Source organism: Legionella sp. PC1000, from assembly GCF_014109805.1.
GTDB lineage: Bacteria > Pseudomonadota > Gammaproteobacteria > Legionellales > Legionellaceae > Legionella > Legionella resiliens.
The window spans coordinates 4014045-4071715 of sequence record NZ_CP059400.1; the positions used below are offsets into that span (position 1 = coordinate 4014045).

Genomic DNA, 57671 nt, shown 5'->3' on the forward strand with positions numbered 1-57671 from the left:
CAAAACTCTTGGGGCATGGCGTTGTGCTACCTCACTGGCTATATAAACTTGATGTTTGAGATGACTGGTTCGTGAACCCAATAATCCCCTGACTCCAGATTGCTGTAATCTGCTGGCATGATGCAAAGTATCTATTCGCAATTTAAACGTATTTAGCTTATCAAGCAAACCACTAAAAAGTCTCTGTTCCGGAGTATTTAACTTGATACAGCAATCCAGGGAAAGTTCGCTAATCTGAAACTCATTGCCTGCTTCATCTGCTCCTGTATAAAAAAACAACCCTTGACGCTCTTCAACATGGGTGACACACATTTTTTGTTGGTTCGATGTCGTTATTTCTTCACCTTCTTTATAAACGATGCGGCTCAGCGGAGCACTGTCTATAGAGTAAATGCGTTCCTCGTCGGCAGCAGGGAAACTCACGCTCACCTGCCTACCATTCAAATCAATAATAATCCCTAAACCAAGGTGTGTTTCTGTGTTACTTATCCAGCGTTGGCCAATACTAAAAGTCATAAAAGAATCATCTTATCGTGTTAAGTGCCACTAAAATAATCAAAAAATTAAATAAACACAACTTGACTTGTATCCTTTTTTTAAATAGCATGGCTCGAATTTAAACAACCCTAGGGGTGTCACTATGGAATCAAAATACAATAAAGAGCAATATAGAAGAAGGGATGAAGAGAAATATAACAGTGAGTATGAATATGACGAGCCAACACGACATCAAACACGTAAACAAGAAGAAGTACCTGTAGACCTTTGGGATTTATTTTTGGGAACTCCAAAGCAAAAAGAAGTAATGTGGAAGGTAACCAAAGAAGAAATCGTAAGTAGTTTTGAATCCGCAAAAGGTTTTGTACCTGGCTTCTTCGCTCCCTTTACAAGTAAAAAAGAATTTGGCGTTGTCGCTACAACTCCAGTAACCCTGCCTTTAGCTGCTGGTCTTGTTACGTGTGTTGCAGCAGTGGTTGCTGCTGGAGCTGCATTGACTGCTCTTGGAAGTTTAGTGTTTGCCGCGGGGTATGGTTTAGATGGTTTACGCAAGGGCCATGAAGAGTCAAAAGAAAAATCACATGCTGCACTCATATTTGCTGCAAAAGCAGGTATTATTGCTGCTGTGTGCGCTGTAGTTACCGTTGCTGCGGCCCTATTAACCCTTATAACAGGTCCAATAGCTTTGGCTTATTTGACGTCTCGTTCGATCGCTACTGGTTTTGCTAAAGCGAGCGAACTCATCTCTTCGTGTAGTTCTACAGACGATCATGAATCTACTCATTCCTCGTATAACCCTAGCTCCATGTAACTAGGTAGATTTAGTTGGGCTAAAAGGCCCAACTAAATGATACAACTAATTTTTTCGCACTCGCCAAATAATTTTTTTGCTGGGTCAAGGTTGTCATTTACCCAAAAAGATAAATTTTGCTTGTTTTTTCCCCTTGTTCTGGTTAAAAATAGTAGGCACAGGAAGATTATTCAACAGAAAGGAATTCATATGGCTACCAATGAAGAAGAGCTTCAGCAGCTTATCGCGATTGACACCCCCAAGGAAACAGAACTCGAAGAATTGCAAAAAGCACCGGTAGAAGAAATACAAACCAAGTTACAACTCATTAATACCGATACAGAAAGCGACAAGCTCCAAAAAATTACCATAACCAAAGAAATATTCGAGCAAATCAGAAAAAGCCTGCAAGATACGGTTAAAAGTATGGAAAAAAATCCAAGTATTTTCTCACGTGCAGCAGAATACTGGGGTGAATTACCGCTTTGGCAGAAAATTATTGGGGGTGTCGCTTTAACGGTTCCTACGTTAATCATAGGGATTGTGGCACACATTGGTTTTCTTTTGGCCATTTGTGGTGTTACTGCCGTTACTTATACAGCCGGAGGACTCATTCTTGATGATCATCATAAATGCAGTACCAGTGCTGTCGAAAGCTTGCAAAAAGGTATTTTAGGTTTGGCTGATCTTCTTGAATTAACCATTAATGCCCTGGATATTATTCGCCAACAATTAGCAGCAGAAATTCAAAAATTTGCCAAAGAAAATGCACAACTTGAAGAACATATTGAGCAGATAAGCAAGCAAATTGATGCGATAGACAGAGAGGTTATGGCTACATCCAAAGTAAATGCGGCGTTAGGTGAAACCAAAGACGGATTAGAAGCCGTCTCTGGTTTACTCAAAGAAGAAGTGACCCAACAAGTTGATTTTTTAAAGCAAAACCAAGAGAAATTAGATCGTATTACTGAAGCATACAACAGTAGCCAAAAAGAATTATCAGATAGAGTTTTTGAGGTCCAAAAGGTGCGCACAGAGCTTGGGGAAGATCTTAATCGAGCTAAAGCGATGATCGATACGCTACACCTCGCCATATCCCAATTATCAACTTCTGCCATTGGCAATGAAGAACAGCGCAGAGCGTTTCAAGAAAAACTGGATGTCTTCATAAAGAATAAAGAATCGAGTTTCCTTTTAATCGCCGATCGTATTTGTGATGCGGAACGAAAGCTTGCACTGGTGCAAAAAGAATTAGAAAATTCGAATGTACGCTATCACGAACTCCTTAAAATACAGGAACGACACATAGACAAGCTGCAAACGTTGAGCACACCACCCGATCAGGCACCCCAGGTGACCCCAGTTGGTGAGCTATTAAATAAGAATGGGTTCTACGCAGTAAAACAAGAAATGCCGCTTTCTGGGACTGAAATTAGAACATCACTCGAAGCGACCATGTAAATATGACTCCTATCTCCTGCCCCCGCCTCCATATGTTTGCTTAACCTGGAGAGGGGGATTTCTTAAGATGCTCCATAAACCACAGCATATTTTAAAAAACATGCTTTATTTCTTTTCACCTTCTAAAGTCAAATTATATGCCTCCAAAGCGGCTTTGACTGCGGCACGTTCGCTGATTCGTTGATACCATTCCAGTAAATGAGCAAACCGCTGCGCATCAATAGTCTGCTGGTAAAAAATTTGAAAACAGTAAATCCAAGGCCAAATAGCCATATCCGCAATGGTATACTCCACACCACCTATATACGGGCATTGTGTCAATTGTTTTTCCATAACACCAAGCAAACGATCACTTTCATCTGCATAACGTTTCAGTGCATAGGGAATTTTTTCCGGTGCCCGGTGAAAATGGCCTAGTTGGCCAAACATAGGTCCTATATGTGCCGCTTGAAAAAAACACCATTGCAAAATCGTATATTTCTCTGCCAATGATTCAGGTAAAAATTTACCGTGCTTTTCTGCAAGATATTCCAATATGGCAACACTTTCAAACAAGTAAAAATCTTTTTGCGAATCATATAAAACCGGGATTTTATTATTCGGTGAAATTTTTAAAAATTCCGGATTAAACTGTTCCCCTTTAGAAATATCAATTAATTTAATCGTGTAAGATTGAGACAACTCTTGAAGCATAATTGTCGGTTTAATACCATTAGGCGTGCCCAATGAGTATAAGGTATACATAAGAACCTCCTTGTTTTTTATTCTCGACTTGAAAGCACCGAGTTGATTTTCTTCGGCTAAACCCTGCCTGATTAAGGACAAGATAGACTATAATTCTAAAGAAACCCAGTTATTCTTTGGCTAATCTTAGAAATCATATGCAAAAAAGGACTTTAACATGAGCTTCAAAGACAAAGTGGCTATTCTTGGCAGTTCCCGTACTCCTTTTGTCAAATCACAAACTTACTATTTAGGAAAGTCCAACCAGGATTTGCTCGGTGCGGCCTTAGCTGATCTCATCAATAAAAACACGATCCAAGGCGAGTTATTAGGTGATTTTATTGCAGGAGCAATAATGAATCATCCTTTTGATTGGAATTTGGCTCGTGAAACTGTTTTAGGAAGCTCCCTTTCTCCTGAAACGCCCGGATTAACCATACAACGTGCCTGTGGTACTGGTTTAGAAGCAGTTAACCTTATCGCCCTAAAAATTGCTAGCGGACAGATCGCAGCAGGCATCGGTGGAGGAACAGATACGAATTCAGATATTCCATTAATTGGCCAAAGAAGATTGACCCATTTTTTAATCAAATTTCAAAATGCTAAAGGAGTTATGGAAAAACTGAAGGTACTCAAGGAATTCCGGTTAGGTATGTTAAAGCCCGAAGTCCCAGAAGTACGTGAGCCTCGAACAGGCTTATCCATGGGTGAACATTGTGAATTAATGGTTAAAGAATGGCAAATTTCCCGTAAGGATCAAGATGAATTGGCACTTCGCTCACATCAAAATGCCGTACAAGCCTATGACGAAGGATTTTATGAGGATTTGATTGCACCTCTTGATTCCTTAAAACGAGATACAATCACCCGCAAAGATACCTCTTTAGAAAAATTATCTGCCTTAAAACCCTCATTTGATAAATCAGATAAAGGCAGTTTGACCGCAGGAAACTCCACCCCCCTCACTGATGGCGCTTCCGTTGTTTTATTAAGCACTCCTGAATGGGCAAAAAAACATCACCTGGAACCCCTCGCTTATTTTGCGGACTGCGAAGTGGCTGCGGTAGATTTCGTGCATGGCGCAGGCCTATTAATGGCACCAACCATTGCGGTTTCGCGTTTGTTGGCACGGAATCGACTCAAATTGCACGATTTTGATTATTATGAAATTCATGAAGCTTTTGCCGGACAGGTGCTCTGCACTTTAAAAGCCTGGGAATCTGCTGAATACTGCCAAAAAGTTTTGAACCTCAATAAACCTTTAGGGAGTATTGATCCGCAAAAAATGAACATTAAAGGAGGTAGTCTTGCCCTTGGCCATCCCTTTGCAGCTACAGGCGGACGATTAGTTGGTGCCGCAGCAAAAATACTTGCCAATAAAGGTCATGGACGCATTCTTCTAAGTGTCTGCACTGCAGGAGGGATGGGTGTTGCGGCGATTATTGAACGTTAGCCCGCTTCTCGGGTAATACGATTTTGTTTCTACGCCGCTAATTTATCACGAGTTAATTAAGATGTACGTATTGGCTTCTGCCTCGTGTATTCTTTCAGAGTGCAGTTGCCTCGATTTAGCAGCAAAAAAATTACTTGCCAGATAAGCACTTGCCCCCACTGTTGAAGAAACCGCCTCCGTCACAGCTAAAGGAGGATTTTGCGTGGCGCCACTCGGCTTAAAGAAAAAACCACCGCCATAAGTAGCATGTAGCGCGGCATCAACTGATTTTTTGAGTAAAACGTTCAAATTTTCAAAATATAGAGGTACAGTAAAGTTACTCTCGCCCAAATCGATTGTTACATTAAAAGGCTGGGTTATCACTGCCCCATTATAATGCTCTCCAAATACTTTTTCTTTTCCGCTAGGAGGGTAAGTAAAATCAGGAAAAACCTTGCCTGAAAAATAAAGAACCGCTGCGGCAACTGCATTACTGAGCATGGCTGTGGATATTGAGCTGCTAAAGGCTTCAGCACTCACATAAAGATATTCTTTTAACTGAGGACTGGTAATTTGAATTCTTTTACTGTGCGCATAAAAACGTCGTTCTTCCCTGTTTTCTTGCCAATGATTAATATTGGCACCTAAAGTTTTTAAGACAATACCTGAACCAATACACATGGCGCTGATTGAGCTAACCATGCCTGAACTCACATACTCAGTCAGATTATAAGCAGGAGTGTCATTATTTACCTGGTTACTGTAAGACACAGGGAGCCATTCATGGACATAATAATTCAAATTGGTAACATTGATCCCTAGAGAAAAATTACCGACAGCATGCACCCCCCCGTAGTATGCTGCATTGACTTCCTGTAAAGGAAGCACATTAGATAGCGCATAGGCAGCTCCGCCAAGGGTACATGCCAGTGTACCGCACGTGTTCATGGTATCTGCTACTACATGTACGGTTGTATCTAAAACCCAATTGGTTGCCGTCCAAAATTTATCCGCCCATCCCATAGCTACATCCTTTTTAACAAAATTAGCTTCGACATTACTTATATTTTTTAATTTCGCATGTATCTACTTGTATTTCTGGGGGTAAGCTTCCAAAGAAGCCTAATGAAAATGAATAATCCCAAATCAAAATATCAACACAATATTTGATTGCTATCAGAACATATCTAGTGCAGCCGGTCAATTGGTTGCAAGCTGAACTTAAGATGACGTTTAAAAAAACAAAAGGATATGGACTTTGTTACTTGCTAAAAATGACGCAAATAATAATTCAATTCATCTGCACGGTTGGTAAAAAGCCAGTTTACTCCTCGATTTAATTCTCTGTATAAGCTGTATTTAGAATCTATCATACCCACACCGACAATTTTTTCGGCTGCTTTGAATCGGTTAACTATTTTGTTGTTGATCAAAAAATAATGGCCAAGTACGCCACCATAATCCTCATTTAAGCTGGTTTTACAAAATTGATGCACATTACAATGCGATGCAACCAGCAAAAGAGCATCCTTGGGGAATTGTGACAATGAATAAAAAATTGCAGAATCCAGAGTTAACAAATGATAATTTTCACCCGCAGATAACCCATTTAAAGCTTCTACTAAAAGATCCTCATCCTGAAAAGGTGCTTTTAATTCAATCAGCAAATGCATACTCTCCCCGTAGGCAGCAACCACCTCATTAAGCGTGGGCACATCGGGAACCAGAGCCCGCAGTTCATTAAAGCTCAGGTCAGTAATTGCGCGATCCTGTTTCCAGAGGCGCTTTAAAGTAGCATCATGATTTACCACCAGGACTTTATCTGCTGTTGTGCGCACGTCAAATTCAATTCCCCAGCATTTCAATTCTTTCGCCGAATTAAATGCAGCAAGTGTATTTTCAATAATCCCCTCTGCATGATTATGGGCACCTCTATGTGCAATCAAACGAGCGGACTTAACGGTTTCCATCGGGGGTTTATCCCTGGGAATGACGGCAAAATAACCATCCACTGTTTTTTCTAATAAATTAAGTAACACGACACAATTCCTGATATCTCTATATATGTATAGTCATTCTATGTTGGTAAAATTGAAAACGCAAAAATACTGATTTCTCTTGCAATTTGTGTAAAAATAAGGGGTTTTTAAATCTATGATTGGGATATGCCTTTAATTACCACCAATATTAATCGGGTTATCAACGACTTACGTGAAGGGAAACCTGTAGCCATACCTACAGAAACTGTCTATGGTTTAGCCGCGCCTATTAATAATGAAAAGGCCATTAGAACAGTTTTTGTGATGAAAGATAGACCATTAAATCATCCCTTAATTGTTCATGTCCCACAAAACTGGGATATCAATACCTTGGTTGAAGACATTCCTGTTTATGCGCAACAACTCATGAAAAATTTTTGGCCTGGTCCTTTAACTCTGGTCTTGCATGGCAAGCGCAATCAAATCGATCCGTTAATTACAGGTGGCCAGACTACTGTCGCCATCAGATGTCCGGCCCACCCCATAGCCCAGGAATTATTGACACAATTAGGTATCCCACTGGTTGCGCCTTCAGCCAACCCCTTTGGAAAAGTCAGCCCTACTACCGCGCAACACGTTAGCGAATCATTTCCTAACCTAGAGTTAACCATATTAGATGGGGGCCGTTGTAGCGTAGGCATTGAATCGACCATCATTGATGCGACGCATGCAGAAAACTATCAAATTTTACGTCATGGTCTTATTGATGAAAAAACTATAGCTAAAGTAATTGGGCCCCCCTCCTTTCACCTTGAGAGTACCCTACGTGTTCCCGGGAAACTGGAAAGCCATTACCAACCCCAAAAAATCTTATATTATTTTGCCAGTTACGAAGCTCTTGCCGATTTTTGCCAAAAAAATCCAGCAGAAGTGTATGTTATTGCAAGCAAACGGCCAATGAACATCCGTGAAGAGCATTTCCATCTTTTGGCAGATCATCCCGAAAAAGTGGCCTTTGACTTGTATTATCAGTTAAGGAGAGCGGACGCAGCCGATGTTCAAATCATTACAATCGAACTTCCCCCTGAAACAGGAAATTGGCAAGGAGTGAGAGAACGCATTTTAAAAGCAGGGACTCCTTATTCCAGCTAGCCTGGAAGTGAAAAGGGTCTATTTACAATTCGCTCTCTTGAGCCAAAATGCTGCGATTTTAGAGCACCGAAATGGAGCATACACGCAGTATGTGAGTATCGGAGGTCATAAAATCGCAATATTTTACCCAGGAAAGTAGGATTGAAATCTGAAAAAGCCATTGACAGTTCAGCAAAATATGAGTAACTTAGCGCCCAATGCCGAGGTGGTGGAATTGGTAGACACGCTAGCTTCAGGTGCTAGTGGGGGCAACTCCGTGGAGGTTCGAGTCCTCTTCTCGGTACCATTGATAGGTTTTTAAACTTTAAACTACTCTATTTTACCTCACCTGGTTTCGTTGTTGGCGAAGTGGTGTCCGGTGTAGTTGTTGGTGCAGATGTTGATTGAGGAGTAACTGCTAGGTTATTCGAAAAAAAATCAATACCAATGCACTTTCCTAGGTTGTTCCCCCATGTTGATATGTTTTTATCATCTATGTTTGCGGGTAATTCTGAATAAAATTTTGTTTTACATTTATCAAAACTTACCGAAATTAATGCCACACATTTATCATAGCTTATATTAGCGTTTGCAAGCAGTTTATTCGTCTTCGCATCATCTACTAATTGCCGGCACATTTTCGCTGGGGCTTGCTCTTTAAAAGAGGCTAACCATTCATCTTTAGTCAGGCTCTTGCTAGAGTCAGCCAAAACTATTGTGGAAAACAATATACTGCTCATCCCGATTATCCCAGTTAAACTTTTATTGGACATGATGGTTATTTCCTTAAAGGTATTAATAATAAGGATAGACATAAATGTTATATTTTTCTAAAACAAATCGCACATCTCATTTTTGTGTAAAATGAATTCGCTTAAGGTATTATTAGACCCATTCTATAGGGAGGTTCTCATGAAAATCATTATCAGTGGTGGAACAGGATTAGTTGGTCAAATATTGGTGCCTGAGTTACTTCATTCTGGACACGAAATTTATGTCATAGGACGAGATGAGGAAAAAATTAACCGTACATTTTCAAGTTCAGTTCATGGAACCACTTGGGCTAAACTTAATACATTAAACCCCAACGAATTTGATGTGATTATTAATTTGGCGGGTGAAAATATTGCCGACCATAGATGGAGCGCTAAAACAAAAGAGACGTTACTTTCAAGTCGAATTGAAACAACTAATCAATTAGTTCTTTGGGGTATAAAGGCCGACACTAAAAAACCTCACTTATATAATGCAAGTGCTGTTGGCATTTATGGTTTGCAGAAGATACTGGCACAAGACCATATTACATTTACCGAAACTACTCCCCCCATTGACTCTCCTGAAACCAGTTTTGCAAACCGCCTGGTTACTCAGTGGGAAGAGGCTGCAAAAAAAGGGTTTGATGGAGGCATGCCTGTTACTCTAATGCGTTTTGGCGTCATTCTAAAACGGGGTAAGGGAATGTTAAAAAAACTGGAGTTGCCTGCTCGATATGGAATGGGGGCTGTAGTTGGTTCTGGAGAACAACCTCTGGCATGGATTGATAGCACCGACCTCGTTGAAGCCATCTTGTATTTAATAGCACACCCAGAGATTACAGGCCCAGTGAATCTAGTAGCACCTGAGAGTGTATCGCAAAAAACATTTACCAAAACATTCGCCCGGGTACTGAAAAAACCGGCTTTCTTATGGATGCCGGCATGGATTACACGACTTTTATTTGGTCAAATGGGTGAGGAGTTATTATTGTCAGGACAAACCGTTGCACCTCAGCGGTTGTCAGAATATCAATTTAACTTCAAATACCCCACTTTATTATCTGCTTTAACTAAAGAATTTGGAGGTTAAATTATTATGAGTCTTCGCTTATTGTCCTTAGATGAAGTCAAACAAAGCATCACCATGAGTCAAGCAATTAAGGCAATGGAACATGCATTTATTCAATTAGCAAAACAACAAGTTAAATTACCTTTAAGAACAGGTATTATTATTGATGAAGAAGATGCGCTTACTTTAACCATGCCAGCATATCTGGCTCAAGACAAGGCTTTAGGCTTGAAGGTAGCCTCTATTTTTCCTAAAAATAGTGCACTTAACAAGCCCTCTATCACTGGTTTTATCATGTTACTTGATGCCAGTACTGGCGAACCCAAGGCACTCATGGACGCAGGTTATTTGACCGCTCTAAGAACCGGGGCAGTTTCCGGATTGGCAACTCAATATTTTGCAGTAGATAACGCAACCCATGTTGCAATCATTGGCTCAGGGGTACAGGCAGAAACACAACTTCAAGCTGTTGCAACGGTGCGTGATATAAAGCAGGTATCGGTATGGTCAAGAAACATACAGAAGGCAGAGCAATTTGCAACAAAGTTCGCCAGCCAATATGCTATCAATGTATATGACCATATTCCTGACGCAATCAAGAATGCAGATATAATCTGCACTGCGACGGGCAGTACTGAACCATTAATTCATTTGCAAGACCTACAGCCTCATGTTCATATTAATGCCATAGGTTCACACACCCCCAATATGAAAGAAATAAGCAGTGATGTACTTAGACATGCTGTAGTGATTGTTGATCAATGGAGTGCTGTTATGGCTGAAGCAGGCGAAATTATCAGTGCGGTCCAGAAAAAGCAGTTAAAGCAAGAGGATGTCATTGAGATAGGCGATTGGCTAATACACAAAAATACAGACTTCAAAAACCAAATTACCGCATTCAAATCTGTAGGGCTTTCAATACAGGATGTAAGTGTCGCTTCGGTTGTTTATCAGAATGCCATGAATAACAAATTGGGAACCCTATTTGCATTAACATAAGTTTGAGATAAGCGTGTAGCCTGGGTTCCGCTGCGCTGCACCCAGGCTACATTTCTTAATCGTGAATAGGTACAATTATTTAATTTCACCGAGTGCCTCACCTAAACGGATTGCACTTCCTGCTCTTAACGCTTCATTCCAATGTACTTGCATATCGTTTGCAAACAGCAAGACAACGGTTGATCCCAATTTAAAATAGCCCATTTCATCGCCTTGGGCCATTACCCTTTGTTCTTTATCCTGATTGTATTCAAAATCAACACGAGTCTTACTCCGCTTGATATCCCCATGCCAACTGGTTCCTATCGCGCCAACTATAGTTGCTCCAACCATCACCATAACCATAGGACCTGTTTCGGTGGAAAAAAAGATAATCAGTCGCTCATTGCGCGCAAACAGTCTGGGTACAATGCGAACCGTTGAAGGTTGAACTGAAAATAAAGCTCCTGGAATATAGGTCATCGAGGTAATTTTAGCATCCATAGGCATATGCACACGATGGTAATCTTTAGGTGACAAATACAAAGTAACAAAATGTCCGTTAATAAATTGAGAAGCCACATTGTTATTACATGCTAAAAGATCCGCCACGGAATAATAACGACCTTTTGCTTGAATTAATTGACCCTGCTCTATAGATCCTATTTCACTCACACAACCATCTACAGGTGAAATAATATCCGCATCCGCCAAGGGCCTACATCCTGGTTTTAGCTGACGAATAAAAAAATCATTAAAACAGGAATATGCAGTATGATCTTCGATCAAAGCCTCACTCATATTCACCTGATATTTACTTATAAATCGTTGAATGATGTAATTTTTTACTTTGGTATTTTTTACTTCAGCCAAACAACCAGCAAGGCTAGTAAGCCCATGTTGAGGAATCAGGTATTGGGGCAATGTTTTTATTAAATCAAAAGACATGTGAAGCTCACAGCATTCTAAAAAAAAGGAATCATAACCTATACTTCCAGCGGTCACAAACATGGTCGTGATCACTTGAAGTATAGCGGTACATTTAACGTGCTTTTTAATAAGAATATTCTGAGGTAATTTGTAATTGTCGATGCGACGCAGAAATTGTTTCGTGATGATACCTCAGATTATTGAGATAATGTGTTTTATGTTCTTCCAAATTAAATAGAGAAATTAATTGATATTTCGGCTCGTCCAACATCCCTGGATACTTACTGATTTCTCTTTTAATTGCTTCTATTATTTTGACAAACAGACACTCATTCAAGGTGGAGGACTCACCTCCATTCATAAAGATCATAGCCAGTACTTTCGCATTACAATTTCCCTTTAAATAACCCTCTACTTCTGCTCTCCTTGAGGCTCCCAAAAGACTTCCCCATGTCTTCGATTCATATTTTGATAATGATGAAGAGATTAAGCTTTTAAATGATTTATCGGTAAGGGTATCTACCCAATCATAAATCGTCTTATACAGCACCGCGATGCCCCCATCACTATAAGGATGGGTAAAGCGTTTGTCCTTTTTAGCAAAAAACACCACATCTCGGGTAAAATCATTGATGCCTTTTTCAAAACTTTTATCTCTGATCGCAAGATCAATACTTGGTATAGGATGCTTTTGCAACATCAGAGGAGTAAGACCCTGCACAAGCAAAGTATTCAATGCCCCATCTTGCTGGGTTCCTGAGCTTAAAATATAAGCCAAACGATTATCACCACGTTCCTTTGAGCTCGATTTTAAATAGTTCTTCACCGGTTCAGCCCTTTGGCGGAATGAAAGTGAGGTGACTACTGGCGCATATTTTTTATCTATAATTTCATTGATATAATGTTCCAATTCTTCAGGTTTGAGACTTTTTGCCCAAACAAACAATGAATCATGGTATTGTTTTTTCACGTCTTCATGTGTAAAAGGCAGCACTTCTCGTTTCACGGCAAGTAATGCTTCTTCCATCAGTTCGTCTGTAGTGGTCAAATGCAATTGGAAATTGACCTGTTCTGCAATGAGCTTAAGGCTGGATGCAATACTATTAAATTCAGCAGCATAAGTTGTTGTATTCGCCAAGGCCTGGCGAATTTTTAGGTTATATGTTTGATGGAGTAAACTCAGTTTATTGGAAAACTCAAGATTGTCTTCTTCGGTAAGATCCTTACGTTTTTTTTCATAATAAGTCTTTGTTACTTCACGAAATTCGTTAACAAAGGCAACTAAAGATAATAATGCGCCACGCAAATTACTGTCTTTATCAACACTAATCTTTGCTTCAATTATTTCAGCAGAAAGCACAGGGAGGTTTCCAAATAACTCCCATGCACTGGTTAAAGTGTCATCAGTTGCTTTTTTGCTTAGTAGTTCGGAAATTTGCACGTAGGGAGGATTAGTGGCTTCTTTAAGTAATGAGTTCGTTAGTCTGTACGAACTGTGAATCAACTCTTTCATTATTGGTGCAAATGCATCACGCCAGACCTGGTGATATCGTTTTTGTAATTCATCAGAATTGTACTTTAGATCTTCTTCTTTAGCATAGGTTGTTTCATTTTCCTTTTTGGCCCATTCCTGTATGGTGCGATAAAAAGAAGGCTTTTTGTAAAGATCTAGATAAGTAGGTGACAACGGTAACCCATAGCCGTTATCAGTACATCCCATGTAAAAGACCACTACTCGATATAAGTTATCATAGTGTTCTTGATATAAATCCATCATAAAATCAACAAATGATTTTGAGTTCGTCGTTTCATTGCAAAAGCGAGGATACAGCTCTTCATATTTAGCCCGTAAGCTGGGATCTGTCTCCTCTAAAGAGGTGTAATTTAAAGGCATATCACCAAAGAGCTCTGTTAAGCGTTTACGTTGTAACTCCGGTTGATATGTTAATAGGGCCTTTAAAGCGGCGGCCAGTTTCTGTTCCTGGGCAAGAGAGTTCTGTGCCAGACGCGCGAACTCGACTGGGTCTGCATAAGCTTTAGGTAATAGCTTGCGGGCTACATTAGGTACAATAGCCGGAATGGTAACTTGTCCTGGATTTTCGTAAGAAGGCCAATGATAAGGCATGGATTCCTGAACGTTGGGAAAAGCTTCATAATCACGAACGGTGAGCGTTACATGTTCCTTAGGTACTCCGATTACTGATCTTGGTACTTTCATATGGATGGTGAACCAATAGAAGAACATATCAAAATCAATATCCGCAGTCAGCTCCTCAGCTATACCGAGGTTATGAGGATGCGAATCATCATCATCCAGGAACCATCGGCCGAGCAAAGTTTCCATGACATCTTTTTCGACCAGGGTTTTCACACTGGGAGCAACTTGCTCCTTTAAAGTACTGTTAACAGGAATACCCTGACTCGCATAATGGAGCGGTTTAAAACCCTCAATACCAATAGATAGTGTACCAATTAACTTATCTTGAGTGTGGCCTCTTTTTGAGGTGATTTCCAAGATATTACTTTTTATAGTATTCAGCTGTTCCATTAAGGGCAGTTCAGGATTAAAGTTTGGTATATCCTTTACTGCAATAGTATCCTTCTTTAGTAAGCCATCAGGAGTTTTAACAGTGTATTCGAGGAGGTCTTTTTGCTCTAATTTAATATAAAGTGTGTTATCTTTTATAGTTTTGTTACTATCTGGCATTAATTCGAGATCATACTCCTCGAATACTAAACGCTCTTCGGCCGATCTTTTTCCTTGGAATAACCTTTTGAATGATGAGGTAGCTACACTGATTTTGGCTAATAATTCAGGATAGTGATTTTTAGGCTCTAATTTTTTAAAAAAAGCCTTCTTGACAACACCATCTTCTTCAAAGGAAACCTTCCATGTTTCATGAGAGCTATCCGAAATTTTTTCTACATAAGTGAGTTTATTATTTCTGAGTGCTTTTTTTGGAATTCCCATATTTTAATCCATTAAATCCCAGTCGTCCTTTTAGAATAGTTCATATTAGGCAGAAATATTCAATAAGTTCAAGAATAATTTTCAAACAGATAACAAGGAAACTAAACAGTTAAGATTCAAATACTTAATGGATTACTCAAACTCATGACACACTGTTTTTGAATGAATCATCATGCAAATTACATGCCTGATCAGTAAGAATGCCCCGCCCGGAGGGAGATTGGTTCCGGGCTAAGGGCGGTAACCTTCTTCGGTTACGTTTGACTAACTCATTTGACACCAGGATAGGGGAAAACACACTCCATTTTCATCCGAGTTTTCTAGATCGATAAGCTTAAGCACTTCCTTATCCAGTTCGCGTATTTCCTCTCCTGAGCGAGTCTGGTTAAAAAACCAGAAATTGCCAGTCTTGTAGTATTTATATGCGTTAGCCCCTCCAAGGGAAAGGGTGCAGCTAACTATATTAGCAATAACAATTAAGGCATTGTATAAAAATCTATATAAATCAGACTCAATTTCAGGATCGACAATTTTAAGTACTTCATTTTCAGCGTTCTTTAATGTAGTCCGCACATCATCGGCATGAGGATTCATGAGCGCATCATAAGAAATATTGTATAATTTTTTCCTATAAGCTTCTTCTGCATCCTTCCATTTTTTATGCATTTCACTGGATGATTTAGACCCAGCTAAACGCTCATGAATTATTTTGCATTGAGCCTCAACCCGCAAAATAATGTGCCGAAACCGTTTAGCTTCTTCCCTCTCTTCTTGTGCTGCCAATTCGATCAGATCTTTTCCGATCTTTAAGTCTTGCATTTGCCTGACACAAATAAAACGCTCGCGCAGGCTGTCAGCCAAAGCCAATTGTACTGGATCTTTTATGGCAAGGACCTTATTGCCTTGAGTTTGTATCCCATGCACTACCCCGCTATAAAGAACTTCCATCAATAACGTTCGCGTTTTATCCTCCATATTCGCTAATTGTGGTAAAAGCAGGCGTAAGGCTTGTCCTTTATTATCCTTCTCTAATACTAAATGATAGGCTTGAAGAGGGGCAGTAATACCTGATTTTTTTAATAGAAGTAACGCGGTGCTTGCTGCTTTTAACTCGTCAAGAGTTAGTTTGCGTAATCTTGATGTTACATCATGAAGCTCTTGAAATTCTTTAGCGAAATGGTGAGCAATTGATTTTTGTAAATGTTGGTGTGGATTTAGCGCAAGCTTTTCTAGATCTTCAATAGTAATGGTTTTGGTTTGGTCTAAAGCCACCAGGCTTGAAGCCAATAAGGGATATTTCTTTGTTGCAGCAACGATTTGTTGATAACCATCTTCAGATAAAGATCCTTTGACCCAAAATATCAAACAAAGTCGTCTGCAGTCTTCATCCGGTATAGAAAAAATAAGTTTTAATTCGTCACGTTTCGATTTAGATTCTTTAAAAAATTTAGGGACATCTTCTGTGAGTGCCGGCTCCAACTCAACTAAACTGGCTATAGCTTGGTAGTAAGCTTTTTCAGATAAAATATCTCGAATTAATTCCTCCGGATAGGATTGTTGAATTAAAAATGGAAGTAGCTTAATTTGGGTCTCATCCCTCATGTAGCCACTAAACTTTCTAATCAATTCAAGATTGGTCAGTAGCTTCCGGTTTTGCTCAAGAATTCCCTTTTCGTAAAATACGATGATGCTTTTTAATAAACTTTTATTAATGCGTTCATCATCAGTGAATGTTAATTGAATTCTTTGAATTTCTTTACGTAATGGACTGGATTCAGATAAAAGCTCCTTGAGCAGAGAAACGGACAACGGAAGCTCATCCAGTATTTTGTATTGAAAAAGCAAATCCAGGGCTGGATTCTCTGCAAATAACGCGGATAAATTAAGTTCAGCAAAAGGAAGCGGTTCGTGGAGGGTTGCCGTTTCTTGCGCTACTTGGATTTTTCGCATCAATAGGGCAATACGATGAAATCGTAAGTTAATCTCGTTATTCCCTTGGACTGCATTGTGTAATAAAAAACCGGGAATAGCAGAACCAATCTGCTTTAATAAGGGTTCTATAGATGACACGGGAGAAACGTTCACCCCAGCAGCAGGCGATTTAATATACGGGGTTAAATTAAAGCTTGCTACACAGACAATTTCTCTGGTTTGTGGACTTGCATGACCCTTTTTTATTAAACCGATTACCCACTGTTTCGGGTCATCCTTTCGATACATCACCATAACGCCGCAGTCCTCTCCTGCGTCATTAATATAGGCAAAATCATGGCAACCTAAATTCGCCTTGTAAGCCTCTGAGTCTTCCTTTTCTCTTTTGAGCGGCTCGGGTCCAAATAAATAGGACAGATTTCCTGCAGTCATATTACCATGCAGATAATATTTCCCTAGAGCCTGTTTGCGCCAGATATTAAAATGTCTTATTGCTTGCTGTATCGTACCCAGGAAATTCACAGATGGGAGATCCGCAATTATTTTTGTGTCATCTTTTTGTTCTGCAATGGCCCAGCCCTGTCCAAAAGCATGAAAAATTTGTTCTGCGTTTCCCTTCAGCAAATAAGGCATAATTCATTCTCAATATGACAAATTGAGAGTATTATAACCAGGAATTCATCGAGATGGTGATGGTTTTTTGCTAAAATTGCATTTTTAATACCTTATAATACGTTATAATGACTCATTAAGCCCGAATAAAAGAGATCAGGACGTAGGACCCAGTCCTATTGAGAAGCCCCTTAATTATGCGGATGACGTACTGACGATCCATCAAGACAAAGAAAATAAATATGAAATGCAATATCATAGGCGCAGGCCGATTAGGTAAAAATATCGCACTGGCCTTATCTAAAGCTCATCTCATCTCGTCCTTTTCCATTTGTAATCGCAGTTTGGAAAGTGCACAAAGGGCGAGGCAGGAGATTGGTTCCGGCCAGGTAGTTGACAAAATTGCGCACTTACCTGCAGCTGAAGTAATCTGGATATGCTGTAATGATGATGCCATTCACAATGCCGTAGAAATCCTCACTCATACTGATGTCTTAAAGCCGGGTAATTTTGTTATTCACTGCAGTGGGGTTTTGAGTTCAGCTGTATTGGCTCCTTTAAGAAAACAAGGCTGCTTAGTCGCGAGTTTTCATCCTTTAAAAGCATTTAAAGCAAATTATCTGGAGCCCACAGCATTTTATCAAGTTGATTGTGTTTTGGAGGGTGACTCTGAAGTATGCGAGTGGCTAAAAAGCGCGTTCAAGCAGTTAGGTTCTCATCTCATTACCCTTAAACCGGAGGCAAAAACAGCATATCATGCTGCGGCATGTATGGCTTCAAATTACTTAATTACCTTGGCATCCTGCAGTGAAGAATTGTTTCTTAAAGCAGGTATCGATGCACAACAAAGTCGACGGATGATAGTCAATTTAATGCAAGGTAATTTAAATAACTTAGAACAAACCGAACGTATTGCAGAGTCACTCACAGGACCATTAGCAAGAGGGGATGTGCAAACCATTGCGTTGCATTTAGATTCGATAGAAAATCCAGAGATCAAGCGTTTATACCAAAGTGCAGCATTGAGTACCTTGCCGCTAACACAATTATCTGAAGAAATAAAAGAAAAAATTACAGGTCTTTGTAGTTGAGTTTCTCACTTAAAAGAATGAGTTATCCAATATCCTGGGTTACAGCCTTCAACCAGGGCTGTATCTCACCCTGGAACAATAGGCTGCCAAAAAGTCAAAGTTCTTAGACATTCGTAGGAGTACTACTATATTGCTCTCCCTTTCCTAGACCCGATTCGTCAGAAAGGTCAACACCAATACCCTCTTTAGGATCAACTAAGTCAATTTGTGATCGCGGTGATACCACTGGTTGCTTTGGAATCTCTTTAACCCCCAAACGATCTACCAGTGTTTTTGGACCATCATTAAATTGAGGCTCAACAACTTTGACTTTGGCCTCTTCTTTCTCAACTTGAAACTCATAGCCTTCATGAGAGCCCCCCTTGGCTTTCTTAAGTCCGTCCTTTTCCGTACTCGTTAATTCTGTTCCACCTTTCTTCTTATTAAATAATTCATCTTCCTTTAACACCTCTAAAATTACCTCACGAGTACGTTTATCCTGGCCTTTATGTGCCTGGGTTTTACTTGCGCCGGTAGCATCAAGATTCATTTCTCTATCTGCCGCATTATTAGTATCAATTAATTGGGCGATATAGAACTTTCTAACTGAAGGAATCAGTAATAAGGGTGCTGTTGCTAAAGCAAACAGTCCAAGCCCAATTCGCGCAGTCCAACGCAAGAAAGGATTTTTTATATTCTGCACAAATGAAAAACTGCTTACTTTCGCAGCACCGCCTTGGTCTTCGCGTGAAATTGCTGCCGCACCCCCGTGCAAGTTACTTTTGCTTACCGATACAGCAATCGCAGCACGTAATTCATCGGGATCCGCTGTTTCTCCTTTTGCATATGCTTTCATTTGAGCATAAATTGCTTTTTCATGCTTTTGCAGCTTATCCAGCTTTCCATCGTTATGTTCTACACGCTCATGAATACTTTTCAATAAGGCAAAGCGCAACATGACATCCTGATTACGCTCATTACCACTTTTACAGCCCCCAGTTGATGCCCATTCGATATACATACTAAGCGCTTGGCTCAGTTGACCGTAGCGTACATCCCAATGCTGGTTAGTAGCAATCATTCTTGCAAGTGCATTGGACGCTAATGAAGGTAAATCGTCATCATCCTCTTGTTGCGATAACCCACTTTCTAATTCTTTTTTAAATGCTCTGATCTCTTTAATTAAAGTATCACCCGCTATTGACTGAGCGAAATATGTTGGTCTCTGTTTATCATCTAAAAAAGTATCATAATGCTCACGTACTCTAGCATTGATAGCAGTGATTTTTTCCTTTACTTCTTCACTTAAATAAGCACTATTTTCTTGAAACGTGTGCAGCATGGCCATTTCGGCACTTAAGGTAATGTCATCCAGTTCCACAGAACCGGTAACGAAACTTCTATCATCTCGATAACCTAAATCTCGAGTATGCCGGTTTGTACCGATATTTTGTACGTATAAGAAATTATTTTTGCCTGGTTCTAACTCTTTCTGTCCTGCATTAAACTCATGCATGGCCTGGATCATATAGAGGGCACTGGCTCTTTGTCGGTTATTATTATCTCCTATAGTTTCAAATGCTTCTGAATGAAACGAAGTAAATAAGTTTTCTACGGCAGGACCTTCTTTGCCACCACGCATATTACGCATTTGCGCATGAAGAAAACCAAATTTATTTACTAGATCTCTTCTAATGTCGTCTTCGCTCATCGTGGGATGAAAAACCAGTGCTGGTGAGGGGATACGCGCACTCACAGCGGGAGTTGGATGCAATACACCCGTTTCATCTTGATAAGTATAAGTAACTCGCCTAAAAGCCGCTTGATCTTCTGTTTGTAACCCTGGAATAAACGAAGGTTTGTCATGTGCTGTCTGTTTAGTTCCGCTTATTAACATCCCTTGTTGTAAGTAATTGGACGTGTAAAAATAGTCATATCCTGTAGCCGTCTCCGCAGTAAAGACATGTTTATTCAACTCGCCGCTTAGTTTTTGCATGTATCCTAAAACAGTTTCTCTAGTACGCTTCTTAATTAGAGCCTCTTGCTCTTCTTTCGTAAGGCTTCCAGAAGTTAACTTCCCTTCTTCATCAAATTTTAAATTCTGATGCTTCTTAAGTAGTTCCTTTTGTTCTGCTTCCGTTAATTTTCCTGAAGTTAACTTTCCTTCTTCATCAAATTCTAAAGATAACGCTACGCGTTCTTTTAAATGCGCAACGACTCCTTCTATAAGTGCTTTTTTTGCAGATTCAGCTAATTTAACTCTTTCTTTAGCCAAATTTTGATTAAGTTTATTTACATCAACCTTACCATTTGAATCACTGGATTTTTTAACGGCTTCCTTATAAGCCTTGGCCACTTCATCCTGAATCTTCAGCGCGGCATTATGGCGAATATTTTGCCACGCATCATGACTAATTGTTTCCTTATCTTCACCATAGGTTATGGAACGCCGCTCAAATGTTCTCGCCATTAAATTCATATGCGCATAAGTTTCTTCAAAAGAGGCAACCATGCTTGCTCTTTGATGAGAAAGAAGCGGCTGTCCACCATATTTTTTTACAAACTTATCCCTTAGCTTCCTATGCACATCGGTGCCTTCACCATTTACTTGACCACTTAAATCAATAGAACATAAAGTAGTGTCAGTAGGTGTACGACCACCAAGGACCTTTTTAAGCCCCCCTTTAATCTCTATACCTTGTCTATCGTCAACATTCGGCATGTTTAGAGCAGCTTCTATCTTCTTAAGTACCTTTTCTTGTTCTTTTTCAGATAGTGTTAACTCGTAAATTAAACGAGCTTGGGGATCAAACAATAAATCGTCACGCTTCTTAAGTATCTCGCTTTGTTCCTTTTCAGATAAAACCCCTGAGGTTAACCGTCCGTGTTCATCAAACAAAAAATCCTCATGGTTCTTCTTCACTTCTTCTTGTTCTTGTGCTGTTAGAACTAAATGTCCCTCCTTATCAAGCAAGGTGACCTTACTTCTTACACGCTCCAGGGTTATTTCACGCAGGTAATCTTGATAGATGGCATTGGCTTTGGCGGTAGCATATCGTTGCTGTTCGATTTTTATTCCATCGCGTACTTCTTGAGATAGACTATTCTGGAAATCAAGATCATTTAAACTCGCTAAGGCTTTTCGTTCATCACTTCCTTCAGCTGTTTCGCCTGCTTTAAAAAGTAATTTCTGATATATTGCAATTTTGACATCATCTCTTAAATTTCTAAAATTTTCTTGATAATGCCCCTCACCTGCTGCGATAAGATCTTTAAATGTTTTTAAAAGTGCCATGCAACGGCCCCTACTTAGGCTTATGATTATATTTTAGCACGCAAATATTACATTAACCTTACGTGATATAAATTCAAAAAAGCTACTGCATCAAGTAGTTCTGTAGTTAACTGGAATAGTAAAATCCCGGGTTCCGCTGCGCTGCACCGAGGCTACTGTTTTATTTTGGATGGTTAAAGTTCAACTTCTTTTCCCAAATTTTGCTGTTTGGCTTGTTTTTTTGCCTTTCTTTTCTCTTTCCAAGTTTGCAACATCACAAAAAATGCAGGGACAAATACCACGGCAAGACACGTTGAGGCCAGCATTCCACTGCATACGGCAATCCCAATCGAGCGTCGCGCATTGGCACCCGCACCCGTGGCGAATACTAAGGGCATAACGCCAAGAATAAAAGCGAACGAGGTCATTAAAATAGGACGAAAACGTGTTTTAGCACCAATTACCGCAGCCTCCATGATGGATTTGTTATGCAGTTCGTGTTGTTCTCGTGCCACTTCGACAATCAAAATAGCATTCTTGGCTGCCAAAGCAATAAGCAGCAAAATCCCGATTTGGGTATACATATTATTGGAAAGACCTAAAACCGATAACACCAATACGGTCCCAATTAAGGCCAAGGGTACGCTTAATAGAATCGATGCAGGGGCGATCCAGTTTTCATATTGACCTGCTAAAATCAGATATACCAAAATGAGTGACAGGATAAAAATATAATAACTCATGTTTCCCGCAATTTTTTCCTGATAGGCGGTACTGGTCCACTCATAAGAGATACCGGCAGGCAAAACTTCCTTTGCAAGCCGCTCCATAACTGCCATGGCCTGGCCGGAGCTATAACCTGGTGCGGCCGAACCATAGATATTGCTTGAGGGGTATAAATTGTAAAGAGAAATAATGGAAGGCCCTACTGTAGGCGACATATCCGTAAGTGTCCCCAATGGTACCATTTCCCCTGATTTATTTCTTACATAATAATTACGTACATCGCCAACCGTCATGCGTGACGCGGCATCGGCTTGAACATAAACCTGAAACACCTGGCCGAATTTTGAAAAAAGATTCACATAGGATGAACCGAGATAGGTTTGTAACGTATTGGAGGCATCGCCGACAGAAACACCTAAGGCCTCTGCTTTGACTCGATTAATTGGGGCAGAAAGCTGTGGTACTGAAGCACGAAACGAAGTCATCAGACGTTGCAATTCGGGCTGCTGGCTTGCATAACGAATTAACTGATCGGTAGCAGTTTGCAATTTTTGATAATCAAATGATCCATCTTGCAATTCAAGTTGCATTTGAAAACCGCCAGACATACCCAAGCCTTGAATTGGCGGGGGGATCATAACCAATATTTTAGCGCCTAAAGTTTTTTCTGCGACCGCATTAAGCTGTTTATACATCGCGAGCAAATCCTCTTTTTTCCCTCGCACGCTCCAATCTTTAAATACCACGTAAAGAACACCGCCATTGGCAAGGCTCGCATTACTATCCAAAAGAGAGATCCCTGCGATACTGATCACATTCTCTACGCCACCAACTTTAGATACTTGCGCGCTCAAATCGTGTAAAACCGCTTCTGTGCGCCCTAAACTGGAACCATCGGGCAATTGCACGTTCATCATCGCATATCCCTGATCTTCAAGTGGGATAAATCCCGTAGGGATACGGGTTAAGCCTAAAATCGCCAACAGGACCAGGGCGATACCAATGAAGCAAACTGTTTTATTATTATGAACAAGTCTATCGATGAATCGGAGATAGAAATTTTCTATAGGATAGTAATACTTATCAAATAAACGAAAAACGAAATTTTTCTTTTTTTGCGGATCAACCGGCCTGAGCCATAAAGCACATTGAGTAGGCTTCAAAGTCATCGCATTAATGGCACTAATAAATGCAGTTGCCGCAATAACTAATGCAAACTGTGCATACATAGCACCGGTTAAACCTGGCATAAAACCGGCAGGAACGAATACCGCCATTAACACAAGGGTAATACCAATAATGGGCCCCATTAATTCTGCCATCGCATTAATTGCCGATTGTTTGGGCGGGGTACCCTGTTCTATATGCTGGGTTACGCCTTCAACGATTACAATCGCGTCATCAACCACGATACCAATTGCTAAAACAAGTGCAAATAAAGTTAACAAGTTAATAGAGTAACCTAATACGAGCATGGCAAAGAATGCACCAATGATAGTCACAGGGACTGTGGTAGTAGGCACCAGGGTGGCGCGATAGTTTTGTAGAAAAAGGAGAATAACAATTAAAACCAGAATACCCGCTTCAAACAAAGTCTCATATACCTCATTTACCGAGGCTTTTACGAAAATGGTGGTGTCAAAAGGAATCGAATATTCCATGCCAGGAGGAAATTTTTTTGCCATTTTCTCAACTGCTTTACGTACCTCGGCTGCAACTTGCAACGCATTGGCATTGGGAAGTTGGTAAATACCAATAGCAGCTGCCTGTTTATTATTCAGTCTCGCGAGCTGGTTGTAACTGCTAGAGCCTAACTCCACACGCCCTACATCACGAATACGAACAATTTGCGCACTTTGTGTGGTACTGGTTTCTTTAGCGCTTTGATTGGGGTTTTGCGCTATTGTTTTCACTATGATGTTTTCAAATTGATCTACATCAGCAAGTTGCCCCGGAACATTTACTGTAAATTGATACGCTTCTTTCCCTGCGGTTGGGGGTGCACCAATTTGCCCGGAAGAAACCTCTTGGTTTTGATTGCTAATGGCCTGAAGAACATCACTTGGATTAAGGGAATAAGCCAACATTTTTTTAGGATCCAGCCAAACACGCATCGCATAAGTACCGGTTCCAAAAATAAGCACATTACCTACGCCAGGTAAACGGGATAATTCGTCTTGCATGTTAATTGCCGCATAATTATCCAGAAACAGACCATCGAATTCCTTATTTTTGGACGTTAGCGTAATAAACTGGAGTATTGCCGTAGATTTTTGCTGTACCACCACCCCTTGCTTTTGCACTGAATCGGGCAACTGCGCCATAGCAGACTGTACCCTATTTTGCACCAGTACCTGGGCAAAATTAAGATCCGTTCCAATAGCAAAAGTAACAATCAGAGTGTAGGTGCCATTATTCGTACTGGTGGATTGCATATACAGCATGTTTTCCACCCCATTCACTTGCTGCTCAATCGGTAAAGCTACGGTTTTGATGAGTGTTTTCGCGTCGGCCCCAGGATATGAAGTGGTCACCTGAATGGTTGGTGGAACAATAGCAGGATATTGCGAAACGGGTAGTACAAATATAGCTACCAACCCCAGCAACACGATGAGGAGCGCAATAACATTTGCCAATATAGGCCGCTCAATAAAAAATTTAGAAATCATTCTGCTGTCTTCTCACATTGTATAACGATCACCAAAACAACACCCCTGACGCATCTAAAATTAATCTTTGGCTGCCCCATTATCTTTTGGTTTGCTTTTGCCATTATCTTTTGTTTGCGTTACCCGTTCATGCGGTTCAACCTTATTTCCAGGAGTCGCGTATTGCAGGCCATCAATGATTACTTTGTCTTGAGCATCAAGCCCCGTAACCACCGCACGCATCCCATTCTCTGCACCGCCCAATTTTACCCGTTTCGTCACGACCACATTGTCATTATCTACGGTCAATACATAGGGGCCGATTTGATCATAAAGGATCGCTGTATCAGGCACTGTTAATTGCTTTTTAGGTTTGGAGATAGCGACGCGTACTTGCACAAAGAGGCCTGGTACAAAAATGTACCCCTTGTTGGGTAATACGGCACGAAGCTCCATAGTACCCGTAGATGCATTAAGACCTGTATTAACAAAATCAAGCGTGGCTTTGTACTTAACTGTAGGATCGTTTTGCAGGCTCACTTCAATAGGAACTTTCTTTATATCTTGGGGTTTGAATCCTTGCGCCCGCGCTGCCGCCCGTAATTTGAGTAAATCAAGTTCATTTAGATTAAAGTAAACATAGATGGGATCGATCTGTTCTATGGTAGCCAAATTTGTGGCTTCACCATGCCCCACAAGGTTTCCAACGTCAACTAAATGCCGACCGATTCGGCCGTCAAATGGAGCTGAAATGTGGGTGTAACTGTAGTTAATTGCTGCATTGACTTCTTCTGCTTCGGCTTTATCAACTCCTGCGGCAACCTCCAGTGTTTTGGCATACCATTTTTCAACTTCGTTTAATGAGGTGGCATGCTGTTTATACATTTTCTGTTGTCGTGCATATTCGGACTTATTATAGATAAGCGCAGCCTTTTCTGCGGTTACGGTCGCTTTGGCTGCTCTTAATTTTTCAAAATACGGCTCTGGTTGAATTACAAAGAGCTCTTTTCCTTTTTTAACGAAAGTTCCATCTACAAACTCTATTGAATCCAGAAAGCCCTCAACACGTGCAACCAGGTTCACCGAATTATAAGCGACTGTATTACCTGTTTGTGTCACATATTCAGCCATTTCTTTGAGTTTTGGCTTTTGCACAACGACCTTGGGTGCCGGGATGGCGGGTACGCTACTTTTGCCAAAAATATGTGAAATCAGATAAATAAGAAGTAAAATAGCAATCGCTATCCCTGCAATTTTGACTGATTTTGAATCTCTATTAAAGTTCATGCCCAATACCATTTTATTTAATTTTCCAAAATTTCCTTTCTCTGCTTAGGGTCATTACCATCAAGTTAAGTCTGGGCATAAACTCCCATCCCTATGTAAAATTGTCATCCACGCCAGGCGGAGATCCAATTCGAATCAAAAGCCAACACAGGGATAGATTCCCGCTACGCGGGAAATGACCAAGCTCTTTAACTTAATGTATCCCTAACCCTAACACAGGAGAGGGGTTTTTCCTTTCTTCTACCACTTTGGTAAATACAGTTGCTTAAATCGTTCTTTCCTAGTTCGCGGTGGCTCATGATTTTGCTGTTTGAGCAAAGTCCCCCAGTTTGTACGTGCTGCCATTTCCGCTTTGATTAGGGGCGGCACAACATCATTAGTACCCCGTATTTCCCAGCCCCCGCCTAGTGCTCGATAAAGAGAGACTAATGCGAGTGGAATATTGGCTTGTGCGTTAACCAATGCAGTTTGAACGCTCAATTGTTGCTGCTCGGCATTCAGCACAGGAGTAAAATCAACTTCTCCATTAATATAACGCACGATTGCCAATTTTAGTGTTTTGATGGCCGCGTTATTTGCTTTGGTTAATGCGCGCTCCGCCTTTTTTGCCTCGATATAGGCTGTAATACCATTTTGAACTTCTTGCTGTGCTTTTAGAACCAAATTAATGTAGTTTAACAAGGCCTGCTGGAATACAGCGTCTTGTGCCCGTACTGCATTCGTAATTTGACCGTAATTAAGTATTGGCCAAGTCAAAGTCGGGCCTGCGGTTATTGACCGGTTCGCCCAATTAAACAAATCTGAAAGTGAGTTTTGGCCAATATTATTTGATGAAAAAACAAAAGTACCATTTAACGCAAGAGAAGGAAAAAGATTTGCTTTTGCTGCGCCAATTTTGGCGGATTGTGCCATCGCCTCTAAACGGGCTTGATGAATATCCGGCCGTCGCGCCAAACTTTCTACAGGAATTCCCACTGCTACTGTTGAAGGCGCTTTAGGGATTCCTTTGCTTTTCTTAAGCTCTCCGTCTACTCCATTGGGTAGTGTACCCAATAAAAGAGCCAGTGCATTTTTTTGCTGTTCTAAGCTATTTTCCAGCGGAGGAAGAGATGCTTCTGTTTGTGAAAGCTCAGTCTGTGCTTGCTCCACATCCATGAGATTTGTTTCACCTGCATTATATCGAGCCTTGGCTATTTTTAACCCCTCTCTTTGCACTACAATGTTGGCTTTGGTTACCTTGATTTGCGCCTCGAAGGTTCGAACTTGGATGTAGGTGCTGGCAACGTCTGCGGTAAGAGTGACCAAAGCATTATCATAAGCAGCAAGAGAAGATAAAAACGTCGCATCATTGGCTTGAATTGCTCTTCGATATTTTCCCCAAAAGTCAATTTCCCAGTTTGCAGCAAAACCTAATGATAATGTTGCGAACGATGAGGGTAGAATTGATTGCAGTTGACTCCCACCAATTTCAACATAGGTATAGTTACCGGTTATCGCCTGTTGTTGCGGGTATAACATGCCTACCGATTGAGCCAGGAGAGCACGAGTTTGCAGTACCCTTACTCCGGCAATCTGGAGTGTCAAATTATTATAATAACCTTCGTAAATTAATGAAGTCAGAACAGGATCATGAAAAACCTCCCACCATTTAGTTGTTTTAAATGGCGCTTCTTTTACTGTTGCATCCTTTTTTGGCCAATGGGTAACGACTGGCTTTAGCGGCTCTTTATAATTAGGACCGACCATACAGGCGCTAAGAAAAAGGCAAGTAACGAAGGTAAAAAATTTTAACATGGGTGCTAAGAATTCCCTATCTAAACTATTTTCCATTAATGGAAATGACATTAGCTTCTTACTTCAAAGCACTTTATCACTACTATGAATTATTTGATAGATCATTAGCTTAAATACTGTAGCTTTAAGGATCGTAGCGCTTATTGGGTAGTGCGGCAAACTTATTGTCAACTCTTTGATTCCACCCAAAACTGGAGGAAGTATATAATTAACTCTATAAGTTAAATTTTTAATTTATTTGGAAACTAATATGCCTAAAATAATCATAATGACGCACGCTCCGCAAAAAACTTTAGGAGATCCAAGCTCAGCAGCTAAATTACAAAAGCTTCTGTTAGAACAATATAAACTACTAGACCAAGAAATCGAGGTTAAAGTAATTATTGATACCGGGACTACAGAAAATGAAGAGGCTGTCAAAAATTTATTTGGTGAAATGAACTATGAATTAATAAAAAAATTTAATGCCCCTGAAGGAAAAAAGAGATTAGAACAAAATATTAGTGATGCAGATCTCATCATACTCTATCCGACGCCTCATTTCCTTAATTTAACTACGGCAACATTAATTACGGACATCATGGCAAGATCAAAAAAAAGTGGGGTGATTTCACTGGTAGAGTATGACTACGATATTCTTCATCAACATAATAGTAAAGGATTTGTCAACACAGTAGCAGGATCACTGTATGTGAGTACTGGCATTGGAGAACAGTGTTTAGGAATTTACATTAACGAACAATCTCCTTCCAAAGAGAATTTATTTCAGCGACTCCATGAGACTGATCGTGCAAAGTTGCCCCGCGATCTTAATCAAAATGAAGGTCTGTATTTTGGCTATTTTAATAAAATTGGCGGCTCCAAAACAGGGGCAAATCCTGCCCGCTTTATAGCTTTTGCGGCTCATAATAGTCCTGAAAAAAAACAAGTGGATGTAGTCATCCCCCTCTTGCCGGGGGGTAGTGATGTTCATGTGGAAAATAAGATAGATGCATTACTTGAAAAAAAATTTATGGATGACATAAAAGATTTTAATAAAGTGGTTATTTCATACTCTCACGCCGGTGCTACTCGCTACTTTGTTTATCAAAAGAATGAAGATCAATTGGTTGCAAAAGAAATTGATGAAGGGGAATATGAAACTCAAAAAAACGACGCGGATAAGGTAATTCGAGTTATCAATCCTTTTCCTCTACACCCGCAATCCATGCACGCATTGATGGAAACATCCAAAGCGGTGAATCTTGTGACAGGCGATCAAAGCCTTTCAGAGGCATTATCTCTAGCAAAAATTCCATTTTATCAAGCCATGTCGTGGAAGAAAAAACTCTATGACTCACTCACATCTTTTGCCCAAAACTATCCCATACTTCACGAATGGCTCACTAAAAATGCGAATCAATCCATTTCTCCAAAAGAACTGGCTGATTTTTATTCAGAAAATCAATCGAAAATGCAAGAAGAAATCCAATCTTTGCGTAGTGAGCTTATTCAAAAGAAAAACTTGGCAATTAATATTGTTGACTATATTAATTCTTTAATAGGAATGAGTTTACTTGAACGATATCAATTCTTTATTCAAAATCTGATAAACGATTTTGAATTTTATACACAGAGGGAAGGGAGACAGAAAGAGAAATACTTGGACCGTAAGGCATTATTTAGTCATATCGATTTTTATCTTCAGAGTGCTAGTACAGACGATGAAAGAAATGAAATAGTAGCGTACTTTATTAAACACATAGATGATATTTTTAATTTAGACGAGTATGATGTTATGCCTCTTTTTTGCGAAATTAATGACAAATATCCATCTCTTAATTTTCAATTACCTTTCTCAATTATACTTAACGGTTTTAAAAAAATGACTTCAACGGTAGCTCAATTTGTTCTTATAAAGGGAGAAGAACAAGAGATAACAGTAGCAGCAAATTACATGAGCGATTACCTAAACTACTTATCATGGACTAGCACATTAACATCGGAAGAAAAAAGAGACGTTCTTGAATCAAGAAGTCTGAATGCTTTTTGTTATTTTTGTGAGGAGGAAAAGCTGAGTAAAGATACGGTAATGCCTTTACTTCAGATGATAAAGAATGAATCCGATAAGGATATATTGCAGCAAGGATTAAAAATATTGTTCACTATTCCTACCTACAAAGCTGAAGGGGATACTCTTGAATTTATTCCTTCAGAACCAAGTATTTTTTTTCAACTGAAAGAGCAAGACCGAATAAAGGTGCTCAGCAGAATACTGAAAAACCCTCAAGCGAAAGCAATTTTGTTAGAAGAGTTATTCAAAGCTGAAAACCCACTCTGTATCGATGCACTGAATAAAGAGCCGGTAAGCACTTTTGTGTTACGTGCATTGTTTTTTGAAAAAGCAACTTCCGATAACTCTCATTCTTTTTTTAAACCCACATTAAATGAGACATTACTCCTCCAACTTTTAGACACCACAGATGGAGACATGCAAAAAATCATTCAAAATAGGTTGCAAGCCATATCAGCAGAAAATACTGTTATGTGTATACCGGATTACTTAAATACATTTCTAAGTAAACAACTAGAAAAAGTGATGTGACACTTAGTGGAACAAAAAGATACGCTAAAAATCACTCAGTCAGCCCTAGTTGCTCTCCAGGATCTCCAGACATATTAGAAAATCCACCGCAAAAAGCAGCCCCTTGTATTCAATATTGGAGAGTATATCCCAGAGAGTCAGTTGGCTCCATATTGAATACAAACATTCTAATAGCTAAAAATTCATCTGGATTATCATCCAATACTTGGTAAAAACAATCCTCTAATCTATTTGGTATATTACTATTAAAGAAAGTTAAATTTATGGAGTTGGAGAGCAGATAATTCGTTGTTTCTTTAAACCAATTAAAATAGCTTTTATCTTGATTACTAATTTTTTCTTTAAAAAACTCAACATTGAATGAAGGAACACGCTTAATTTCCTCTAATAAACCCGATTGAGCTATTCGAGGTAATTTAATCTTCTCAATAAAATTACAGCAGATTAATCTCATGTACTCATTAAATACCTGCTCCTTGTTCTCCTTCATATCTTTTAAATATTTTTCCTTTTTATCTTTAGGAAGAACCCAGAAAATTTTTTCTAATTCCCCGTGATCTCGTGTAATATCAACCAGCCTATACTCCATTTTATTTAGATACTCTGTTTTATTCTCCCCCTGAATCACACTTAATAACATCATGAAATGGGTAATGTTAGCGACGAATTTAACGAGTTTGGGCCACATTGTCTCTAAATAAGTCTTTTGATGCTCTTCTGGAAGAATATTTAAAATTTGAATACAGAACAATAAGTCCGTTGATAGTTCAATTAGTTTACTTTTCACATTATTGAAATAGATACCTATTTGTTGTGGAGGAAGTGCACTGGCTATGTCTTGAATAGTGGAAATGCTTATCGAAATAGCGAGCAATTCTTTATGAATATTATTCCACACGATTATTCTTTTACATGGTCGAAGGCGCATAAATTCTTCATCGTTTAATTTTATAAATTTCCATATTCTTTTACCTAAACCTTGAAGAAATGCATCTGCTTTTTCTTCATTAAGAAAATCTATGAGTGCTATAAACTCATCAGAATTAAGGAGTTTAGGGAATTGACGAGCCATTATTCGAGTGAAAATAATAATTTGCTGTTCATTTAGCCCAATAAAAACATTCGCTAAGCCATTGAGGCTCCCAATGGATGCAACTATTGTTTTCTTAAGTCGTGAACAAAGTATTGCAATACTTTGCAGATCAAGATCTTTGAGTAAGATTAAAACGTCCTGAGAATTTTGAATCGAATTTTCATCTATCTCCATTACTTGAGAAGAGCTGAGAGGAAGAATCTCCCTGCCATCATATTCTACTCTCTTATCAAGGACATCCTCTAATGATTTCTTATAAAGATCAAAGTCTTGCTTATAAGTCATTAATAAGGAATCTATTTTTGTCTTATCTAAGCAAATAGAAGTGAGCTCTCCTTTATCGCCTGCAAGCGCTCTCATCAAAGATTCTGCAAGTGATTCAACGCAGCTATCTCTCCAGTTCGGGTTCAGAAGAGCCTCGTTTAGAGCACTATTCAATTCGCGGTTTCCTCTGGCCTTTTTTTGTTGCTCCGGAGATAGTTTTTCCCAGTAATTGCGAAACTGTTCTAAAGCGAGGTACGCTTTGACACCAGCAAAGCCATTCACTCCTCTTTGAATCAGTGCATGCTCTCCCCCTTCTTGTAAACCTTCTATCAAATACTCAATAGCACTATAAAGCGATGAAGATTTTTTAGAAAGAGAACGAAAACGGTAATACGACTTTATAAACACTTCTGTGGTCTCTGAATGATGCGTAAGTCGCTCTATATCTGTTTGCGAAAGACATTTGCCGGTGAAAGGATTAATTAAAATCTTCTCTACAAGTTCTTCTGATGTAGATACCTCTATGTGTTTTAGTAAAGATACAGGAATAAGCCAATCTTCATTATGTTCATTCGTAATCACAATGTAAAATTTTACTATATCGTTTAGAGCTAATTTGCTGATGTCCTCATAGCTATTCACTTCAATATAGTTATACGTACCTGATGAGCAGTTCACGAAAGGCATCAAGAACATTAAAGCAGGAACAGCGCGATTAAGGGATCTAAGTGGTGACTGCTCCGCTAAATAATTCGCAACTTCACAACAAATTTTTGTCATCGGAGAATTAGGTGTCGACGTATAACTTAGATGAGTTCTTTTAATGTTCTGCCAGCGTGTGGCAAGAAACTGTTTAAGTTTTGTCCTGCTATTTATGCAATCGAGTAATTCTGGCAATTGCTTGATGGCATCGTTTACTTGAATTCTCTCATAGAGATTTGTCGGCGTAGACTCTTGCGCTGATTGATACGTATTATTAATTAGCCACCGTAACCTTTTCTTTTTCTCAAAGCGATGAAGCCTACGTATTGCTTGATTTGATTGCATAAAAACAGGGTATGAATAATTTTTTTATTTATACACAAAGAGTTAACCATTGTCTATATTTGCAAATAATAAACATATAAATCATTTATTGATTTTATATTTCTAAAAATCATCAGTAACCCGTGATTTTTTGCTCTAAATCAATTTAATGTTCAAACACGACTTTATTTTCAACTAAAATAAATTTAAGAACATTAAAAAGGAACTTATGTGCAAATAAAAACGAGCAGGAGTTTTCTACGTTTTTCCCTTATTTTTTTTACCCTGTTTATACCTACGGTAATTTATGCGGAAGATAATTATAACTCTCATTTTATTAATGAAAGTAACAAAGGAGCAGAGAAATATACTCTTGTTAAAACAAGAATGTGGCCAGAATCAGGATGCATTATAGAAAGTGGGCCGGATATACTTTTACCCGGTGAGAAGACGCAACTTGTTATTGCCAAAAAACAAGGTTGCGATCAAGCTGGTATCGGTTATTCCTTATACAAAACTGCCGACAACAAACAAGAGCATTTACTAGGCTACGTCTCTCACCGTTTTCGCGATGGTACTTTTAGTTTACAAGTTTCGATTTTTTGTAATGATAAACAGTGTGTATTTAGAGATCTGAATCCAGATCAAGACCGAAATTAAGTTGAAGATTTACTAAGAATGAATTTTTATTACCCTCGCTTTTGCATGGACTTTACTGTGTGAGACAACCCATTTCTCATCCCCCTCACTTCGGCAACAGGTGGCTGAGCACAAACAAATCTAATGGATTATTTTTTGAACTTAATAAAATATTAATAATATATTTGTATAATTTTACCTCTTTTATTGGAGATATCCTAGGATAAAACCAATATCTATTAATTAGAAACGAGGCATATATTCATGAGAAGTCCAATAGAATCATCTCAAAATGTTAACGTCGATAAGATAAAAATATGTAATGAGCAAATTTTCCAATTTGTTATAAAATATAGGTACTTAGATATCGAAGGTTGGGAATCGCGAAATTCTTCCAGCAGTCAAAAATTTCAAATTGTTTCGCCACTCTATGATTCCCCAGAAAAGCTGCAGGCTATTTTGAAACAATATGGGTATGACGATCATCCTAATTATAAAATATGTGAGAGTCGTGAACCTGGCCAGTACAGAATCGTCATAACAGGCTTATCAGATATATCGTCCCACTTTAATCCAATAGCACAAAAACTTAACGAATATTGTTACTTGGGATGTTATGGATGGGAGAGTAGGCAAAGCACAGGTCAAATGGTATCAGGTCTTTTTGATTCCCCAGAAGAGCCTCAAGAAATCTTAAAAAAACATGGTGAATTATTAAGTCTTAAACACTATAAAGTCGTCGAAAGCAATCAAGAGCCAGGAAAGTACCGAATATGTATATCCAATGATAAAACAAATCAGGAAGATCCTTGGTCTTTCCTGATACAAGATATGGGCGTATATCATGAACAAGATATGACCGAAACCGTAAAATGGATACAAGGATCCGGCCTAATGGTGTTGAATTTTATAACGCAAATGGGTTACCAAGAGATATGTTCTTTCAGAACTCAAATGCACTTTAAAAATAAGGACCTAACTAAACCAGGTCATTGGGTCTTTGATGAAAAAAATCTATGTTTGGTCAACTCTGGGCCATCGATAAAATATGATAATGATGAAGGCGCAGCGTATAAACAAAATATAGAGTTTTCTATCCAATTTGGAATTGAGCATCTCCAATTTCCTCAATCTTTAAAGAAACTGGTTGATTTCATTAAAATCGAAAATTATAAACACTGTTCCTATTATTACATCCCTCTACAAGCGATTAAGACCGATTTAAAATTATTCATAGATGCTACAGTTTCAAGTTTAGATAGAATTCTTGGCCACTTAAATGATCAGATTAAGCACAAAAAACTGGAGCTTAATTTTTTTAGTGAGCGGTTTACTCCCGATCAACATCTTATATTAGCTGGATGTTTTAAGTTTTATCAGCAAGTACTTATAAGCTCATTTAGTCCGGCAGATTCCGGACGGATCATTGAAATACTCTTAAAAGACAACAAAACCCAAGAAGAAGAGGAGTGGTTGAATCATAAGATGCCATCCGAGATATACAATAATTTATTGAGGGGCAATGAAACTCTTACTCGACTTAAATTAGACACTGTGGATGGCGGTAATTTAAAAAATGGTACCCCCATAACAATAGCTGATGTCCATCAATTTATGAAATTGTCTTTTTCTTTAACTGAGCTTTATTGTCAAAAAAAGATATTTAGTGATCAGAAAAGAAGCCTTCGACAACAGGAACTCGAAAGCTCTTCTATTTCGCTCTCTTCTCATCCTAATTCTATTTTTTCTGGTAAAAACAGTCCAAGCGAAGAAAAGAGCGAACGCAAAGACAATGAGCCATCCCCTGTTTAAAAGAAACAGATTTTGTTGCTTAGCTGCATGGAATGGCTAAGCAACATTCATTTCTTAAAGATCACTATCCCCGATCGCGAGCCCGCATGCGGGTACGGGATTATTCTGAGGTATTGACTTGCAATTGGGTCACATTTTGCAAACCACGTGGTAATCGGTTGCCTCGACGTCCTCGCTCACCTTTATAATGCTCCAGATCGCTTCCTTTCAAAGTAAAATGCCGTTTACCAGCATGTACAGTGAGGGAATCCTCTGCAGAGAGCACTTGTAAATCAATCACATATTCTTCACGGGATAATGCTTTAGCAGAAGGGATACTGATTAATTTATTGCCTTTCCCGCGAGATAATTCGGGTACTTCCTTGGCAGAAAAAATGAGTAAGCGGCCAGCATTGGTAACACAGGCCACAAATAGCTCATCATGTTTGGGTAAGAGGCGAGGCGGCAAAATACGGCTGGATTCAGGCAGCTTAATACAAGCCTTGCCATTGCGATTTTTTACGTAAAGATCACCTATTTTGGCGATAAAACCATATCCTGCATCACAAGCTAATAAAACCAATTGTTCTGCCTCGCCACCGATCACTGCTTCAAATAACGCACCTTCAGCTGGATTAAGCTTACCAGTTAAAGGTTCACCTTGGCCTCGTGCTGATGGTAAAACATGCCCTGGCAAGGAATAAACTTTGCCTTCACTATCAAAAAAAAGGATTTGTTGGTTTGAACGCGCCATGGCTTGCGCTTTAAATTCATCACCTGCTTTATAACTCAACTCGCTACCGATTACATCATAACCTTTTGCCGCCCTTACCCAACCCTTTTTGGAGAGTACTACAGTGATTGGCTCATTAGGTAAAATATCCTCTTCTTTTAATGCTTGTGATTCTTGTCGGACAATAATTGGCGAGCGACGCCCATCTCCAAATTCATCCCTGTCTTTGATAATTTCGTCTTTAACCAAAGCTTTTAATCGTTGTTCTGAAGCTAGAGTGGTTTGTAAATTATCGCGTTCGGCGCAAAGCTCATCCAACTCACCACGTATCTTTACCTCTTCCAGTTTTGCCAAATGGCGCAACTTCATTTCTAAAATCGCTTCAGCTTGACGATCACTGAGATTAAAACGTGCCATCAACCCTTGCTTGGGGTGCTCATGTTCGCGAATTATCGCAATGACTTCATCGATGTTCAGATAGGCGATCAGTAACCCTTCAAGCACATGAATGCGATCCAGAACTTTTGCTAACCGATACTCCAAGCGTCGCCTTACTACCGTTAAGCGATAAGACAACCATTCCCGCAGAATATCCAGTAAATTTTTTACTTTTGGCCTGCCATCAAGTCCTATCATATTGAAGTTAACACGATAACTTCGTTCCAAATCTGTCGTGGCAAATAGATGAGACATCAAACCTTCTGCATCAACGCGGTTTGAACGTGGAATGATCACCAATCGGGTGGGATGCTCATGATCGGACTCATCACGTAAATCTTCTACCATTGGCAGTTTTTTCTGTTGCATCTGCAACGCGATTTGTTCTATAACTTTGGCACCAGATACCTGATAAGGCAGAGCAGTAATTACTATATTTTGTTTTTCCTGACTATAAACCGCCCGCATTTTAATTGAGCCATTACCTGTTTCATACATGTTGGCAATTGATTCCGGCGGAGTGATTATTTCCGCTTCGGTCGGAAAATCAGGCCCTTTAATGTACTGAGTAATCGCTGCTAAATCTGCCTGGGGATTCTCCAGTAAATGCACACAAGCATTTGCCACTTCGGTTAGATTATGCGGCAGAATATCTGAAGCCATACCCACAGCTATACCTGTTGCGCCATTTAATAATATATTCGGTAAGCGCGCTGGCAGTAATGAAGGTTCTTGTAACGTCCCATCAAAATTGTCCACCCAATCTACGGTACCTTGTAATAATTCTGAAAGCAGTACTTCAGCATAAGCCGATAATCGGGCTTCCGTATAACGCATGGCTGCAAATGATTTAGGATCATCTGGGGATCCCCAGTTTCCTTGACCATCCACAAAGGGATAGCGGTAGGAAAACGGTTGCGCCATCAATACCATGGCCTCATAACACGCACTGTCACCATGGGGATGGAATTTACCCAGCACATCCCCAACCGTACGTGCTGATTTTTTATATTTGGCGGTTGCTTTCAGACCCAGCTCAGACATCGCATAGATTATACGCCGCTGAACTGGTTTTAATCCGTCAGCAATATGGGGTAAGGCTCTATCTAAAATGACGTACATTGAATAATCAAGGTAAGCCTTTTCCGTAAATTCAGTTAATGCTTTTCGTTCTGTTACTTCATTCATCGTTTTTTTATTCATGAAATTAATATTTACTATTTAACCATCGGGACGCTCTATTGCAAAGTAATTTTAACAGAGTCCTTATGATGTCACATAGAGAAATAGCTTATAAATTGTGAATAACTTTTATATATTTCTTCGTGACGCGCACCATATTTAATTTAAGCAATTGAAAATTAAATGATTTTTAAAATCAACATATTTTAAATCATTTTTTGCCTGTGGATAACTTTGTGCATTATTATCGAATAAAAACGCTAACTTATTGTAAATAACATAAAAATTATAAAACGTTTCGCACGATTTCCTCATTGCAATTAATTACTTGAAAGGATGATATATAATTGAATGAGAGATGCTTATTTAATGGTTTGTTATGGATTACAGTAAAAAGCAAATCCAAGATTCGCCAGGTGCTAATACCGATTCTCGATTTAGTAAGAGCTTGCTTTATTTTATTTTTATACCAGCACTCGCGATCGTACTCATTATTGGTATATTCTCTTATCGCCAAGTGAATAAACTGGTTGAGGCAAACAGTTGGGTAACCCATACTTATCAAGTCATTCACTCTACAGATCAAATCTTATATACAATAGTCAACATTAATTCTCTGCAAAGAGGTTATCTCATTTCCAGTGATGATCAATTCATCGCGAATATTGATAGAGCAAAAGCAAACTTTAAACCGAATTTTGATAATCTAATTGCTCTAACAAAAGACAACTCATCTCAAGCAGAACGAGTTACACGCTTTATTGATTTAACGAATCAACGGCTTGGCCAATTAAATCAAACAATCCAATTAAAAATGAATAACAAACTCCATACCCAGGAAGGAATGGATTTTTTCCGGAAAGAAGTAGACCTTTCAAATCAAATTAAAGCTTTAGGACAAGAAATAAAATCAGTTGAATTAGTGCTATTAAATGGAAGAAATGATCTCGCACTAAGTGGTGCACAATTGGCAAACTATATTATCATTAGCGGGAGTTTTATTAGTATATGCGGCTTAATATTAGTATTTTTTTTAGCGAACAGAGAACTCTCTCGAAGCCTCAATGCAGAACGTGAGAGGAAAAATGTTGAAACTCGCTTAAGGAGCATTTTAGAAAGCGCTACAGACATGATCGCAGCTGTTGATAATAATTACTGTTATATTATTTTTAATGAAGCATACCAACGTGAGTTCAAGCGTTTATTTGGTAAATCGATAACTATAGGCATGAGCCTAGATACGGTCTTTTCAGATGTTGGCTCCAAAAATAAATTGTCGGAGCTTTGGAAAAAATCTCTAAATGGAGGTGAGTTTGTAAAAAATATTGAGTTTGAACTAGACAATAAACGCAATATCTATGAAATCACCTCCAGCTTAATTATCAATGAGGATAATGAGATTAGTGGAGCGGTGCATATTATCCGTAATATTACGAAACAAATTGAGGAGCAAATTGAACTTAAAGACTCTTATGCAAAACTCAATGCCGGAATGCTAGCGCTACAAGATAAAAATGACCAAATCACGCTTCTAGTCGAAATGAGTGACATTATGCTTGCTTGTAGTTCCCAAGAGGAATTAAGTAATGTGATGACAAAATACTGCCAGCGTATGCTTCATTTTGCGAGCGGTTATTTATATGTCATGCACCCCTCAAAAAACTATCTTGAAATTGCCACAACTTGGGGCTCACCCAATCTTCAGTCTACTACGTTCCCTCCTGATCAATGTTGGGCAATCCGTTTAGGCAGGATTCATCATGTGCGGCCTGCTCATAACGAATTAATTTGCAACCATGTGAAGGCAGACAATAAACAGCAAGCAACCTATCTTTGTGTGCCATTAATGGCTCAGAATGATATTTATGGTTTATTGTATTTGGAAATCAAACCAGGAACACAAATTGAATTTTCAGAAAATCAGCAGCTTTTAATTACTGCATTCTCTGAATTAACGGCGCTGGCTTTTGCAAACGTACGCTTAAGAGAAAATCTACGTTATCAATCGATGCGCGATCCTTTAACTGGCCTCTATAATCGTCGTTATTTGGAAGATTTTCTTTTAAAACAACTTCATCAATCAGAACGAACTAAATCGCCACTTTCACTCCTAATGCTCGATTTAGATCACTTTAAAAAAATAAATGATACGTATGGTCATGACGCTGGTGATGCAGCTTTAAAAGAATTGGGAAAAATATTACAAGATGATATTCGCGTTGGCGATCTTGCAGCTCGTTATGGTGGCGAAGAGTTTATAGTTGTCTTTTATGGCACTGATGCGGAAACAATCAAAGGGCGCGCTGAAAGCATTCGTCATGCCGTCTCTCGACTCCAAATAAAATATGGGGCACAACACGTAGGCCCTATTACCATTTCCATTGGTATATCCGTCTTTCCGCTTCATGGTCGGACCCCTGCAGAATTAATCGAATCTGCAGATAAGGCATTATATTTTGCAAAAGCTAATGGAAGAAATCAGGTTGTTCTTTATTCAGACATCGAAGGTAAAAAGTATCCTGGAAATGGGAAAAAGAGTGAAGATAACAAACCTTTTGATAGTAAATTAATGTGAGTCGCAAATGAACTAATACCAAAAATTATTATTTTCACCCCCCTTTTGGCTCCCATTGCTACATGCATAATAATCGCTACTTAATCCCTCTACAAAGATAACTGCGTGAGTTAATGCGGGTTATCAATTGGAATAATGAAGCTCTGATTGCTCATTAATAGTACATTTTGTTTTTGCTATTAATACTTTCTTAATAATATTATTATATTCTTTACGGCCTAATAAAGTTAATCACTCTTAATAGTGAGAAAATTATGCCCCAAATTATAAATAGTAATGCTTTTGTAGCAATCCAAGATGACCTGAATATCTTATTCGAGCAAGTTTATAAGCACGAGAAGAAAGATAGGCCAGAAATAACATTCCAGGTTCAATCCTTTTTAGATAATTTCAGTGAATCTCTGGTGAGTCATTGCCGCCAATTATTTATCAATGTCCGTGAAGAAGATGTAATCTATTATAAGTCAAAAGATAAACGCAAAGGAGCTTACAGCCTTGACCCTTTCAGCAATTATGCTGGTGCGCTACAACTCATGGTTACTCTTTTAATTGCAGATCAAGAAGATCCTACCAAGCGCGTCTTTTATTATGAAATGTTCATTCAGTTAATGAATTCGTGTTACCGCAAAGGGGATATGACAAGTGCTACGGCCATTTGGTCGGGTCTGCGCTCACATAATCTTGAGAATTATGTTGATATGAAACAAATCAGCCCCGAGAGCCGCCTACTTTGGGATGAATGCGATGTGGCGCTTGCAAATATAAATAATCCTATAACTACAATAAACGCACACGAAGAATTGAGAAGAAAACTTAAAGGGGTTTTAATTCCATCGTTAAATCCCTTAATACAGATTCAAGCCAACTGCAAACAAGTATACGATGATAGGTGTGCAGAGGCTCGAGAGAAACTTAAAGAAATTGAACCTAAATTACGCGAAATAGATCAAAAAATGCATCAATTTCTTAATCAATTACAGCGTGACAACTCAGTTTGGTCGCAAGAATATTATAATTATATGAGCACGATTTATATCTCCCAGTGTCAGTTTGAATATCTCTGTCTCTTGAGAGAGTATGATGGGCATTTAGGCTATCCTGGGGTGGCTAAAGAGTTTCATAAAGATCAAAGTGCGGAACGTCTTGTCGGCCTCTTAAACCGTTGTTTTCAAGAAAACCGAGAACTTGGTGTTTCGCCGCCAAATGAAGAAGTGATTGCATTGTTAGCGGAAGTGGAAGAGTTTAACCGTGTTTATCCTGGAGATTTTACGTTGGATCTTTATGATTTGGTTAAGGAAAATTGTCATGAAGTTAAAGCCAAGAATATGGGTAGATATACGTCTAAAATTATGACAGGTCTTAAACAGCCTCGGGGTACACCAGGAGTTTGGCCTGAATATGAGCAAGAGCCCCAAGATGTGGAATATATTCAACCAGCTTATGATGGCATTAAATTAATGACTGAATTAGATTATACAATAGCGGCTCGCGAACCTAATGTTACAGTTAAAGTGCCGGTAGGACGTATGCATTGTGGATTCTTTAAGGGCATTCCTAAAGAACAGGTGGTTGAAGAGGAATTCATGCTTGAAATTCAGGATGTACAGCGAATTGATTATGATTTAGATGATTTTGAAACTCCTTTAGTTCAAACTTTTAGCTAATCTCGCAGCAATTTCTGTCTCAATGAAAACAGAAGATAGAGGACTAGAACACTCCTCTATCTTTTGATAGAAATTGAGAAGAAATTTTTAAAACACTCGCGTTGCAACAAAAGGAACATCAGCCTGTTAAATTGCACCTTAAGATTGGTATTTTCCTGCACAAATTCACTGATTTAATGCGCAGTGATATTACTTATGATCACGCTCATTTCAAGCTAATAAAAGATAAACTTTCTGCCGCTAAAAATGAACTGCAGGAAACTCAAGGTGTCAGTTTTTGAGTCAGAGTTCCTTTCATACAAAACAAGAAAATTCGAGTTACATTACAAAATGACCAGAATTAAAACACATCGATGTGATACTGGCCTAGAATATAAATATAATATCTGTAAAAGACGTATTATATGGGTTTCTTTATAAAGAATATTGTTGTAATTGGTGACATGGATGGCAAAAATGGTGAATATCATAACTCTCTGAATCCAATGCAGGGAGGTCGTCCTATTATTTTCAACGATGGAATTGTTGATAATCAGCGAATTGATCGGATGGTTGAACAGATAAAAGGGCTCGCGGAGTGTGCAAAGAATAATTCTAAGCCTACACGCTTAACTCGACTGATTACGGATGAATTTAGCTTTTATACAAAAAATGCTCCTTTGAGCATAGAAGAGTATAAAGAGCTTATTAATAGAACCTCAGAAGTTCTTCAGAACCTCCCCCCTAATATTGTTTTAATTCTAAGTAGCATACCTGTTTTGTGGCCCGATGGAACCTTGCGGAATGCCGTGTTGCATGTTCAGTCTCCAAACTCCAAAGATTCAGAACCCATTATTCATCATTTTAGTAAAGAAAGCTGTTCCGGCATAGATCCATGGTATTCCAAAGACAATACCATTCATAACTGTTATGAATTCCGCGATGATGATTACTTTAGTGATGAATACTCCCCTGACGTGGTGTTGAAAGATACCCGAGTGAAATGTAATGATCCCAACCAGTACAAAAGTGCCATTATCGTTCAAGGTTTGAATTTGCCGCCTGTTGTAGATGCCATTGATATTTGTTTGGACCATCAAAATGGGGTTGCAATGAAAAATGCCGAACAATTATTAAAAAACCTATCTTCACCGCCAGTGCACATAAGCCACATTGTTACCTCCAATTATATCGCTATAAAAGATGAACAGCTGACATCAAGCGTAGTGCATGTAGATCATAAGAGAAGACGCGTAGAAGGATCTGGTGAAAAGAAAGAGGAAGTTGTGAGCACCACTTTTGGAAATGGAAGCAAAGTATTTACATACCAATCCAAAAAAACAGAACTCATTCATTCCCAATTATTTAGAACAATTTCTAATAAAATAAACATACAAAATGTTATCGATGATGAGGGAAACACTCTACTGCACCAAATTCTTATTCCCGATAAGAAAAACAATCCTTACTGCACACATAAAAGAAGACGCTTAGAAAGCATCCTGCCACACTTTGACCATCAATCCATTAATCAGCAAAATAAAAATGGCGATACCCCTCTTCATTTAGCAGTAAAAGCCATCTATGAAGAACACATTTTCCTCCAATTTCTGGAGCGAGGAGCAAGACTGGATATTAAGAATAGTCTAGGGTTAACTCCCATTGGCATCGCATATCAAGAAAATAAAATCGAGCTTGTTACTGCTCTGTGTAATAAGATCATCAATAATAAAAAAATATATCTTTTTCATCGTGATGTCATCTTGACTCTAATCAGTGAAATCAAAGACGAAGAATTGCAAAAAAAATTAGCGTGTGCAGCATTAAGCTTTGAAAACTCCGAGTCGTTCATTACTAAAAAAATTGAAGAGCGTTTACTAGAAATAAGTGGCAACTCACTCGAATCGACACAAAATAATCCTCCGATACCTTCCGCGCTGGGAGGGGCTGAAGAAGAATCGGCGATCTCAGAATCGATAGTAATAGAGCCTACATTCCCAGAACTTGGTAAAGCTGAGGCTTATACTTCAATAAAACTCGAATTTGAAAAGGGCTCCGCAGCGGACCTAAAGCTAATTGAACACCTTTTATTACAAAACATTAACTTAAATGAAGACAGTGGATTGGGCCATTTTACTTTAGGTGCTTATCTTATTGTCCAAGCATTTATGAGTAGAGATTCTATTTCATCTATTACCTTAGATTTCTTCTTTACCTTAGCAAAACCTCATTTAAATGAGCGCATAATCCAAGAAATATGCGATTACCTGCACGACTCAACGTGCCGTGATTGGATTTACCAAGAATTGGTAAAAGATCAATTTAATAAAGCACTCCAAGGAAAAACGCTTGACACCGCGATTATTTTTACTGCTTTTTCTAAGGGGAAAACCATTTGGAATGCAAAATATGGATCTATTACCCTTGCCGAACGAGCGGTTTTTGAGGCATATCGCGCGAATAATCCTAAACTTCTAGAGATAGTTTTTACAGAATTACGCAAAGAAAATTTATCCGTTGATGTTGATGAAATTGCAAAAAAAATGGGCGAAAACCTTCCCGAATTTTTAAATTGGGTGGGGGTAAGACTCGAAAAGATGGAATTACATCACCTACTTAAAAATGAATTTTCGAATGGACCTTCTGCAGACTTAATTACAGTTCGTAAGATTTTAGAATTAGGTGTCAATTTAGATAAAAACAGTGGTCTTCGTGATGATCTCACCCTAGGTGAATATGTCATCGCTCAGGCGTTTATTAACAAGGATTCCATTAGCGCTGACACTTTAGCTTTTTTCTTTGATACAATCGGAACAAAACTAAATCCCGAAAAAATAAAAAAAATAGCCGTTACTTTTGAAAACCCCCAAGAAATTAGTGATTGGATTTATCAACAGTGGATAACGCTTGAACTGAATAAAGGAGTACAAGGTCAAAAGACTAATGAAATGGTCATTTTTACCGTTTTGTCACAAAGAAAAGAAATTTGGAATCAAACTTATACACCTCCCGTACTTAGTGAAGAATCGACCTTAGACACTGCAACTGCAACTTCTGCTGTAAAAACCAGCATGGTATCCCAAAAGCCAAACGGCACGCCCCTCACATTTGCTGAACAAGCTATAGCCCAGGCTTTCAAAGAGAAAAACTTAAGAATTCTGGAAAACGTTTTCACTGAATTACGTAAAAATAGCTTAACCCTGGATGTAAAAAAAATAGCCGAAAGCTTCGAAGATCAAGGGCAGGAACAGGTATTGCATTGGCTCAACGGCCAACTGCAGCAGTTAGAGGCACACTATGCATTAAGAACTGAATTTCAAAAAAAAGAGCAAGCCAATCTAGCGATTATTATAGAGAACTTATTACAAAACCCTAATTTTAATCAAGATGGGGGACTTGCCAACGGGCTTAATCTTGGGGAACAAGCCATCGCCCAAGCTTATATTTTACGGAGCCCTGATTTGTTATCAGAAATTAATTTACACCATCCCATTGATGAGCAAATAATTAATAAAATCGCGAAAACCTTTATTGACCCCAAAGATATCTTTTCAAATAACTCAGAAAGAATGAGTACATTTAAGGGATGGGTATCGCTGCAATTATCTCTTATGAATCAAACGGAATTGAATCCGATAAGAACAGTAGCAAAAAGGTATCAGTTTTTCCTAGAATACAATCCTTCGACGGTGACTATTGAGTCACCTGAATCTAAAAAAAATCTAACCTGAAGAATGGTGCTCTAATAATCCGAAAATGACAGCTAAGCTCACCCTACGACTGTCATTAAAGACGTTTTCATCTAAAAAACAACTAAATTTTCATATCCTTCTTCGGCATCGCGAGCAGCTTCATTTATTCTTCCAGCATTTACAACGTCATTTTGAGCAACTTCAGCTGCATTCTGAGCTGCATCGACATCTGCTTGAATAGCAAAAAAATAATTACTATTTTTCATCATTTAGCCCCTTTTTTATTATTTTTCCTGCGATTAACTTAGCACTTAAATTATTGTCAATATGTAACATTATGAAAATTATTGTTCTTTTTATTAACGTGATGAATAACTTGTTTTAATTAACTTTCTTTTTCAGACTCTGTTCAAATACGTCATTAAAATCTTCAGATACAGTTTTTTTATTTTTAAAAAAAACCTCGGGTATTTGAACTGAATGAACTTTATCTTGATATTTGAACTTGATATGTAGTGCGGCAACACTTGGATCTTTATCAATTAAAAAATTATCACTGCTATGTCGTCTACTTAACGAGGGGGGCTTAATTTTCATTTTTTGGATAATGGGTTTGTACTTTGAGAATGATGATTCCTCGCGCAAGTTTAATTGTTTTTCAATATCATCCGATTGTTCATCACTTTCGGTAGCTGAGCTGCCTTTTCCTTTCCTCGTTTCATGCTTCTGATGACACGTTAAATAAATATCATACGCGCTAGCCCCTAGCCACAACATATTACTTACAGTAGAAAATGCACCAGAAATATAATCATACATTGTTAATTGCTCTCCTATGTATAGACCGTATATGGATACCATGGAACAACCAGCAGCGACTAAAAACATAGATGATGAGACAAATCTTCTACTCAATAAGCTCATTAATTCGCTCCTTGTATTTAGTTCCTATTCTCTGTGAAATCATTACCTCAAAGCGTGGATAGTAGATATACTATATATGCGCATTATGATATCACTTTTGATATATATAAATCAGTAATTTCGTGAATGAATAAAATTTGTAATTTATAGAAAGCACGCCTAGTGCAAATGAATGGGTTTTGAAACAAGCTTCCTTCCGTATAAAATAAAGAAAGAAGCTCTAATAAATGAAATTACTACTTAACCATTTTTCTTGCTTTTTGAATGGCACGGATTTGCGCAACAGCACGTGCTAATTCTGCAGCAGCCATGGAATAATCCATTTCACCACCTTTGCCGGCCATTGCAGCTTCAGCCTGAGCTTTTGCAGCAAGTGCTGCTGCTTCATCTAGATGATCAGCGCGCTCAACAACATCAGCAAGAATAGTAACATTGTTAGATTGAACTTCCAGCATTCCACCTTGAACGTAGTAAATTTCTTGGTGACCGCCAGGTAACGTGAGTCGCACTTCACCTGGTTTCAGGACTGTAAGCAGAGGGGCATGACCAGCTGTAATGCCTACCTCTCCTAATTCTCCAGTTGCAACAACCATTTCAACCAAACCGGAAAATATTTCCTGTTCAGCACTAACAATATCTAAGTGCGTTGTTCTAGTCATATTTGCCTACCTCACAAGGTCTTAGCTTTAGCAACTGCTTCCTCAATGCTACCAACCATATAAAATGCTTGCTCCGGTAAATCATCGTATTCACCAGCGAGAATACCTTGGAAGCCTTTAATTGTATCTTTCAGTGATACGTATTTTCCTGGAGAACCAGTAAAGACTTCAGCAACGAAGAATGGTTGCGACAAGAATCTTTGGATTTTACGCGCACGGGTAACAACTCGCTTATCTTCTTCAGATAATTCGTCCATACCAAGAATCGCAATAATATCTTTTAATTCCTTATAGCGCTGTAATGTTTGTTGTACGCGACGAGCAGTATCGTAATGCTCTTGTCCTACAACGAGAGGATCTAATTGTCGCGAAGTTGAATCCAACGGATCTACCGCAGGGTAAATACCTAACTCAGCAATTTGACGTGACAATACAACTGTAGCATCCAAGTGAGCAAAGGTAGTTGCTGGTGATGGGTCAGTTAAGTCGTCAGCAGGTACGTATACTGCTTGAATCGAGGTAATAGAACCGGTCTTTGTAGAAGTAATACGTTCTTGCAGCATACCCATTTCTTCGGCAAGTGTTGGTTGGTAACCTACTGCTGAAGGCATACGACCTAGCAGCGCAGATACTTCAACCCCTGCCAAGGTATAACGATAAATGTTATCAACAAACAGCAATACATCACGGCCTTCGTCACGGAATTTCTCCGCCATAGTCAAGCCAGTTAATGCAACGCGTAAACGGTTACCTGGTGGCTCGTTCATCTGGCCATACACTAATGATACTTTATCCAATACATTGGAATCTTTCATTTCATGGTAGAAGTCATTTCCCTCACGGGTACGCTCGCCCACACCAGCAAATACTGAGTATCCGCTGTGCTCAATAGCGATGTTTCGAATTAATTCCATCATGTTAACGGTTTTACCCACTCCGGCACCACCAAACAGACCCACTTTACCCCCTTTGGCAAAAGGACAAAGCAAGTCAATAACTTTAATACCGGTTTCAAGTAATTCCTGGCTTCCAGCTTGATCTTCGTAGGAAGGCGGCTTGCGATGAATAGCCCAGTGCTCCTCAGCACCAATTGGACCCGCATCATCAACAGGACGGCCAAGAACATCCATAATTCGACCTAAGGTTTTCTTTCCCACAGGCACTTGGATAGGATGACCTGTATTTTCTGCTTTTAATCCACGCTTAAGTCCATCGGTTGTTCCCATGGCAATAGTACGGACGACTCCATCACCCAACTGTTGCTGTACTTCGAAAACCAAATCACCATCAGCAAGTTTCAATGCATCGTTGATTTTAGGGACATTATCACGGGGGAATTCTACATCCACAACCGCGCCAATAATTTCTACTACAGTTCCTAAGCTCATTTTATACCCTCTTATAAAGCGGCTGCGCCACCGACAATTTCTGCTAACTCTTGAGTAATTGCAGCTTGTCGGGCTTTGTTATAAGCCAATTGAAATTCTTTAATCAAATCACCGGCATTATCCGTTGCATTTTTCATTGCAATCATTTTAGCCGCTTGTTCACAAGCGATATTTTCAACTACCGCTTGATAAATCTGCAATTCGATATAACGTTCTAAAAGATTATCCAGCAATTCTTTAGCATCAGGTTCATAAATATAATCCCAATGATGCCCCAAAATCGTGCTGTCTTCTTCTGATTTTGGCAATGGTAATAACTGTTTCACCACAGGTTTTTGGGTCATGGTGTTAACAAATTCGTTGTAAACCACATGCAACGCATCGATGGTGCCATTGTTAAAAGCATCAAGCATGACTTTAACGATGCCAATGATATCTTTGATACCTGGCGTGTCACCAAGATGCTCTTTTGAGCCAAGAACATTACTGCCAACTCGTTTAAAAAATGCTTGTCCTTTGCGACCAATGACCGCAAGATCAACTTCTTTACCTTGCTCCTTCCAGCTACGAATAGTACGCACTGTTTCTCGGAGCAAGTTGACATTTAAACCACCGCATAAACCGCGGTCTGTAGTGACTACGATAAGACCGATACGATTAATCTCGCGTTGGCTCATAAACGGATGTCTGTATTCTGAGTTTGCACGAGCAATATGTTTTACTACACTGTAGATCTTACTGGCATAAGGTTTAGATGCGCGCATTCTTTCCTGAGTTTTACGCATTTTGCTTGCTGCCACCATTTCCATCGCACGAGTAATTTTCCGAGTTTTGTTAATACTCGAAATTTTCGAACGGATTTCTTTTGCTCCAGCCATAATCTTACTTCGCCTTAAATTGACTTACCAACTTGCTGTACGCTTAAAGTCCTCTACAGCTTTTTTCAATTTTGCTTCAATGTCATTATCGTAAGCACCTGCTTCATTGATCAGTTGCAACAGATCAGGATGAGAGCTACGCATATAGTCATGTAATGACGCTTCAAATGCTGCAACTTCATTTACAGGCACATCATCCAAATAACCTTTTTCAACAACAAACAATGCGGTACCCATTTCTGCAACAGACAATGGAGAATATTGCTTTTGTTTCATCAGTTCAGTAATACGCTGACCACGTTCTAACTGTTTACGGGTTGCATCATCAAGGTCAGAAGCAAATTGCGAAAACGCTTCCAGCTCACGGAATTGAGCCAGTGCCAAACGGGTACCACCACCCAATTTTTTCATGATTTTTGTTTGTGCCGCACCACCAACCCGCGATACAGAAAGACCCGAGTTAATCGCTGGACGAACACCCGAGTTGAATAAATCAACATCAAGAAATATCTGACCGTCGGTAATGGAAATAACGTTTGTTGGAACGAACGCGGATACGTCGCCAGCTTGGGTTTCAATAATTGGCAATGCAGTTAACGATCCTGTTTTTCCTTTTACTTCACCGTTAGTCAGTTTTTCTACTTCCGTAGCATTAATACGTGCTGCTCTTTCTAACAAGCGAGAATGTAAATAGAAAATATCACCAGGATATGCTTCACGGCCTGGCGGTCTTCTTAACAACAATGAAATTTGTCGATATGCCCAAGCTTGTTTGGTTAAATCATCATAAACAATTAATGCATCTTCCCCTCGCTCCATGAAGTATTCACCCATGGTACAACCAGCGTAAGGTGCAATAAATTGCAACGCCGCTGAGTCAGAAGCACCAGCTACTACAACGATTGTATGCTCTAAAGCACCATGTTCTTCGAGTTTACGTACTATTGCTGCAACAGAGGAGGCTTTTTGGCCAACTGCTACGTAAACACACTTAACTCCAGTACCTTTCTGGTTAATAATCGCATCAATTGCAATTGCTGTTTTTCCAGTTTGACGGTCACCAATGATGAGCTCACGCTGTCCGCGCCCGACAGGGATCATTGCGTCAATCGCTTTCAACCCTGTTTGTACGGGTTGATCTACTGATTTACGTGCAATAACACCGGGAGCAACTTTTTCTATTGAAGACATGCCTGCTGCATCAATAGGCCCTTTTCCATCAATTGGATTACCTAAAGCATCAACAACTCGTCCTAATAGACCATTTCCCACGGGAACTTCAAGAATACGACCTGTACATTTACCTTTTTGGCCTTCGGCTAAAGAAGAATATTCACCAAGAACAACTGCGCCTACTGAATCTCTTTCAAGGTTAAGAGCTAGACCATAAACGCCGCCTGGGAACTCGATCATTTCACCAGCCATTACATCTTCTAGGCCATGTAAGCTCACAACACCGTCTTTCAAACTGACAATAGTACCTTCATTTCGTGCTTCAGATACTACACTAAAGTGTTCTATTTTCTTTCTGATTAATTCACTGATTTCAGAAGGATTTAACGCTACTTGTTCTGACATGGAAACTATCCTCTAAATTATGCGGTCAATTCAGTGCTAAGCTTGTTAAGCTTGCCACGAACTGAACCATCTATAACTAAATCGCCCGCTCGAATTATTGCTCCACCAAGCAAGGAAGGATCAATACTGATTTTTAACGATACCTTGCGCTGTAAGCGCTGACTTAATGATTCAATTAATCGCTGTTGTTGCGCATTTGATAAATCAGAATAACTGTTTACATCAACGCTCAGAGTTTTTTCTTGCTCTGCCCGATGTGTTTCATAGAGTGCATAAATCTCAGGAAGCAATATCAATCTTTTATTAGTGGCCACTAACGCGATTAAATTGTTTAATGGCTTGTTTTCTTTTGATTTTGCCCCGACTGCAGCCTCCAACAACTCGATATGTTGCGCTACAGTCGTTGCTGGATTTGCAATAAATTTCTCAGCCTCAGGTGTCAACACAGCTTGTGCAAGATTTCTCAAATGGGCTGACCACTCAGCTAATTCTTTTTCCCCTAAAGCATATTCAAAAATTGCCTTGGCATAGGGTCTGGCTATGGTGGTGCTATCAGACATTTTAAATCTCTTCTATCAAGTTATCTAATAATGCAGTATTTGCCTTAGCATCTATTTCGCGCATCAAAATCTTCTCAGCACCGGTTATTGCTAAGTTTGCGACTTGTTTACGCAAGTCATCTTTTGCATGATTGATTTGTTGCAATAATTGCTCTTGTGCCAGTTTTACTTGCATTTGCGCTTCATGCTTTGCTGTTTCTTTTGCTTCTTCAATGAGTTGCGCAGCACGCTTATTTGCTTTTTCGATGATATCAGCTGATTGAACTTTAGCTTGCTTTAACTCATCTTTCACGCGATGTTGTGCTAACTCTAATTCTTTACGACCACGCTCAGCAGCAGCGAGACCATCAGCAATTTTGTCTTGTCTTTCTTCCATAGCTTTTGCTAGTGGAGGCCATACTAACTTCATAGTAAACAAAACAAAAGCTGCGAAAACGAGCATTTGTACGATTAATGTTAAATTAATTTCCACCGTTTATCTCCTGTAACAATTAGGGCGCCATGCGCCCTGATCATGTGTTATCAAGAACCCAGGTTGCTAAGGAAAGGGTTTGCGAAAGTAAAGAACAATGCGATACCCACTCCGATCATAGTTACGGCATCTAACAAACCTGCAACGATGAACATTTTTACTTGTAACATTGGAACCATTTCTGGTTGACGCGCTGAGCCTTCAAGGAATTTGCCACCAAGCAAACCAAATCCTATCGCTGTGCCCAATGCACCCAAACCAATTAACAAGGCAACCGCAATAACGGTCATACTTTGAATTTGTGCTATTAAACTAGCGGCTTGCATATTTATCCCCTTTACAATGGATGAAAATTAAATCGGTTAATGATCTTCGTGTGCCAAACTAAGGTAAACAATCGTTAGCACCATGAAAATAAATGCTTGCAATGTTATCACCAATATGTGGAATATTGACCATGCTAGCGCCAAAATAAATTGTGCCGAGCCTAAAGTCACTGTGCTCACTGTTGATGATGTTGCAGCATTTAAGGTTAACAGAGCAATTAATATAAATATTAATTCGCCTGCATATAAGTTCCCAAATAAACGCAGTGCTAGTGAAATTGGTTTTGCAACAAGGCCAACCACTTCAAGCAACAGGTTAAAAGGTATAAATCCAGGATGATTAAAAGGCTGTAAAGTAAGCTCTTTTATAAATTTTTTAGGGCCTTTTATTTTAATGCTGTAAAAAATAATGAGAATAAATACAGAAATTGATAAGCCAAAGGTCAAGTTCAAATCGTTAGTTGGCACTACTTTGAGGTAATGAATTCCACCTGCTTGCGCAAGTGCAGGCAATACATCTACAGGAAAAATATCCATAAAGTTCATCAGGAAAACCCATAGGAATATAGTTAAAGCCAATGGACCAATTAAGTTATTTTTGCCATGGAAGCAATCTTTTACCTGATTATCTGCAAACTGAAGCATAATTTCAGCGAAGTTCTGTAATTTACCAGGAATTCCAGTAGTCACTTTGCGTGAACCGAAATACATTAAGCCGCAAACAAAAATTCCTAAAACAATCGAGAAAAATAAGGTGTCAAGATTCAATGTCCAGAAACCGCCCGAACCAAATTTCATATCTTTAACGTTAAAGGTAAGATATGTTAAATGATGCTTGATGTAATTTGTGCTAGATACCATTTCAGTCACTTTCAGGCCTATTCTGTTTGTTTACAATAATCAACGGGGCAAACCAATGCGTCATCAGTATCATAATGTATGATCCAAAAAACGCTAATGGTGTAATTTTAAATAGTAAAAACACCGCGGTGAATAGGAATATGGATATTACTATCTTTAACGCTTCGCCTTTATAGAAACTGTTCACTATCTTTTTGGCTGAACGAGCACCTTGATACTTAAACAGTTTACTTGCAAAATATGCATTAGGAACAATACAAACCATACCACCAAGCAATGCTGAACTTGCTGCGTTAGCATTGTATACTAACGCGCAAAGCGCTGCAAAGACCAATGTAACGCCTGACTGCACGAGCCACAGCCGTACAATGCCGCGTTTACTTAGCTGTTTGTTCACATATTCACCTAAGTTTCACCGCGCGAATTATAAAGCAACCCGCTTCAATAATCAACGCCATATTTTATATATCCAAGAATCTTTATTACCAATGACCTGCGTTTGGCGCTGACACCCAAGGTTCCTGTATTGGCAAAGGCTCTCCCTTTTGTAGCAACTCTATAGAAATATTATCTGGAGAGCGTATAAATGCCATATATCCATCTCGTGGAGGCCTATTAATTACCACACCTGAATCTCTCAATCGTTGGCATATCTCATAGATATTATCAACACGGTACGCTAAATGGCCAAAATTACGTCCTTCCTTATATTCTTCATGATCCCAGTTATAAGTGAGTTCAAGTAATGGTGCTTTAAGTTGTTTTGCTCGCTCCAGGTCATTAGGTGCTGCGAGGAATACCAGAGTAAAACGACCTTTTTGATTCTCCATGCGATTAACTTCAAGCAATCCCAATTTCTTGCAATAAAAATCAAGTGATTCATCCAAATTGGATACTCGTACCATCGTATGTAAATAATTCATGCATTTTCTCCCTGAGATTCATGTAGCTTTCAATCCTTCATTAAATGCATCCTGTTAAAAGGGGCAATCAATTGAGTTCAAAATGCATTGTATCATATCAAAAAGGAGACAATGTCCGCTCAATTAAGCTTAATTTCAATTCAATATATACAGAAAGATCAATTTACTCTAATTATTATGACGCGCTGCACGTCAAAGTATCGTTGTACAGCCAATTGTTTTGGGCTGAAATCCCCATTATATCTGATTTTACCGTCTATAATTAAAGAGTGGAGCTTGTTATCGTAACTCGGGTAATAAGTAGTGTTTATTAACCTCGCAAAAGGAAAAAACATGCCTGATAAGATCCAACATACTGCAGCCAGTCTGCAGCAAAAAATGCTCGCTCGTTATAGCGATGGGTTACATCACAAACATAACAAACATCATCTAGGATATCGACAACACTGTAGATCCCACCCATGTAATCAAATTAATGGTTTAAATAAGGATGAAGAAGAAGGGTTAGCCGGCTCTACGGGATTGTTACGTCAATTTAAATTGAGGAAAATGCGTAAACGACCTGATAAAGGAAATTTCCACTAAAAAACATACATCCTAAAAAAAGTGATTGGATGTATGGTTTTGATTGAGCAATCGCTTTTTTTAGGATCATCATCCCACGGAATTATCCTGATACGTAAAATACTTAAGAATTTTTACTACCCGCACTACATCATTTGTTCTTCTTGCCATATTAATTACTTTTTCAGCTTGCTCTTGATGCACGTCGCCCATCAAATATACAATTCGGTCTGAAGTAACTATTTTGAATGCATTAGGATCAATAGAATCGTCAGCAAAAATTTGGCTGCGAATTTTAGTGGTTATCCAACTGTCTTGTACGGTATTAGACTCCGAAGAACTTACGTGGACTTGATTAAACAGACGTCTATAACCTCTTACTTTGGCTAAACGTCGGCTTAATTCCGTTTGCATTCCAACATTAGGAACATGTCCTGCTACTAAAACATCACCGTTAAACACCGCAATATCAATAACACTTTCAGAGTTTTTGAATGTGTTATCAACGGCTATCGCATTATTCACTTTAAGATATAAACTGTAATCATCCAGTTTTTTATACACATTATGTCGATTGTAAACCATAGTGGCGCCTGTCCATAAGCTGCCCATACAGCCGGATAGGCACAGCAGAACAAAAGTAAGTAATACCGCCAAACATCCTTGTTTTAACATGTTATTTAGTGAATATACTGAAAAATTTTAACCACTTTGCTTACACCATTAACGCGCCGCGCGGCATCCACTGCAAGAGACGCTTGCTGGTCATTAACGATACCCATGAGATAAACTACTTTATTTTCCGTCACAATACGAATCGATCCAGACTCAAGTCCTTTTTTAGCCAACAACATGCTGCGGACTTGACTGGTAATCCAACTGTCTTTAGAGCGTTCCGTAAGGGGTATGGGATAACCTACCGATATTTCATTATATACTCTATATACACCCGGAGTAGTTCGCGCGATTTTTTCCGCCAAATTACGTAACGAAGCGGTTGGTGTTTGACCTACAAGCAAGACAACCCGATTAAAGCTGGTTACAAGTACCCGTGAGTCACTGAACTGGCGGTTGGTTACGATTGCTTTATGAATTAAATGAAATAATCGGGCATCTGCTTCCATAGTGATAATGCCACGTCGATCATAGACCATTCCTGCAACGGCACCGGTTATTACAGCGGCAACACATCCTGTTAATAAGGTAGTTACTAAAAGAAAAACGATTGATTTTAATTTTAACCTCATTTTTTACCCCAAAACCTGACCAAACAATGATTGGTCAATTAAATCACAAAAGCAATGTAAGATGAACAAATGCATTTCTCTTATTCGGGCAGAATTGTCTGAGGTAACACGAAGTTCAATATCTTCAGGTCCCAAATGATTCGCAAGAACACCTCCATCACGTCCACTTAAGGCTACAGTATCCATTCCGCGTTCGTTTGCTGCATGAAGTGCATGCAGCATGCTGTCTGAATTACCCGAAGTAGTTAACAAAAGCAGTACATCATTTTCTTGCCCTAAAGCCTGAATTTGCCGCGCAAATACTTGACTATAATGATTATCATTTGCAGAAAAACTTAAACTGCTCGCATCAGTACTTAAATTAATTACAGGAAGAGAAGGTCTTTCTACTTCAAATTGGTTCAGCATGGCGCTCGCAAAATGCATGCAATTGGCGCTTGACCCCCCATTACCACACAATAATATCTTCCCATCGGCAAGCAAACAATTCACTAAACGTTGTCCAGCTTTGGCGATCATATCAGATAAAGAATCAGCAAGTGCTATCTTGGTTTCTATATTTACACCAATCAAATGTCTTACTCGTTCTTCCATTTGTACCATCATATTAAAACCTCTACTTCTTAATTTTTTGTAGTTTACTGTTTTGGTAAAAAATTCCCGCGTTACACTTCGCCTCATACAATTAAATCAAGAAATCACCTCTCCGCCTACGCCGCGGGACGTGGGATAAGGTTCGGATAATTAACTTAACGGCAGCGACGCCTCACTTTATCCAGATTACATCAATCAATAATCTGTGCCAAACGCATCTTTCACCCAATTAATGGATGCTGATTTTCCATCAATACTTACCACATCAAAACGAAGTGCATCGTTATGATTTTGATGCTGGAGCATATAATGTGCAGCCGTTCTAAGTATTTTTTGTCTTTTTGCATAGGTAACACTCGCAATACCACCGCCAAATTGCATGGAAACTCGTGAACGAACTTCTATAAAAACAAGCTGTTCTTTATCACGCATAATTAAATCTATTTCACCCAGGCGACAGTTGTAATTTTTCATAATTAATTCAAGGCCTTGCTTTTGTAAATAGGCTAAAGCTTTTTCTTCAGCAATACGTCCTTTCTCATAGGTCATCAATTACGCGGTCTCACCTAATGAATGTACAAGACCTTGTTTAAATTGTCCCCACTCCAAAACACGCGCAACGTGCTGAGACGGATTGAGATATAAAATACCCTCTCCAGTCTGCGATTGGTCTGCTGGGAATAACATCAATTGATTCAATTGCGTAGCCAAAGTATAACTATCGATTCCTAAAGCATACAATCGATTGTAGCTATTAAACTGTTCTGGCCAATTGCGTGTCCCCGCCTGATGCGCGAAGACCCAAGGAATATCACAAAAAATAATGCCATCAAGATCTTTATCTTTCAATGGATTAGCACTACCACCGTAGACACTTGCTGTAGCATATACTGGGACATCTCCTGCATAATAGTAATTTAACAAAGGCATAATTTGCCGGGCTTTGGAGGGATAGGCCAGCAAAAATATCATGTCAA

The 57671-nt window shown here is 39.1% G+C and carries 45 protein-coding genes and 1 tRNA gene (2 of these 46 cut by a window edge); 15 read left to right on the forward strand and 31 right to left on the reverse strand.

What is annotated here, in order from left to right; translation table 11 throughout:
* On the reverse strand, positions 1-516 hold the beginning of the coding sequence (gene rapA / locus FOLKNPGA_RS17615) for an RNA polymerase-associated protein RapA (protein WP_182351115.1). 2340 nt of this gene lie to the left of the window's left edge; 516 of the gene's 2856 nt are visible here — the first part of the coding sequence; its start codon is at positions 514-516; its stop codon lies beyond the left edge, outside the window.
* Between the two features lie 124 nt (positions 517-640).
* Between rapA and FOLKNPGA_RS17620 the strand changes: the two genes are divergently transcribed.
* Together FOLKNPGA_RS17620 and FOLKNPGA_RS17625 are read left to right on the forward strand one after the other, a co-directional pair.
* On the forward strand, positions 641-1309 hold the full coding sequence (locus tag FOLKNPGA_RS17620; protein ID WP_182351116.1) for a hypothetical protein: 669 nt from the start codon (positions 641-643) through the stop codon (positions 1307-1309).
* A 189-nt stretch (positions 1310-1498) separates the two neighbouring features.
* The gene (locus FOLKNPGA_RS17625) at positions 1499-2749 is read left to right on the forward strand and encodes a LegC2/C7 family Dot/Icm T4SS effector (protein ID WP_182351117.1); all 1251 of its coding nucleotides are present in this window, start codon (positions 1499-1501) and stop codon (positions 2747-2749) included.
* Positions 2750-2854: 105 nt separating this feature from the next.
* On the opposite strand, the gene FOLKNPGA_RS17630 is transcribed toward FOLKNPGA_RS17625, so the two are convergent.
* Positions 2855-3493 (reverse strand): glutathione S-transferase N-terminal domain-containing protein, encoded by a 639-nt coding sequence (locus tag FOLKNPGA_RS17630; protein WP_182351118.1) that lies wholly within the window; start codon positions 3491-3493, stop codon positions 2855-2857.
* 157 nt (positions 3494-3650) lie between these two features.
* On the opposite strand from FOLKNPGA_RS17630, the gene FOLKNPGA_RS17635 reads away from it, so the two are divergent.
* On the forward strand, positions 3651-4925 hold the full coding sequence (locus tag FOLKNPGA_RS17635) for an acetyl-CoA C-acetyltransferase (RefSeq protein WP_182351119.1): 1275 nt from the start codon (positions 3651-3653) through the stop codon (positions 4923-4925).
* A 45-nt stretch (positions 4926-4970) separates the two neighbouring features.
* Here FOLKNPGA_RS17635 and FOLKNPGA_RS17640 read toward each other — a convergent pair whose 3' ends face one another.
* A complete protein-coding gene (locus FOLKNPGA_RS17640) occupies positions 4971-5927 on the reverse strand; it encodes a hypothetical protein (protein ID WP_182351120.1) in 957 nt (318 codons plus the stop codon).
* A 245-nt stretch (positions 5928-6172) separates the two neighbouring features.
* Positions 6173-6943 carry a glycerophosphodiester phosphodiesterase family protein gene (locus FOLKNPGA_RS17645; RefSeq protein WP_182351121.1) on the reverse strand — a complete coding sequence of 257 codons (771 nt, stop codon included), beginning with the start codon at positions 6941-6943 and terminating at the stop codon, positions 6173-6175.
* A gap of 126 nt (positions 6944-7069) precedes the next feature.
* On the opposite strand from FOLKNPGA_RS17645, the gene FOLKNPGA_RS17650 reads away from it, so the two are divergent.
* The gene (locus FOLKNPGA_RS17650; protein ID WP_182351122.1) at positions 7070-8035 is read left to right on the forward strand and encodes an L-threonylcarbamoyladenylate synthase; all 966 of its coding nucleotides are present in this window, start codon (positions 7070-7072) and stop codon (positions 8033-8035) included.
* Between the two features lie 199 nt (positions 8036-8234).
* A tRNA-Leu gene (locus FOLKNPGA_RS17655) sits at positions 8235-8321 on the forward strand.
* A 28-nt stretch (positions 8322-8349) separates the two neighbouring features.
* Here FOLKNPGA_RS17655 and FOLKNPGA_RS17660 read toward each other — a convergent pair.
* Positions 8350-8787, reverse strand: a complete 438-nt coding sequence (locus tag FOLKNPGA_RS17660) for a hypothetical protein (protein WP_182351123.1) — start codon at positions 8785-8787, stop codon at positions 8350-8352.
* A gap of 139 nt (positions 8788-8926) precedes the next feature.
* Here FOLKNPGA_RS17660 and FOLKNPGA_RS17665 point away from each other — a divergent pair, with 139 nt between their 5' ends.
* Positions 8927-9859, forward strand: coding sequence for a TIGR01777 family oxidoreductase (locus tag FOLKNPGA_RS17665; protein ID WP_182351124.1), 933 nt, complete (start codon positions 8927-8929; stop codon positions 9857-9859).
* 6 nt (positions 9860-9865) lie between these two features.
* Complete coding sequence (locus FOLKNPGA_RS17670; protein WP_182351125.1) at positions 9866-10837, forward strand: ornithine cyclodeaminase family protein; 972 nt, start codon at positions 9866-9868, stop codon at positions 10835-10837.
* Positions 10838-10912: 75 nt separating this feature from the next.
* Here the strand turns inward: FOLKNPGA_RS17670 and asd are convergent, their stop codons facing one another.
* From asd to FOLKNPGA_RS17685, 3 genes are all read right to left on the reverse strand, one after another.
* Positions 10913-11764 (reverse strand): archaetidylserine decarboxylase, encoded by an 852-nt coding sequence (gene asd / locus FOLKNPGA_RS17675; protein WP_182351126.1) that lies wholly within the window; start codon positions 11762-11764, stop codon positions 10913-10915.
* Positions 11765-11870: 106 nt separating this feature from the next.
* Entirely contained in the window at positions 11871-14717 is a 2847-nt protein-coding gene (locus FOLKNPGA_RS17680; protein WP_182351127.1) for a hypothetical protein, read from the reverse strand.
* A gap of 264 nt (positions 14718-14981) precedes the next feature.
* Positions 14982-17282 carry a hypothetical protein gene (locus FOLKNPGA_RS17685; protein ID WP_182351128.1) on the reverse strand — a complete coding sequence of 767 codons (2301 nt, stop codon included), beginning with the start codon at positions 17280-17282 and terminating at the stop codon, positions 14982-14984.
* A gap of 221 nt (positions 17283-17503) precedes the next feature.
* On the opposite strand from FOLKNPGA_RS17685, the gene FOLKNPGA_RS17690 reads away from it, so the two are divergent.
* Positions 17504-18352, forward strand: a complete 849-nt coding sequence (locus FOLKNPGA_RS17690; RefSeq protein ID WP_182351129.1) for a Rossmann-like and DUF2520 domain-containing protein — start codon at positions 17504-17506, stop codon at positions 18350-18352.
* 103 nt (positions 18353-18455) lie between these two features.
* Here FOLKNPGA_RS17690 and FOLKNPGA_RS17695 read toward each other — a convergent pair whose 3' ends face one another.
* The 4 genes from FOLKNPGA_RS17695 to FOLKNPGA_RS17710 all read right to left on the reverse strand — a co-directional run bounded on the left by FOLKNPGA_RS17695 (position 18456) and on the right by FOLKNPGA_RS17710 (position 28060).
* A complete protein-coding gene (locus FOLKNPGA_RS17695; RefSeq protein WP_182351130.1) occupies positions 18456-21626 on the reverse strand; it encodes a hypothetical protein in 3171 nt (1056 codons plus the stop codon).
* 173 nt (positions 21627-21799) lie between these two features.
* Positions 21800-25000, reverse strand: coding sequence for an efflux RND transporter permease subunit (locus FOLKNPGA_RS17700; protein WP_182351131.1), 3201 nt, complete (start codon positions 24998-25000; stop codon positions 21800-21802).
* A gap of 60 nt (positions 25001-25060) precedes the next feature.
* Positions 25061-26266 carry an efflux RND transporter periplasmic adaptor subunit gene (locus tag FOLKNPGA_RS17705; protein WP_232890331.1) on the reverse strand — a complete coding sequence of 402 codons (1206 nt, stop codon included), beginning with the start codon at positions 26264-26266 and terminating at the stop codon, positions 25061-25063.
* Positions 26267-26506: 240 nt separating this feature from the next.
* Positions 26507-28060 (reverse strand): efflux transporter outer membrane subunit, encoded by a 1554-nt coding sequence (locus tag FOLKNPGA_RS17710; protein WP_182351133.1) that lies wholly within the window; start codon positions 28058-28060, stop codon positions 26507-26509.
* 250 nt (positions 28061-28310) lie between these two features.
* Here FOLKNPGA_RS17710 and FOLKNPGA_RS17715 point away from each other — a divergent pair, with 250 nt between their 5' ends.
* Positions 28311-30644: a hypothetical protein gene (locus tag FOLKNPGA_RS17715; RefSeq protein ID WP_182351134.1), complete on the forward strand. Its 2334-nt coding sequence runs from the start codon at positions 28311-28313 to the stop codon at positions 30642-30644.
* A 109-nt stretch (positions 30645-30753) separates the two neighbouring features.
* Here FOLKNPGA_RS17715 and FOLKNPGA_RS17720 read toward each other — a convergent pair whose 3' ends face one another.
* Positions 30754-33048 carry a hypothetical protein gene (locus tag FOLKNPGA_RS17720; RefSeq protein ID WP_182351135.1) on the reverse strand — a complete coding sequence of 765 codons (2295 nt, stop codon included), beginning with the start codon at positions 33046-33048 and terminating at the stop codon, positions 30754-30756.
* Positions 33049-33258: 210 nt separating this feature from the next.
* Here FOLKNPGA_RS17720 and FOLKNPGA_RS17725 point away from each other — a divergent pair, with 210 nt between their 5' ends.
* Positions 33259-33687, forward strand: a complete 429-nt coding sequence (locus FOLKNPGA_RS17725) for a hypothetical protein (RefSeq protein WP_182351136.1) — start codon at positions 33259-33261, stop codon at positions 33685-33687.
* A 243-nt stretch (positions 33688-33930) separates the two neighbouring features.
* Positions 33931-35478: a hypothetical protein gene (locus FOLKNPGA_RS17730; protein WP_182351137.1), complete on the forward strand. Its 1548-nt coding sequence runs from the start codon at positions 33931-33933 to the stop codon at positions 35476-35478.
* Positions 35479-35578: 100 nt separating this feature from the next.
* Here the strand turns inward: FOLKNPGA_RS17730 and parC are convergent, their stop codons facing one another.
* On the reverse strand, positions 35579-37831 hold the full coding sequence (gene parC / locus FOLKNPGA_RS17735) for a DNA topoisomerase IV subunit A (RefSeq protein WP_182351138.1): 2253 nt from the start codon (positions 37829-37831) through the stop codon (positions 35579-35581).
* A 358-nt stretch (positions 37832-38189) separates the two neighbouring features.
* On the opposite strand from parC, the gene FOLKNPGA_RS17740 reads away from it, so the two are divergent.
* The 3 genes from FOLKNPGA_RS17740 to FOLKNPGA_RS17750 all read left to right on the forward strand — a co-directional run bounded on the left by FOLKNPGA_RS17740 (position 38190) and on the right by FOLKNPGA_RS17750 (position 45759).
* Positions 38190-40385, forward strand: coding sequence for a diguanylate cyclase (locus tag FOLKNPGA_RS17740; protein WP_182351139.1), 2196 nt, complete (start codon positions 38190-38192; stop codon positions 40383-40385).
* A gap of 254 nt (positions 40386-40639) precedes the next feature.
* Positions 40640-42049: a RasGEF domain-containing protein gene (locus tag FOLKNPGA_RS17745; RefSeq protein WP_182351140.1), complete on the forward strand. Its 1410-nt coding sequence runs from the start codon at positions 40640-40642 to the stop codon at positions 42047-42049.
* Positions 42050-42453: 404 nt separating this feature from the next.
* The gene (locus FOLKNPGA_RS17750; protein WP_182351141.1) at positions 42454-45759 is read left to right on the forward strand and encodes a hypothetical protein; all 3306 of its coding nucleotides are present in this window, start codon (positions 42454-42456) and stop codon (positions 45757-45759) included.
* A 71-nt stretch (positions 45760-45830) separates the two neighbouring features.
* Here FOLKNPGA_RS17750 and FOLKNPGA_RS17755 read toward each other — a convergent pair whose 3' ends face one another.
* The 12 genes from FOLKNPGA_RS17755 to FOLKNPGA_RS17810 all read right to left on the reverse strand — a co-directional run bounded on the left by FOLKNPGA_RS17755 (position 45831) and on the right by FOLKNPGA_RS17810 (position 54289).
* Positions 45831-45989 (reverse strand): hypothetical protein, encoded by a 159-nt coding sequence (locus FOLKNPGA_RS17755; RefSeq protein ID WP_182351142.1) that lies wholly within the window; start codon positions 45987-45989, stop codon positions 45831-45833.
* 112 nt (positions 45990-46101) lie between these two features.
* Positions 46102-46644 carry a hypothetical protein gene (locus FOLKNPGA_RS17760; protein ID WP_182351143.1) on the reverse strand — a complete coding sequence of 181 codons (543 nt, stop codon included), beginning with the start codon at positions 46642-46644 and terminating at the stop codon, positions 46102-46104.
* Positions 46645-46880: 236 nt separating this feature from the next.
* Positions 46881-47303 (reverse strand): F0F1 ATP synthase subunit epsilon, encoded by a 423-nt coding sequence (locus FOLKNPGA_RS17765; RefSeq protein WP_182351144.1) that lies wholly within the window; start codon positions 47301-47303, stop codon positions 46881-46883.
* Between the two features lie 11 nt (positions 47304-47314).
* Positions 47315-48691 (reverse strand): F0F1 ATP synthase subunit beta, encoded by a 1377-nt coding sequence (gene atpD, locus FOLKNPGA_RS17770; RefSeq protein WP_182351145.1) that lies wholly within the window; start codon positions 48689-48691, stop codon positions 47315-47317.
* Between the two features lie 11 nt (positions 48692-48702).
* Positions 48703-49569: a F0F1 ATP synthase subunit gamma gene (gene atpG, locus FOLKNPGA_RS17775; RefSeq protein WP_182351146.1), complete on the reverse strand. Its 867-nt coding sequence runs from the start codon at positions 49567-49569 to the stop codon at positions 48703-48705.
* A gap of 24 nt (positions 49570-49593) precedes the next feature.
* On the reverse strand, positions 49594-51147 hold the full coding sequence (gene atpA / locus FOLKNPGA_RS17780; protein ID WP_182351147.1) for a F0F1 ATP synthase subunit alpha: 1554 nt from the start codon (positions 51145-51147) through the stop codon (positions 49594-49596).
* 17 nt (positions 51148-51164) lie between these two features.
* Positions 51165-51707, reverse strand: a complete 543-nt coding sequence (locus FOLKNPGA_RS17785; protein WP_182351148.1) for a F0F1 ATP synthase subunit delta — start codon at positions 51705-51707, stop codon at positions 51165-51167.
* Position 51708: 1 nt separating this feature from the next.
* Positions 51709-52179 (reverse strand): F0F1 ATP synthase subunit B, encoded by a 471-nt coding sequence (locus FOLKNPGA_RS17790; RefSeq protein ID WP_182351149.1) that lies wholly within the window; start codon positions 52177-52179, stop codon positions 51709-51711.
* A gap of 50 nt (positions 52180-52229) precedes the next feature.
* Positions 52230-52469: a F0F1 ATP synthase subunit C gene (atpE, locus tag FOLKNPGA_RS17795; RefSeq protein WP_197541222.1), complete on the reverse strand. Its 240-nt coding sequence runs from the start codon at positions 52467-52469 to the stop codon at positions 52230-52232.
* Between the two features lie 72 nt (positions 52470-52541).
* Complete coding sequence (atpB, locus tag FOLKNPGA_RS17800; RefSeq protein ID WP_182351151.1) at positions 52542-53366, reverse strand: F0F1 ATP synthase subunit A; 825 nt, start codon at positions 53364-53366, stop codon at positions 52542-52544.
* A 1-nt stretch (position 53367) separates the two neighbouring features.
* A complete protein-coding gene (locus tag FOLKNPGA_RS17805) occupies positions 53368-53763 on the reverse strand; it encodes a F0F1 ATP synthase subunit I (protein ID WP_182351152.1) in 396 nt (131 codons plus the stop codon).
* An 85-nt stretch (positions 53764-53848) separates the two neighbouring features.
* A complete protein-coding gene (locus FOLKNPGA_RS17810; RefSeq protein ID WP_182351153.1) occupies positions 53849-54289 on the reverse strand; it encodes a VOC family protein in 441 nt (146 codons plus the stop codon).
* A gap of 333 nt (positions 54290-54622) precedes the next feature.
* Here FOLKNPGA_RS17810 and FOLKNPGA_RS17815 point away from each other — a divergent pair, with 333 nt between their 5' ends.
* Positions 54623-54874, forward strand: a complete 252-nt coding sequence (locus FOLKNPGA_RS17815; protein ID WP_182351154.1) for a hypothetical protein — start codon at positions 54623-54625, stop codon at positions 54872-54874.
* A gap of 69 nt (positions 54875-54943) precedes the next feature.
* Here the strand turns inward: FOLKNPGA_RS17815 and FOLKNPGA_RS17820 are convergent, their stop codons facing one another.
* The 5 genes from FOLKNPGA_RS17820 to FOLKNPGA_RS17840 form a co-directional block, all read right to left on the reverse strand.
* A complete protein-coding gene (locus FOLKNPGA_RS17820) occupies positions 54944-55528 on the reverse strand; it encodes a BON domain-containing protein (RefSeq protein ID WP_182351155.1) in 585 nt (194 codons plus the stop codon).
* A 5-nt stretch (positions 55529-55533) separates the two neighbouring features.
* Entirely contained in the window at positions 55534-56100 is a 567-nt protein-coding gene (locus FOLKNPGA_RS17825) for a BON domain-containing protein (RefSeq protein ID WP_182351156.1), read from the reverse strand.
* A 3-nt stretch (positions 56101-56103) separates the two neighbouring features.
* Positions 56104-56703: an SIS domain-containing protein gene (locus FOLKNPGA_RS17830; RefSeq protein WP_182352904.1), complete on the reverse strand. Its 600-nt coding sequence runs from the start codon at positions 56701-56703 to the stop codon at positions 56104-56106.
* A 186-nt stretch (positions 56704-56889) separates the two neighbouring features.
* Positions 56890-57243: a YraN family protein gene (locus FOLKNPGA_RS17835; protein WP_182351157.1), complete on the reverse strand. Its 354-nt coding sequence runs from the start codon at positions 57241-57243 to the stop codon at positions 56890-56892.
* Between the two features lie 3 nt (positions 57244-57246).
* Positions 57247-57671, reverse strand: partial view of a penicillin-binding protein activator gene (locus FOLKNPGA_RS17840; protein ID WP_182351158.1) — the final stretch only. The gene runs 1396 nt beyond the window's last position; only the last 425 of its 1821 coding nucleotides appear in the window; the start codon falls outside the window, past its right edge; the stop codon is at positions 57247-57249.

What these genes read in the sequence shown, in the direction of transcription:
- FOLKNPGA_RS17730 (WP_182351137.1), top strand. Translation starts at nt 33,931, where the DNA reads ATGAGAAGTCCAATAGAATCATCTCAAAATGTTAACGTCGATAAGATA.
- FOLKNPGA_RS17750 (WP_182351141.1), top strand. Translation starts at nt 42,454, where the DNA reads ATGGGTTTCTTTATAAAGAATATTGTTGTAATTGGTGACATGGATGGC.
- FOLKNPGA_RS17660 (WP_182351123.1), bottom strand. Translation starts at nt 8,787, where the DNA reads ATGTCCAATAAAAGTTTAACTGGGATAATCGGGATGAGCAGTATATTG.
- FOLKNPGA_RS17825 (WP_182351156.1), bottom strand. Translation starts at nt 56,100, where the DNA reads ATGAGGTTAAAATTAAAATCAATCGTTTTTCTTTTAGTAACTACCTTA.
- FOLKNPGA_RS17700 (WP_182351131.1), bottom strand. Translation starts at nt 25,000, where the DNA reads ATGATTTCTAAATTTTTTATTGAGCGGCCTATATTGGCAAATGTTATT.
- FOLKNPGA_RS17650 (WP_182351122.1), top strand. Translation starts at nt 7,070, where the DNA reads ATGCCTTTAATTACCACCAATATTAATCGGGTTATCAACGACTTACGT.
- atpE (WP_197541222.1), bottom strand. Translation starts at nt 52,469, where the DNA reads ATGACCGTTATTGCGGTTGCCTTGTTAATTGGTTTGGGTGCATTGGGC.
- atpG (WP_182351146.1), bottom strand. Translation starts at nt 49,569, where the DNA reads ATGGCTGGAGCAAAAGAAATCCGTTCGAAAATTTCGAGTATTAACAAA.
- FOLKNPGA_RS17815 (WP_182351154.1), top strand. Translation starts at nt 54,623, where the DNA reads ATGCCTGATAAGATCCAACATACTGCAGCCAGTCTGCAGCAAAAAATG.
- FOLKNPGA_RS17710 (WP_182351133.1), bottom strand. Translation starts at nt 28,060, where the DNA reads ATGTTAAAATTTTTTACCTTCGTTACTTGCCTTTTTCTTAGCGCCTGT.
- FOLKNPGA_RS17745 (WP_182351140.1), top strand. Translation starts at nt 40,640, where the DNA reads ATGCCCCAAATTATAAATAGTAATGCTTTTGTAGCAATCCAAGATGAC.
- FOLKNPGA_RS17690 (WP_182351129.1), top strand. Translation starts at nt 17,504, where the DNA reads ATGAAATGCAATATCATAGGCGCAGGCCGATTAGGTAAAAATATCGCA.
- atpB (WP_182351151.1), bottom strand. Translation starts at nt 53,366, where the DNA reads ATGGTATCTAGCACAAATTACATCAAGCATCATTTAACATATCTTACC.
- FOLKNPGA_RS17635 (WP_182351119.1), top strand. Translation starts at nt 3,651, where the DNA reads ATGAGCTTCAAAGACAAAGTGGCTATTCTTGGCAGTTCCCGTACTCCT.
- FOLKNPGA_RS17810 (WP_182351153.1), bottom strand. Translation starts at nt 54,289, where the DNA reads ATGAATTATTTACATACGATGGTACGAGTATCCAATTTGGATGAATCA.
- FOLKNPGA_RS17820 (WP_182351155.1), bottom strand. Translation starts at nt 55,528, where the DNA reads ATGTTAAAACAAGGATGTTTGGCGGTATTACTTACTTTTGTTCTGCTG.
- FOLKNPGA_RS17705 (WP_232890331.1), bottom strand. Translation starts at nt 26,266, where the DNA reads ATGAACTTTAATAGAGATTCAAAATCAGTCAAAATTGCAGGGATAGCG.
- FOLKNPGA_RS17715 (WP_182351134.1), top strand. Translation starts at nt 28,311, where the DNA reads ATGCCTAAAATAATCATAATGACGCACGCTCCGCAAAAAACTTTAGGA.
- FOLKNPGA_RS17740 (WP_182351139.1), top strand. Translation starts at nt 38,190, where the DNA reads ATGGATTACAGTAAAAAGCAAATCCAAGATTCGCCAGGTGCTAATACC.
- atpA (WP_182351147.1), bottom strand. Translation starts at nt 51,147, where the DNA reads ATGTCAGAACAAGTAGCGTTAAATCCTTCTGAAATCAGTGAATTAATC.
- FOLKNPGA_RS17680 (WP_182351127.1), bottom strand. Translation starts at nt 14,717, where the DNA reads ATGGGAATTCCAAAAAAAGCACTCAGAAATAATAAACTCACTTATGTA.
- parC (WP_182351138.1), bottom strand. Translation starts at nt 37,831, where the DNA reads ATGAATAAAAAAACGATGAATGAAGTAACAGAACGAAAAGCATTAACT.
- FOLKNPGA_RS17765 (WP_182351144.1), bottom strand. Translation starts at nt 47,303, where the DNA reads ATGACTAGAACAACGCACTTAGATATTGTTAGTGCTGAACAGGAAATA.
- FOLKNPGA_RS17830 (WP_182352904.1), bottom strand. Translation starts at nt 56,703, where the DNA reads ATGGTACAAATGGAAGAACGAGTAAGACATTTGATTGGTGTAAATATA.
- FOLKNPGA_RS17720 (WP_182351135.1), bottom strand. Translation starts at nt 33,048, where the DNA reads ATGCAATCAAATCAAGCAATACGTAGGCTTCATCGCTTTGAGAAAAAG.
- FOLKNPGA_RS17620 (WP_182351116.1), top strand. Translation starts at nt 641, where the DNA reads ATGGAATCAAAATACAATAAAGAGCAATATAGAAGAAGGGATGAAGAG.
- FOLKNPGA_RS17640 (WP_182351120.1), bottom strand. Translation starts at nt 5,927, where the DNA reads ATGGGATGGGCGGATAAATTTTGGACGGCAACCAATTGGGTTTTAGAT.
- FOLKNPGA_RS17685 (WP_182351128.1), bottom strand. Translation starts at nt 17,282, where the DNA reads ATGCCTTATTTGCTGAAGGGAAACGCAGAACAAATTTTTCATGCTTTT.
- atpD (WP_182351145.1), bottom strand. Translation starts at nt 48,691, where the DNA reads ATGAGCTTAGGAACTGTAGTAGAAATTATTGGCGCGGTTGTGGATGTA.
- asd (WP_182351126.1), bottom strand. Translation starts at nt 11,764, where the DNA reads ATGTCTTTTGATTTAATAAAAACATTGCCCCAATACCTGATTCCTCAA.
- FOLKNPGA_RS17625 (WP_182351117.1), top strand. Translation starts at nt 1,499, where the DNA reads ATGGCTACCAATGAAGAAGAGCTTCAGCAGCTTATCGCGATTGACACC.
- FOLKNPGA_RS17785 (WP_182351148.1), bottom strand. Translation starts at nt 51,707, where the DNA reads ATGTCTGATAGCACCACCATAGCCAGACCCTATGCCAAGGCAATTTTT.
- FOLKNPGA_RS17755 (WP_182351142.1), bottom strand. Translation starts at nt 45,989, where the DNA reads ATGATGAAAAATAGTAATTATTTTTTTGCTATTCAAGCAGATGTCGAT.
- FOLKNPGA_RS17835 (WP_182351157.1), bottom strand. Translation starts at nt 57,243, where the DNA reads ATGACCTATGAGAAAGGACGTATTGCTGAAGAAAAAGCTTTAGCCTAT.
- FOLKNPGA_RS17665 (WP_182351124.1), top strand. Translation starts at nt 8,927, where the DNA reads ATGAAAATCATTATCAGTGGTGGAACAGGATTAGTTGGTCAAATATTG.
- FOLKNPGA_RS17630 (WP_182351118.1), bottom strand. Translation starts at nt 3,493, where the DNA reads ATGTATACCTTATACTCATTGGGCACGCCTAATGGTATTAAACCGACA.
- FOLKNPGA_RS17670 (WP_182351125.1), top strand. Translation starts at nt 9,866, where the DNA reads ATGAGTCTTCGCTTATTGTCCTTAGATGAAGTCAAACAAAGCATCACC.
- FOLKNPGA_RS17695 (WP_182351130.1), bottom strand. Translation starts at nt 21,626, where the DNA reads ATGGCACTTTTAAAAACATTTAAAGATCTTATCGCAGCAGGTGAGGGG.
- FOLKNPGA_RS17760 (WP_182351143.1), bottom strand. Translation starts at nt 46,644, where the DNA reads ATGAGCTTATTGAGTAGAAGATTTGTCTCATCATCTATGTTTTTAGTC.